The sequence below is a fragment of the Kitasatospora sp. NPDC048239 genome (assembly GCF_043202015.1).
Lineage (GTDB): Bacteria > Actinomycetota > Actinomycetes > Streptomycetales > Streptomycetaceae > Kitasatospora.
This window is the reverse complement of the sequence record NZ_JBICZP010000026.1, coordinates 1-57,671: the sequence shown is the minus strand read 5'-3', so window position 1 is coordinate 57,671 and position 57,671 is coordinate 1. Positions and strand designations below refer to the sequence as shown.

The 57,671-nt window shown below is 76.1% G+C and carries 34 protein-coding genes and 2 pseudogenes (1 of these 36 running past the window's edge); 20 read left to right on the top strand and 16 right to left on the bottom strand.

The window, feature by feature from the left end:
* Positions 1-200, top strand: the 3' end of a protein-coding gene (locus ACGFZP_RS37630; RefSeq protein ID WP_392941468.1) for a hypothetical protein. It extends 448 nt beyond the left edge of the window; 200 of the gene's 648 nt are visible here — the last part of the coding sequence; its start codon lies off the left edge, out of view; its stop codon occupies positions 198-200.
* A 38-nt stretch (positions 201-238) separates the two neighbouring features.
* On the opposite strand, the gene ACGFZP_RS37625 is transcribed toward ACGFZP_RS37630, so the two are convergent.
* Positions 239-1,093 carry a class I SAM-dependent methyltransferase gene (locus ACGFZP_RS37625; protein ID WP_392941457.1) on the bottom strand — a complete coding sequence of 285 codons (855 nt, stop codon included), beginning with the start codon at positions 1,091-1,093 and terminating at the stop codon, positions 239-241.
* A 244-nt stretch (positions 1,094-1,337) separates the two neighbouring features.
* On the opposite strand from ACGFZP_RS37625, the pseudogene ACGFZP_RS37620 reads away from it, so the two are divergent.
* Positions 1,338-1,472 (top strand): annotated as a pseudogene (locus ACGFZP_RS37620) (HNH endonuclease); the annotation flags it as partial.
* Between the two features lie 73 nt (positions 1,473-1,545).
* Positions 1,546-2,340: a hypothetical protein gene (locus tag ACGFZP_RS37615; RefSeq protein WP_392941455.1), complete on the top strand. Its 795-nt coding sequence runs from the start codon at positions 1,546-1,548 to the stop codon at positions 2,338-2,340.
* A 58-nt stretch (positions 2,341-2,398) separates the two neighbouring features.
* On the opposite strand, the gene ACGFZP_RS37610 is transcribed toward ACGFZP_RS37615, so the two are convergent.
* Positions 2,399-3,304: an arginase family protein gene (locus ACGFZP_RS37610; RefSeq protein ID WP_392941453.1), complete on the bottom strand. Its 906-nt coding sequence runs from the start codon at positions 3,302-3,304 to the stop codon at positions 2,399-2,401.
* Between the two features lie 345 nt (positions 3,305-3,649).
* Between ACGFZP_RS37610 and ACGFZP_RS37605 the strand changes: the two genes are divergently transcribed.
* Positions 3,650-4,972 carry a M64 family metallopeptidase gene (locus ACGFZP_RS37605; RefSeq protein WP_392941451.1) on the top strand — a complete coding sequence of 441 codons (1,323 nt, stop codon included), beginning with the start codon at positions 3,650-3,652 and terminating at the stop codon, positions 4,970-4,972.
* A 127-nt stretch (positions 4,973-5,099) separates the two neighbouring features.
* Here ACGFZP_RS37605 and ACGFZP_RS37600 read toward each other — a convergent pair whose 3' ends face one another.
* Positions 5,100-5,327 (bottom strand): ATP-binding cassette domain-containing protein, encoded by a 228-nt coding sequence (locus ACGFZP_RS37600; protein WP_392941449.1) that lies wholly within the window; start codon positions 5,325-5,327, stop codon positions 5,100-5,102.
* A 360-nt stretch (positions 5,328-5,687) separates the two neighbouring features.
* On the opposite strand from ACGFZP_RS37600, the gene ACGFZP_RS37595 reads away from it, so the two are divergent.
* Positions 5,688-5,921 carry a hypothetical protein gene (locus ACGFZP_RS37595; protein ID WP_392941447.1) on the top strand — a complete coding sequence of 78 codons (234 nt, stop codon included), beginning with the start codon at positions 5,688-5,690 and terminating at the stop codon, positions 5,919-5,921.
* A gap of 270 nt (positions 5,922-6,191) precedes the next feature.
* Positions 6,192-6,857 (top strand): DUF4097 family beta strand repeat-containing protein, encoded by a 666-nt coding sequence (locus ACGFZP_RS37590; protein ID WP_392941446.1) that lies wholly within the window; start codon positions 6,192-6,194, stop codon positions 6,855-6,857.
* Positions 6,858-6,920: 63 nt separating this feature from the next.
* On the opposite strand, the gene ACGFZP_RS37585 is transcribed toward ACGFZP_RS37590, so the two are convergent.
* The 4 genes from ACGFZP_RS37585 to ACGFZP_RS37570 form a co-directional block, all read right to left on the bottom strand.
* The gene (locus ACGFZP_RS37585; RefSeq protein ID WP_392941444.1) at positions 6,921-7,550 is read right to left on the bottom strand and encodes a LysE family translocator; all 630 of its coding nucleotides are present in this window, start codon (positions 7,548-7,550) and stop codon (positions 6,921-6,923) included.
* A gap of 247 nt (positions 7,551-7,797) precedes the next feature.
* Positions 7,798-8,343, bottom strand: a complete 546-nt coding sequence (locus tag ACGFZP_RS37580) for a dihydrofolate reductase family protein (protein WP_392941443.1) — start codon at positions 8,341-8,343, stop codon at positions 7,798-7,800.
* 63 nt (positions 8,344-8,406) lie between these two features.
* Positions 8,407-9,270, bottom strand: coding sequence for a haloalkane dehalogenase (locus ACGFZP_RS37575; protein ID WP_392941441.1), 864 nt, complete (start codon positions 9,268-9,270; stop codon positions 8,407-8,409).
* A gap of 39 nt (positions 9,271-9,309) precedes the next feature.
* A complete protein-coding gene (locus ACGFZP_RS37570; protein WP_392941440.1) occupies positions 9,310-10,125 on the bottom strand; it encodes an NAD(P)H-binding protein in 816 nt (271 codons plus the stop codon).
* Positions 10,126-10,231: 106 nt separating this feature from the next.
* On the opposite strand from ACGFZP_RS37570, the gene ACGFZP_RS37565 reads away from it, so the two are divergent.
* Entirely contained in the window at positions 10,232-10,810 is a 579-nt protein-coding gene (locus ACGFZP_RS37565; protein WP_392941438.1) for a TetR/AcrR family transcriptional regulator, read from the top strand.
* A gap of 749 nt (positions 10,811-11,559) precedes the next feature.
* Here ACGFZP_RS37565 and ACGFZP_RS37560 read toward each other — a convergent pair.
* From ACGFZP_RS37560 to ACGFZP_RS37550, 3 genes are all read right to left on the bottom strand, one after another.
* On the bottom strand, positions 11,560-12,204 hold the full coding sequence (locus ACGFZP_RS37560; RefSeq protein WP_392941436.1) for a class I SAM-dependent methyltransferase: 645 nt from the start codon (positions 12,202-12,204) through the stop codon (positions 11,560-11,562).
* An 87-nt stretch (positions 12,205-12,291) separates the two neighbouring features.
* A complete protein-coding gene (locus ACGFZP_RS37555; RefSeq protein WP_392941434.1) occupies positions 12,292-23,172 on the bottom strand; it encodes a MupA/Atu3671 family FMN-dependent luciferase-like monooxygenase in 10,881 nt (3,626 codons plus the stop codon).
* 162 nt (positions 23,173-23,334) lie between these two features.
* The gene (locus ACGFZP_RS37550) at positions 23,335-24,684 is read right to left on the bottom strand and encodes a helix-turn-helix domain-containing protein (RefSeq protein WP_392941432.1); all 1,350 of its coding nucleotides are present in this window, start codon (positions 24,682-24,684) and stop codon (positions 23,335-23,337) included.
* A gap of 259 nt (positions 24,685-24,943) precedes the next feature.
* Here ACGFZP_RS37550 and ACGFZP_RS37545 point away from each other — a divergent pair, with 259 nt between their 5' ends.
* The 3 genes from ACGFZP_RS37545 (at position 24,944) to ACGFZP_RS37535 (ending at position 34,555) form a co-directional block, all read left to right on the top strand.
* The gene (locus ACGFZP_RS37545; RefSeq protein ID WP_392941430.1) at positions 24,944-28,486 is read left to right on the top strand and encodes a BTAD domain-containing putative transcriptional regulator; all 3,543 of its coding nucleotides are present in this window, start codon (positions 24,944-24,946) and stop codon (positions 28,484-28,486) included.
* Positions 28,487-28,769: 283 nt separating this feature from the next.
* Positions 28,770-31,760: a condensation domain-containing protein gene (locus ACGFZP_RS37540; RefSeq protein ID WP_392941429.1), complete on the top strand. Its 2,991-nt coding sequence runs from the start codon at positions 28,770-28,772 to the stop codon at positions 31,758-31,760.
* A 59-nt stretch (positions 31,761-31,819) separates the two neighbouring features.
* A complete protein-coding gene (locus ACGFZP_RS37535; RefSeq protein ID WP_392941427.1) occupies positions 31,820-34,555 on the top strand; it encodes a LuxR C-terminal-related transcriptional regulator in 2,736 nt (911 codons plus the stop codon).
* Positions 34,556-34,618: 63 nt separating this feature from the next.
* Here ACGFZP_RS37535 and ACGFZP_RS37530 read toward each other — a convergent pair whose 3' ends face one another.
* The 3 genes from ACGFZP_RS37530 to ACGFZP_RS37520 are packed head-to-tail and all read right to left on the bottom strand — an operon-like array spanning position 34,619 to position 38,972.
* Positions 34,619-35,395 carry a class I SAM-dependent methyltransferase gene (locus ACGFZP_RS37530; RefSeq protein WP_392941425.1) on the bottom strand — a complete coding sequence of 259 codons (777 nt, stop codon included), beginning with the start codon at positions 35,393-35,395 and terminating at the stop codon, positions 34,619-34,621.
* A gap of 14 nt (positions 35,396-35,409) precedes the next feature.
* On the bottom strand, positions 35,410-37,581 hold the full coding sequence (locus ACGFZP_RS37525; RefSeq protein WP_392941423.1) for a xanthine dehydrogenase family protein molybdopterin-binding subunit: 2,172 nt from the start codon (positions 37,579-37,581) through the stop codon (positions 35,410-35,412).
* Entirely contained in the window at positions 37,578-38,972 is a 1,395-nt protein-coding gene (locus ACGFZP_RS37520; protein ID WP_392941422.1) for a 2Fe-2S iron-sulfur cluster-binding protein, read from the bottom strand. Before ACGFZP_RS37520 ends, ACGFZP_RS37525 begins: the two co-directional genes overlap by 4 nt.
* A gap of 175 nt (positions 38,973-39,147) precedes the next feature.
* On the opposite strand from ACGFZP_RS37520, the gene ACGFZP_RS37515 reads away from it, so the two are divergent.
* From ACGFZP_RS37515 to ACGFZP_RS37485, 7 genes are all read left to right on the top strand, one after another.
* Positions 39,148-40,179 carry a hypothetical protein gene (locus ACGFZP_RS37515; RefSeq protein ID WP_392941420.1) on the top strand — a complete coding sequence of 344 codons (1,032 nt, stop codon included), beginning with the start codon at positions 39,148-39,150 and terminating at the stop codon, positions 40,177-40,179.
* Entirely contained in the window at positions 40,173-41,018 is an 846-nt protein-coding gene (locus ACGFZP_RS37510; RefSeq protein ID WP_392941418.1) for a hypothetical protein, read from the top strand. Before ACGFZP_RS37515 ends, ACGFZP_RS37510 begins: the two co-directional genes overlap by 7 nt.
* A gap of 43 nt (positions 41,019-41,061) precedes the next feature.
* The gene (locus ACGFZP_RS37505; RefSeq protein WP_392941417.1) at positions 41,062-43,506 is read left to right on the top strand and encodes a DegT/DnrJ/EryC1/StrS family aminotransferase; all 2,445 of its coding nucleotides are present in this window, start codon (positions 41,062-41,064) and stop codon (positions 43,504-43,506) included.
* 93 nt (positions 43,507-43,599) lie between these two features.
* Positions 43,600-44,718: a radical SAM protein gene (locus ACGFZP_RS37500; RefSeq protein ID WP_392941415.1), complete on the top strand. Its 1,119-nt coding sequence runs from the start codon at positions 43,600-43,602 to the stop codon at positions 44,716-44,718.
* Positions 44,709-45,782, top strand: a complete 1,074-nt coding sequence (locus ACGFZP_RS37495) for a monodechloroaminopyrrolnitrin synthase PrnB family protein (protein ID WP_392941413.1) — start codon at positions 44,709-44,711, stop codon at positions 45,780-45,782. The genes ACGFZP_RS37500 and ACGFZP_RS37495 overlap by 10 nt, the downstream gene beginning before the upstream one ends.
* Positions 45,779-47,662 (top strand): hypothetical protein, encoded by a 1,884-nt coding sequence (locus tag ACGFZP_RS37490; protein ID WP_392941411.1) that lies wholly within the window; start codon positions 45,779-45,781, stop codon positions 47,660-47,662. The genes ACGFZP_RS37495 and ACGFZP_RS37490 overlap by 4 nt, the downstream gene beginning before the upstream one ends.
* A gap of 78 nt (positions 47,663-47,740) precedes the next feature.
* The gene (locus ACGFZP_RS37485) at positions 47,741-48,901 is read left to right on the top strand and encodes an XdhC family protein (RefSeq protein WP_392941409.1); all 1,161 of its coding nucleotides are present in this window, start codon (positions 47,741-47,743) and stop codon (positions 48,899-48,901) included.
* A gap of 41 nt (positions 48,902-48,942) precedes the next feature.
* Here ACGFZP_RS37485 and ACGFZP_RS37480 read toward each other — a convergent pair whose 3' ends face one another.
* Complete coding sequence (locus ACGFZP_RS37480; protein ID WP_392941407.1) at positions 48,943-52,155, bottom strand: S41 family peptidase; 3,213 nt, start codon at positions 52,153-52,155, stop codon at positions 48,943-48,945.
* 199 nt (positions 52,156-52,354) lie between these two features.
* On the opposite strand from ACGFZP_RS37480, the gene ACGFZP_RS37475 reads away from it, so the two are divergent.
* The 3 genes from ACGFZP_RS37475 to ACGFZP_RS37465 all read left to right on the top strand — a co-directional run bounded on the left by ACGFZP_RS37475 (position 52,355) and on the right by ACGFZP_RS37465 (position 56,854).
* Positions 52,355-54,214, top strand: coding sequence for an asparagine synthetase B family protein (locus ACGFZP_RS37475; RefSeq protein WP_392941405.1), 1,860 nt, complete (start codon positions 52,355-52,357; stop codon positions 54,212-54,214).
* Positions 54,215-54,303: 89 nt separating this feature from the next.
* Positions 54,304-55,926 (top strand): amino acid adenylation domain-containing protein, encoded by a 1,623-nt coding sequence (locus ACGFZP_RS37470; protein ID WP_392941403.1) that lies wholly within the window; start codon positions 54,304-54,306, stop codon positions 55,924-55,926.
* 58 nt (positions 55,927-55,984) lie between these two features.
* Positions 55,985-56,854, top strand: coding sequence for an S-methyl-5'-thioadenosine phosphorylase (locus ACGFZP_RS37465; RefSeq protein WP_392941401.1), 870 nt, complete (start codon positions 55,985-55,987; stop codon positions 56,852-56,854).
* A gap of 73 nt (positions 56,855-56,927) precedes the next feature.
* On the opposite strand, the gene ACGFZP_RS37460 is transcribed toward ACGFZP_RS37465, so the two are convergent.
* Together ACGFZP_RS37460 and ACGFZP_RS37455 are read right to left on the bottom strand one after the other, a co-directional pair.
* Positions 56,928-57,308: a CBS domain-containing protein gene (locus tag ACGFZP_RS37460; RefSeq protein WP_392941399.1), complete on the bottom strand. Its 381-nt coding sequence runs from the start codon at positions 57,306-57,308 to the stop codon at positions 56,928-56,930.
* A 105-nt stretch (positions 57,309-57,413) separates the two neighbouring features.
* Positions 57,414-57,671: pseudogene (locus tag ACGFZP_RS37455) on the bottom strand (ATP-dependent helicase); the annotation flags it as partial.

Sequence of the window (57,671 nt, the reverse complement as noted above, 5' to 3'; positions counted from 1 at the left end):
AGGTGGTCGGAATCTCCAACGTCTTCGCACTCGACGACCCTGACACAGCCTGGCTGGGCGTGGTGGATGCGGTGCACCGGCTGTTTCCCGCCCTGCCGGTGGTCGGCTACGAGCACGGTGACGACCTGGCGGCCGCCGTGCGCCACGGCTTCGAGCCGGTCGGTCCGCTGCGGATCTGGATCCACGGGGGGCAGGACTGAGTCAGCCGCGTTGGTCCTGCGCCGCCGAACACGGTCGACTACCGGGCCGGGGCCGTCTGGTGGGCGGGAACGCTCGCGCGGGCGAGGACGGACAGCTCGAACGGGCGGAGCGCGTCGGTCCGTTCCCACTCCGCGGGAGCGACCGTTTCGCGTTGGCCGACGTACTCGATCGGCTGAAGCCGGTGCTCGCGTAGCAGGGCGTCCATCTGCTCGATGCCGAGGAACGTCTGCCAGAGCTCGCCCTGCTCGGCCGCCGCAGCCATGACCAGTTCCGCATACGACTGCCCTGCCTCGTCCCGGAGTTCGGCCGGGAGGAGGTGCTCCACGATGAGCTCCGTGCCGGGCGCGAAGCCGCTGACGACGGCCAGGGTCTGACTGATCGCCTCGGGGGTCAGGTACATCGTGACCCCGAGCCAGCTGACCAGTGCGGGTCGGCCCCGGTCGAAGCCGGCCCGTACGAGGTGATCGGTGAGCGACCGGGCGGACTCCTTCTCGAAGTCGACCGGGACGAAGACGGCGGACGGTGGCACCGTCGCCCCCGTCTCGACCAGCAGTGTCCGCTTCCAGTGCTGGGTCACGGGTTTGTCCACCTCGAACACCCTTACGCAGCCCGCCAGTTCCGACCGGTAGGCGAAGGAGTCCAGCCCCGCGCCGAGGATCACGTACTGGTCGACGCCCTGTGCGGCCAGCTCGGCCAGGCGGTCCTCGGTGTAGCGGCTGCGAGTAACGGCCGCCGTCCGCGCGCCGGACAGAACCGGGTGCCCACCGTACGCCCGGTGGTATCCGAGGAGTTCGTCGGCGCACTCCCCGAGGAGGGTCTGGGCCAGGGTGTCGGCGAAGATCGAGGGAGCCTCGTCGACGATGAGGTGGGCCGCGCGTGCTGCGGCCGACATGAGCGCTGTCCGGCTGGGTTGTGCTTTGTTCGTCATGTCGTCGAACGCTAGTGTAATGATTTGACATCATATCACAAAAATAAAGATTTCGGAATAGTTCTCGAGTTCTGATTAGGTAACGAATCCGATTCTCGCGATCCCTGGAATAACTTGCGGTCGGCCCGGGAAGCGAAACCCCGCCTGCTCCATCCCTTGTGGGAATGCCTCACGGCCAGGCGAGGCTCCGGGCGAGCGTCGCCCTCTCGGGCCGGGCGAGGTCGACAACGGTCTGTGCCTGTGAGCCTTGCACCACAAGCTATTCGACAAGGGCGTCCTGGGCCCGGGGGAGGGGTGCCGCATACTCGCCTCCCAGCGCTTCGTCGGGCGTAGCGAGGCCAGCGGGCGGGGACTCCGCCGGTTGTAAGCGGCCCTCCCGCGATTCCGGTCTCGTCGACGGAGCAGGATGCCGTGCCGTGAGTGGGCGAACCGGAAGTGACGAGGCGTACGTTCTCGACCTCTGCGACGAGTATCTGGGGGAGGCCGCGCGGCGGCAGCACCGCTTCGACTGGCTGCGCGGAGATCCCGGCGCCGACGGGCGCCGCGCCAAGCTGCCCGTCGACGGCTACTGGCCGCGGCGAAAGCTCGTGGTGGAGTACCGAGAGCGCCAGCACGACGAGGCCGTCCCGTTCTTCGACAAACCGGAGCGGACGACCGTCAGCGGCGTTCATCGCGGTGAGCAGCGGGCCCTCTACGACGCCCGCCGAGACACCGAGATCCCCCTGCACAGACTGCGCCTCGCGGTCATCCGCCCGGGCGACCTCGGCGCCGACGCAAGGGGCCGACTCCACCGCCGGGACCGGCGGGCGGACCTGGCGGCGATCGCCGCCGTCCTGGCCCCGGTGCTCCAGGCCTGGCCCGGCGACGAGGACCGGGTGGTGGACGCGTTCCGCAGCTGGCTCACCGAGGCCGGCTGGGTCGTCGTGCCGCCCACCGATCCGTACACCGACCTCGAGGCGGTACGGGACGGCGAACGCATCATCGCCGAAGCGAAGGGTCGTACGAGCGAGCCCGGCATCGACGCCGACATCGCCTACGGACAGCTGCTGCGCCGGATGGCCGGGCCGGGGGCGGGCGTGCGGTACGCGCTCGTCGTCCCGACGTCGGGCCTGCGGCACGCCCTGCGCGTGCCCGAGCACGTCCGCGCGCGGCTGGGCATCGCCGTGTACGAGGTGACGGCCAACGGAACGGTCACCGAGCACGGGGGGTGACAGGGCCTCGTCGGCGGTGCCCATTGCCCGTCCGCCGTGCGGGAGGGGGTGGCCGGGTTCAGGTGCCTCGGGTGAGGCGGGCCGTGAGGGTCTGGGCCAGGCATCGGGTGAGGCGGGTGGTGATGGTTCCGGCGGGGTCGAGGCGGGGGTTGAAGATCGTGACGTCGAGGCCGGCGGCGCGGTCGTCGGTGAGGGCGGTTCGTAGGACGGTTTCCAGCTCCGGCCAGGTGAGGCCGCCGGGGAGGCGGTAGTCGACGGCCGGCATGACCGCGTCGTCCAGGACGTCGACGTCGAGGTGGACCCAGAATCCGGTGCTGCCGCCGGCCGTGAGGTGGTCGACCGCCCGGCGGGCGGCGGTGGCGGCGCCGGCGGCGCGGACGGCGTCGAGGTCGATGGTGTGCATGCGGGGCGGCAGTGGCTGCATGCCGGCCTCGACGGCCTCGGCGGTGTCGCGGTAGCCGAAGGCGACGACGTCCTCGTCGCGTACCAGGGGGCCGCGGCCTTCGAGGTCGGTGAGCGGGCGGGGGCCGCGGCCCGTGGCCAGGGCGAGGTCCATCGAGGCCGCCTCGCCGACCGGTTCCGCGGACGGCTGGTAGAAGTCGGTGTGGCCGTCGAGGAAGAGCAGTCCGTAGCGCCCGCGCCGGCGCAGGGCGAGGAGGTTGCCGAGCAGGATGCTGCAGTCGCCGCCGAGGACGACGGGGAAGCGGCCGCGGTCGAGGACGGCCCCGACGGCGTCGGCCAGGGCGGTGGAGTACCGCGCGATGCCAGCCGGGTTGAGGATCCCGGTGGCCTCGTCCCGGGCGGGGTCGTAGGGCGGCGGTTCGACGCGGCCCGCCCGTACCGCCCCCAGACCGTCGAGCAGGTCGAGCAGACCGGCGTCGAGCAGGGCCGCCGGGAGGTCCTGGACGCCGGAGGGCCGTAGCCCGAGCACGGACGGCGCCTCGATGATCGAGAGTTCCTGCACGTCACAGTCCTTTCGTCGGCGGCGCGGCGCGGCGCGGGGCAGGGCGGGGGCGGGGCGGGCGCGTGGCCCGCAGAGCGGACACTATGCCGAGCCGGCCCGGCGGCGGACGGGCCGGGGCGCGTCCCCGTGAACATCACCCGACTGCGGAATCCGCCTCGTGCCGCCCGGCCCGGCCGCCCCCTCCGGCGGGCCGGGGTGAACCGCCGGCCGGGGAGCGGCCGTATCCACCGGTGAGGTGGCGAGCGGATGGTGTCGCACGGTCAGTTCCGTTCCGGGGTTCCCGTGTTGGCCGTGGACCCGCCCGTCACCGCTTTTCGCCCGCCCGTCGATCTCGGAGAAACCCCCTTGCGCAACAGCAGGTTCACCTCGGTCCTCCTGGCCGGTGCCACGACGCTCGCGGCCCTCGCCGTCGGCGTCGGTCCGGCCGCCGCCGACGCTCCGTCCGACCCGGCCGCCGTCACCGCCTCCCCGGCGGACCAGGACGTCGAGGTCTTCGCCGAGGACGGCGCCATCAGCCGGGCCAAGGTCCCTGCGGCGTCCCCCTTCGTCGCCGAGCCGTCCATGGGCGTGACCGCCGCCGGGGACGGTGCCGTCACGAAGATCGTCAACAACGGGAGCACGGACAGCAAGTTGGACGTGGTCATGATCGGCGACGGCTACACGGCCTCGGAGCAGGAGAAGTTCCGCAAGGACGCCGCCGCGAAGTGGAAGGACATCAGCGCCGTCCAGCCCTACGCCACCTACCGCAAGCTGTTCAACGTGTGGGCCGTGAACGCCGTCTCCGCCCAGTCGGGCGTCTCGGGGGACCCGAAGCAGAGCACCGTCCGCAAGACCGCCCTCGGCTCGCGCTTCTGGTGCAACTCCATCGAGCGGCTGCTCTGCGTGGACATCAAGGCCGTCGACACCTATGCCGCCAAGGCGCCGCAGGCCGACCTGGTGATCGTCGTCGCCAACACCGCCAAGTACGGGGGCGCCGGCTACGGGAGCACGCAGTCGCCGCTCGGCTACGAGGGGATCGCCACCGTGGCGGGCGGCAACGGCGCGTCCGGCCAGATAGCGGTGCACGAGACCGGCCACTCGCTGGGCAAGCTCGCGGACGAGTACGTCGCCGAGGGCCAGGAGCCCTACAAGGGCGCGGAGCCCCCGCAGCCCAACATCACCACCCTGAGCGCCGACCGGATGCGCCAGGACAAGGTCAAGTGGTACCGCTGGCTCGGGAAGGCCTCGCCCGACGGCGGCACCGTCGGCGCCTACCAGGGCGCCGGCAACTACCCGTCCGGTCTCAACCGGCCGACCGACAACTCCGTGATGCGCTCGCTGGGCCGCGAGTTCAACCTCCCCGGCCGCGAGGCGATGATCGCCGGCTTCTACCGGCGGGCCTCCACCCTCTCCAGCGCCACGCCCGTCACCACCAGGCTGACCGCGACCGACCACCTCACCGTCGACCTCCCGGTGTCCGGCACCAAGCTGCGCTGGTACCTCGACGGCAAGGAGGTGACGGCCCTGCGCGACCACAAGGCGATCGCCGTCTCCGACCTCGGCCCGACCGGCCCGAAGCCCGCGGTCCACGAGCTCAAGGCCGTGGCGAACGACCCCACGTCGGCCGTCATCGACCCGGCCCTGACCCCGGCGCTGACCCGCAGCCTGGTCTGGAGCGTCACCCGCTGACCGCCGGGTCCCTCCGGTCGGTCTTGGCGGATCAGCGCGCGGCGGCGGGATGCCCGGCGTCGTGCGCCCGGCAAGATCGGCCGGACAGGGCCTGGGCCCGGCCCGGCCCGGGTGCGGGCAAGGGTGGTCACCCGGAGAGCTTGCAGGCGTCCGGCAGCAGGGCGGCCGGCAGGACGGCGGCCGTGAGGGCGATGGCCGCGTAGCAGAGCGCCAGGCCGAGGATCATCAGCAGGGCGTTGCCTTCGCCCTGGTCGGTCGGCTCCAGGCCGGCGGCCGACCGCAGCAGGGTCGACTTGCCGGACCCGGCGGGGCCCATGACGGCGGTGAAGGTGCCGAAGGGGAAGCCGACGCGCACTTCGCCAGGCCGATGACCGGCTCGGGACCGCGCCGGTAGGTCCGGCTGACCGATCGAGTTCGACGGCGAGGTTCGTGGCGTCCATGGTCTCAGCCCACCAGCCGAGGCGGGTACGGCTCAATGACCCGGGGTTCAGCCCCCCCCGGGGGCGTGGCCTGCTGGACCCCCGGGTGCCGGGACGGTCGGCCGCGGCCCGGGGCCCCGGCCGGGGGGTTCGTCAACCGGGGGGTTAACGACCGTTGCGCGCTCGGCCGTTGTTCCGGTGATCACGGTGGCGGAATGCTTGATCCGTCCCCGGAGCACGCAGAAGAGGAGCACCACCGAGATGCCAGTTCCCGGAGCCGGGGGGTGCCGACCGCGGTGAACAACCTCGCTTCCACCATGGCGCTGATCGTCGCGGACCCGCTCGCCTCCTGTCGCTTCTTCACCACGCACCTCGGATACCGGGAGGCGCTGACAGTCGAGGAGTTCGCGGGTCTCACCCGCGAGGTCCCGCCGCACTGTGAGCCGCGGGGTGTGCAGCGGTTGGAGCTCACCGACCCCAACGGCGTCGTGATCCAGCTCGCGGAGTGGGCTCCCCCCGCCGGGGCCTGACGTTCCGGCACGCCTCAGCAGGCCTCAGCAGGCCTCCGCACGCCTCCGCACGCCTCCGCACGCCTCCCCGGCGCCTCCCGCGTAGCGTTCAGCTCCACTGCAATGCAATGACTTGAGGCATTAGCGTTGCGTTGAAGTGCAGCCTATTGCAACGATAATTGCGCTTTGAGCTGCGCTGATGCAGATTTTTCGCAACGATGATGTTGCCATGAACCGTGAAGGCAACGTAGCGTTTGCGATGTCAGAAACAACGAGCCGAAGGACAGAACAATGCAGAAGTTCGACACCACCGCCCCGATCGCCGCCGTCCTCGACATCCCCGCCGGGCGCATCCGGTTCATCGCCGCCGACCGTGCCGACACCGTGGTCGAGGTGCTGCCGGCGGATGCCGCCAAGGGCCGCGACGTGAAGGCGGCCGAGCAGACCGCGGTCGAGTACCGCGACGGCGTCCTGCGGATCGAGGCCCCGGCGAAGAACCAGGTCCTCGGCGCCTCCGGCTCCGTCGAGGTGACGGTCCAGCTGCCCGCCGGCTCCCGGATCGAGGCGAAGGCGGCCAGCGCCGAACTCCGGGGCGACGGGCGGCTCGGCGACGTCTCCCTGGAGCTCTCGCACGGGTCGGTCACGCTCGACGAGGCCGCGAGCGCCCGCGTCACCCTCCTCGCCGGCGACGTCTCGGTCGGCCGCCTCGGCGGCCCCGCGGAGATCGGCACCCGGAAGGGCGACATCAGGATCACCGAGGCCGTCCGCGGCACCGTCACGCTGCGCACCGACTCCGGCGAGATCGCCGTCGGCGCCGCCCAGGGCGCCTCCGCCTCCCTGGACGCCAGCACCGCCCACGGCCGGATCCACAACGCGCTCCGGAACACCGGCGGCGCCCCGGACCTGGCCATCCACGCGACCACCTCCTACGGCGACATCACCGCCCGCAGCCTCTGAACGGCCGCCCCTTGCCGACCGGGGCGCCCTGGGCGCCACCGGCCGGGCGGGCCCGGACCGAACCTAGTCCGAGGCGGTGACCAGCCGGACGGCCAGGGCGCCGAAGACCGCGCCGCTGAAGACGTCGAGGCCGCGGGCGACCCGGCGGCTGTTGCGCAGCAGCGCCGCCAGCCTGCCGGACAGCACGCCGACCGTGGCGTCGACGGCCAGGCCGACGACCACCAGGGTGAGGCCGAGGACCAGGAGCTGGCCCGTCACGTTGCCCCGGTCGGGGTTCACGAACTGCGGCAGGAACGCGATGTTGAACATGATCACCTTGGGGTTGAGCAGGTTGGTGACGGCACCCTTGACGAACGCGCGCAGCCGGCCGGCCGGCGCCGGTCCGTCGTCACCCCCGACCAGCGAGGACCGGTCGCGGAGCGCCTGGACGGCGAGGTAGACCAGGTAGGTCGCACCCGCCCAGCGCAGCACCTCGTACAGCACCGGCAGGTGGGCGAACAGGGACGACAGCCCCAGCATCGCGGCCAGGGCGTGCACCATCGCCCCGAAGGCCACCCCCAGGGCGGCCATCACCCCGGCGGCCGGGCCGCCGCGGCCGCCCATGGCCACCACGAACATCATGTCCGGCCCCGGGGTGACGCACAGGGCGAGAGCGGCGATCACGAAGGTCAGGTACAGCGGTGTGTCGATCATGAGCGGCATCCTTTTCTCCCCGTGGTCGACGGGCAACCGGATTTCCCGGGACGGGGTCGCCCCCCGTCCGCACGCCTGCTTTCGTCCACCCGTGACAGCCGCCATGTGCCGGCTGACGCGCGGTGAGGCGGAGAGCGCGCCGATCCGGGCCTTCGCGCAGGTCGTGGGTGAGTCCGGGGTGCTCTGACGGCCCGGCGGCTACCGGAGGCGGCCCGCCGCACGCGTACGGCGGGCCGACCCCGTACGGTCAGGCGGGCTGGTAGGTCAGGTCCAGCACGCCGGTGGAGAAGGTGGCCGAGCCGGTGAGCTTCAGCGGCACCCGGGGGGAGCCCTCGGGGAACAGCCGCAGGCCGGTGCCCAGCACGACCGGGTGGACGAGCAGCCGCAGCTCGTCGACGAGGCCCGCCTCCAGCAGGGTGCGGGTCAGGCCGATGCTGCCGGTCAGGTTGATGGTCCCGCCCGGCTGCTGCTTGAGCTCCTTGAGCGCGGTGACGACATCACCCTCGATGACGGCCGAGTTGTTCCAGTCGACGGCGGTCAGGGTGGTGGAGGCGACCAGCTTGCGGATGCCGTTGATGGCGTCGGCCAGCTCGCCGCTCCGGTGCGGCCAGACGGCGGCGAACGCCTCGTAGGTCGTCCGGCCGAGCAGCAGGGTGTCCGCCGCGCTGTACATCTGGTCGATCGCGGCGCCCATCTCGTCGTTCAGGTACGGGAAGTGCCAGGTCTCCGGCGCCTCCACGACGCCGTCCAGCGAGATGAACAGGCCGGTCACGATCCTGCGTTGTGCGGTCATGCGAATCCTCCAAGTCGGGGGTGGTGCTTTCCGGTCCCGCCGAACACCGTCGGGTGAGGGGGCTCAGCGGAGCTTGTGGCGGTCGGCCCAGCCGGCTACGGCGGCGGCGATCGCGAGGGGCTGGTCCTCCGGCGTGTGGTGTCCGGCCGGGGCGTCGCTGCGCTCGATCTCCAGGCCGGCGATGTTCTCCGCGCACCAGTCGACGATCTCCGGGCCCATCATGGCGCCGGGGCCGGGCGCGAAGGCGAGCAGCAGTTTGGGGACGTCCGGGCTGGTCGCCAACCAGCGGTCGTAGGCCTGGATCCTGGCCACCACGTCGGCGGGTTCGCCGTCGAGCGGCATCGACCGCGGCCACTGCAGCAGCGGCCGGCGGCTCTCCCGGGTGGGGTAGGGGCTGCGGTAGACGTCCAGGTCCGCGGGGGAGAGGGGGGTGGCGACCGAGCCGGGCAGCGCCTGCTCGATGAAGGCGTTGTCGTCGAGGATCATGGCCTCGCCCACCCCCGGCGTCCTGATCGACCGGAACAGCTCTCGGCCGCCCTCGGGGAACTCCGCCCAGGCCATCGGCTTGACGATGGTCTCGGTGAACACGAGGCCGCGCACCCGTCCGGGGTGCCGGGCGGCCCAGTCGAAGGCCAGGGCGCCACCCCAGTCGTGGCCGACCAGCACCACGTCCTCCAGGCCGAGCGCGTCGAACCAGGCGTCCAGGTAACGGGCGTGGTCGGCGAAGGTGTAGGCGAGGTCGGGCTTGCCCGACCCGCCCATCCCGATCAGGTCCGGGGCCAGCAGCCGCCCCGGTGCGCCGACGGCCGGGAGGACGTCCCTCCACAGGTGGGAGGAGGTGGGGTTGCCGTGCAGGAAGACCATCGGCGCACCGGCGCCGACCTCCCGGTGGAACATGACGGAGTCGAGTACGGGCTGGACGGGCACGACGGCCTTCCTCTCAAGTGTGCTGACGGAGTGGGGGGTTCACCGGAACGCGGGGGCGGTGCGGGCGGCCCAGCGGGCGAAGCTCCGCGGTGCCCGGCCGAGGACGTGCTCGACGTCGGGGCTGACCGCCTGCTCGGCGGGCAGCGGCTCGCCGAGGATGGCGAGGGTGCCCTCCACCACCGGCTCGGGCATGAAGGACAGCATCTGCGCGCGGGCCTCGGCGCGGGTCTGCTCGACGAACCGCACCGGGGCGCCCAGCGCCGCGCCGATCGCCTCGGCCCGCTCGCGTGGCGTGACCGGCGCCGGTCCGGTGAGCTCGTACGTCCGGCCCGCGTGGCCGTCCTCGCGCAGGACCGCGGCCGCGACCGCGGCGACGTCCGCCGGGTCGACGGTGGGCAGCCCGACCTCGCCGAACGGCGCGGCGGCCGTCCGCTGCGCCCGGATCGACTCGGCCCAGGCGAAGGCGTTCGAGTTCAGACCGCCGGAGCGCAGGATGGTCCAGTCGAGACCCGAGCGGCGCACCGCGTCCTCGAACGCCGCGGGGTGGCCGTAGACCTCCGGCCGCGTCCCGGCCCCCTGCGAGGAGAGCAGGACCACCCGCCGCACCCCGCTCGCCGCGGCGAGGTCGAGGACGCCCGCCGGGTCGTCGCCGGCGACGAGCAGGAACAGCGCGTCGGCCCCGTCGAGGGCGGCGCCCAGGCTCTTCGGGTCGGCGAGGTCCGCCGCGAAGTGCCGTACGCCGTCGGGAAGTCGGCCGGACCGGCGGGACACGGCGGTCACCTGCTCGCCGGCTCCGAGGAGGAGCCGCACGAGCTCCTGGCCGACGTTCCCGGTCGCACCCGTCACAACAATCACAAGAACCCCCATGGGTAAGGCAGTCGGTGGGTCAGCCGAGTGAGTTAGTTGGCTGACTCACTCGGAACAGTAGCCGACGCCGCGTCAGGCGTCTACAGTCAGTCAGGTGACTGACTCAAGGAGTTCCCGGCGATCGCCGGGCAAGCGGGAGCGGCTGGCGGCCGCCGCGGCGCAGGTGCTGCACGAGAAGGGCGTCGAACAGACCACGCTGGCCGACATCGCCCGGGCGGCGGACGTCCCGGTCGGCAACGTCTACTACTACTTCAAGACCAAGAACGAGCTGGTCGAGGCGGCGATCGCCGCGCACGGGCAAGGCCTCCAGGCGATGATCGAAGCGCTCGACGCGCTCCCCGCCCCCCAGGACAGGCTGAAGGCGCTCCTGGCGGGCTGGGTCGGGCAGCGCGAGCTCACCGCCCGGTACGGCTGCCCCACCGGCAGCCTCGCCTCGGAGCTCGACAAGCGGGCCGACGGCCTCGACGAGTCCATCGCCAAGGTCATGCGGCAGCTCATCGACTGGGCGGAGTGCCAGTTCGAGGCGATGGGCCGCGAGGACTCCCGCGAACTCGCGGTCGCGCTGGTGGCCGCGTACCAGGGGATCTCGCTGCTCACCAACACCCTTCGCGAGCCCGAGCTGATGGCCGTCGAGGGGCGCCGACTGGAGCGCTGGATCGACTCGCTGGCCTGACGCGGCCCCGGGTGCCCTCGTTGGGCCGCAGGCCGGAGCGGGTCACCGCGGCCGCGGCCGCGCGTCCGGCGGGGGCCGCGGCCTACGCCCGGTGGCCCGTGCCCGGCGGCCGGCGGCCGGGGGTCGATGGTGCGGCGGGGGCGCCGTCGGGGGGCGGGTGTGCACGGTGGAGGGGCTTTCCCATGGGCTTCGGCCGTTTCCTTCGCTCGGGGTGTCCGGGGGGTCCGTGGTGCCGCTGGATCGGCGTGGCCGACCGTTTCCCGGCGCGGATCCCGGGCCGGGAGCGGCGCGGGTTTCGGCATGGGGCGGTCCGGTGCTGCGGGGGCGAATTCGCCCCCGGCCGGGCCGTATTCCTCCCGGGAAGGGAAAACTATGTCGCGCGCCGTGCAGGGTCAATCGAAATGATGCCGCATTTCGGTGTCAAACCGGCCATATCCCGCCGGATTGTTGCAATGGAAATGCCGATGAATGCAACCCGGGTCGGCGGGTCCTTGCAATGGCCTGCAGGTGAACGCACTGACCCGCCGTCAGCCCGGCTGTCGTGCCTCCGGAACGGCCGGACGCCTGGGGTGGCGGCGGGCGGCGGGGGCCGATCCGCCGGGGCGGCGCCGAACTCCGCCGTTCACCGGAATTCCGGTGGCGGCAATTCCGACCGCCCGCCTGGGTGCCCGCACGGTGCGGCGGGGCTATTGCCGAATGGGTGAACGTGGAAATCGCCGCGGAAAGGGCCCGACGGGAAAGCAGAGGCGTCAGCGGTCCGCCGGTCCGCCGGGCACCTCGGCCCGGACCAGCACCACCGTGCGGGTACCGAGTCGGAGCAGCCGCGCGGCCGCGGCGGTGAGCCCCGCCGCCTCGGCCAGCCGGACCGCGCCCTCGGCGTCCTCGGGCAGCACGAGGTCGGAGGCGACCAGTTCGGCGAACACCCCGCCCGGCCGGAAGCCCGAGGCGACCGGCAGGCTGAAGCCGACCCGGCCGCCCGGCCGCACCGCACGCAGCCAGTCGGCCGGCGCGGCGCTCCCCAGGAAGTGCAGCGAAGACGCGCAGAGGGCCAGGTCGAGACCGCCGTCGTGGACCGGCAGCGGCACCGCCGGGCCGACCCGCCAGTCGATCGCCCCGGCCAGGCCGGCCCGTTCCATCCGGGCCCGTCCCGCCGCCACCATCCCGGCCGAGAGGTCGACCGCCAGCACCGGTACCCCGCGGCCCGCGGCCTTCCGCCGACGGGCCACGGCCAGCGCCACCGCCCCGGTGCCGCAGGCGACATCCGCCACCCGCTCGCCCTCCTCCGGCGCCAGCCAGTCGGTCAGCTCCGCCGCGATCGCGTCGTGGTGCGCGTCGTCGTAGTCGCCCGACAGTTCGTCGAACGCCCGCGCCATCTGTTCCGCCGTACTCGTCATGACCGGCAGCGTAGGGCGTGTCCGGTCGGCGCCGGGTGGGCACGCCCCCGGCCCCCGGCCGTCGGCGCCCCCGGCGGCGGCCCGGCGTCAGCCGGTGGCGTCGGCGGTCCGCTCCAGTGCCGAGGTGAACTCCGCGGCCCAGCCGCTGAGGGTGTCCGGGCGGAAGAGGTCGGTGCTGTACTCGAACCAGAGGCGGATGCCGTCCGGGCCGGGTTCGGCGCGGATGTAGAGATCGGTGCGGGACACCCCGGCGCTGGGCAGTGTGCGGAGTTCGGTGCGGAGGCCGGGCAGGCGGACGGAGGGCCCGGTGGTGTCGGCCACGGTCAGCATCACGGCGTCGAGCGGGGGCTCGCCCTCCTTCGGGGGCGGGATGACGGCGACCACCTCGTCCCAGGCCAGGGCCTGGTGTTCGAGGGCGGTGAACAGCGTCCGGGTGGTCCGGGCCAGGGCGGCGTCGAAGGGGGTGTGCGGGTCGGCCGACAGGCGGAGCGGGACGGGGCCGCCGAGCATGCCGACGGTGTGGAAGTGGGCCGGGTCCGGGCGGTTGGCGCTGGACAGGGCGAGGACCAGGTCGGACTGGTCGCAGAGCCCGCCGAGCCAGCGGGCGCACACGGTGGCCAGCACCGCGGCCAGGGTGCTGCCCTGCTCGGCGGCCAGCCGGCGGAGCCGCTCGGTCGCGGCGGCCGGCAGGACGGTGGCGGCCACGGCTCCGCGGCCGGAGGGCCGGGCGGGGCGGGGGAGGTCCCGGGGGAGGCGGGCGCCGGCCGGGTCTCCGGCGAGTTCGGCCCGCCAGAAGCCCTCCAGCTCGGCGCGGGCGGCGCCGGAGGTCTGCCGGGTGCGCCAGGCCGCGTAGTCGCGGTACGGCACCGAGGGCTCCGGCAGGTCCGGTTCGGTGCCGGTGCCGGCCGCGGTGTAGAGGGCGGGGAGCTCGGCCAGCAGAACGCCCAGCGACCAGCCGTCGACGAGCAGGTGATGGAAGGTCAGGACCAGGGTCCACGAGCCTTCGCCGAGGCGGGCGAGCCCGGCGCGCCACCACGGCGCCTCGTCCGGGAGGAACGGCCGGTCCGCCAGGCCCCGGGACCAGGCGTCCACCTGCTGCGGGTCGACCTCCTCCACCCGGACCTCCGGGCGGGCCTCGGCCGGGACGTGTCGGCGGGGCCCCTCGGCGGTCTCGGTGAACCGGCTCCGCAGGGCCTCGTGCCGCTCGGCCAGCAGCCCGAGGGCGTCGGCCAGGGCCTGCGGGTCGAGCTCCCCGGTCAGGTCGAGGCGGACGCTCGCGTTGCAGACCTCCGGCCGTGGATGCGTCCGGTGCCGCCGCCACATCCGCAGCTGCACGCCGGACAGCTCGGCGCCCTCCTCGCCCGGGGCCGGCAGGCGGCCGGCCAGCGCCCGGACGGTCGGCTGCTGGAGGAAGCCGGAGAGGGAGCAGTCCAGGCCGAGCTCCGCGCGGAGCCGGCCGAGCAGTCGGACCGCGCTCAGCGAGTGACCGCCCACGGCGAAGAAGGACCGGTCGACCGGCACCGAGCCGAGGCCCAGCTGCTCGCACCAGACGGCGTGCACGGCGTGTTCGGCCGGCGTCAGCGGCTCGGCTCCCCCCTCGGCCGCGGCCCAGTCGGGCTCCGGCAGGGCGGCCAGGTCGTGCTTGCCGGCGGCGTTGAGCGGCAGTCGGTCCAGCCGGACCCAGGCGCCGGGGACGAACGGGCCGGGCAGCCGGGCGGCAAGCCGGGCGTGCACCTCCGCCGGGTCGGTGCCGGGGCCGAGCACCAGGTAGCCGACCAGTCTCGGCCCGCCGTCGGGACCGGTGCGGACCACCACCTCGGCGTCGCGTACGCCCGGCACGGCGAGCAGCGCCCGGCGGGTCTCGGCCGGCTCGATCCGGACGCCCCGGATCTTCACCTGGTCGTCGCGCCGACCGAGGTAGCGCAGCTCCCCGGCGGCCGTCCAGCGCCCCAGGTCCCCCGTCCGGTAGAGCCGGGAGCCGGGTGCCAGCGGGTCGGGGACGAAGGCGGCCGCGGTCTCCCCGGGCCGGTCGAGGTACCCCAGGGCCGGCGCGGCGCCGCCCGCGTGGATCTCGCCCACCGCGCCGAGCGGGACCCTCCGCCCGGCGCCGTCCAGCAGCCGGACCGCGACCCCGGACACCGGGCGGCCGACGGCCGGGGCGTCGTCGCGCGGGTCCACCCGGTGGGAGGTCACCATCATCGACGCCTCGGTCGGACCGTACTCGTTGAAGAGGGCGCAGTGCGGGTGCGCGGCCAGGAACCGGCGCAGGGCCGGGGTGGGCAGCAGCCGCTCGCCGACCGAGACCAGCTCGCGCAGCTCGGGGAGTGCGGGGTCGGCCTCCATCAGATGGGCGAGGGCGCTCGCGGTGAGGCAGAGCCGCTGGACGCCGTTACCGCGTACGGCGTCGGCCGTCGCGTGGGCGTCGTACCGGTCCTCCTCGGGCAGCAGTACCAGGGCGGCGCCAGAGCCGAGGGTGGTGAAGACCTCGAAGAGGCTGAGGTCGAAACCGGCGGAGGCCCACTGGAGGGTCCGCAGCCGTGGCCTGGTCCGGCGGAACCAGCGGAACAGGTTGACCGGTCCGCGGTGCGGCAGGAGCACGCCCTTGGCGCGGCCGGTGGAGCCGGAGGTGTAGAGGCAGAGCGCCGGGTCGTCGGGGCCGCGGGCCGGGGCGGTGTCCGGCGTGGGCGGGGCGGGTCGGGCGGGCTCGGCGTCGAGGTCGAGCACCCGCAGCCCGGGTACGGCGGTGCGCAGGCCCGCTGGCTCCGCCGCGGCCGTGGTGACCAGCAGCACCGCCCCGCTGTCCGTCAGCATGTGCGCCAGCCGGGCGGCGGGCTGGGCGGGATCCAGCGGCAGCAGCACGGCGCCGGCCTTGAGCACGGCCAGGACCGCCGACACCGCGGGCACGCCGCGCGGCAGGCAGACGGCCACCACCGCCCCCGTGACGTCGGCCCCGGCCCCGGTGCGCAGCCGGGCGGCCAGCGCCTCGGCGGCCAGGTCGAGTTCGCGGTAGCCGACCGGTTGCCCGGCGTCGACCACGGCCGGCGCCGAGGGCGTGCGGCGGGCCTGCCGTTCGAACGCGTGGTGCAGCAGCTCCGGGTGGTCCGGCCCACCGGGGGCGGCGGCGTCCGGGTGGTTCTCGAAGCCGTCCAGGAGGCGGGCCTCGGCCGCGGGCGGCGCCGTCAGGTCGGACAGCCTCCGGCCGACGGGATCCTCGGCGCCGAGCTCCAGCACCTGCTCCACGTAGGCCAGGATCCGGCGCACGGTCTCCTCGGTGAACAGCGCCGCGTCGTAGTGCGCCAGGCAGTGCAGCAGGCCGTCGCGGTACGACAGGCAGAGGCTGAGGTCGAAGGGCGCCCGTCCGTTGGGCAGGTCGACCACCTCGCCGCGCAGCGCGCCCGCGCCGAACCCCGGCTCGGCCGGGGCCTCGTACTCCACCATCACCTGGAACAGCGGGTTGCGGCCGGCCCCGCGCTCGGGGTTGACCGCGCGCACCAGCTCGTCGAAGGGCACCGCGTGGTCGTAGGCGTCGGCGCTGAGGGTCCTGACCCGGTCCAGCAGCTCCGCGAAGGCCGGATCCCCGGCCAGGTCGAGGCGCAGGGGGACGGTCTCCACGAAGAAGCCGATCACCCCGTCGCAGTCGGCGGGGCGGTTGCCCACGGCCGTGCCGAGCACCAGGTCGTCCTGCCCTCCGAACCTCGCCAGGACGGTGCCGACGGCGGCCACGACGGCCATGAACGGCGTCGCGCCGCTTGCCCGGGCGAAGCCGCGTAGGGCCTGGCGGGTGGCCGGGCCGAAGGTGTGGGAGAGCCAGGCGGGGACCGGGGGGTGCTCCGAACGCGGCCGGTCGGTGGGCAGTGCCGGGGCGGGTGCGTCCGCGAGCCGGCGGCGCCAGTAGGCGAGCCGGTCGGGGGCGGTCGGCTCGCTCTCCGGCCGGCTCTCCGGTCGGCGGGCGGGCAGCGCGGGCAGCGGTGCGGACGGGTGCGGCCACGCGCGCAGATGGGCGGCCAGGTCCTGTCCCAGGATGTGCAGTGAGGCGGCGTCGAACACCAGGTGGTGTGTCAGCAGCACCAGGACGTGCCGATGGGCGGACAGCCGGAGCAGCCGGGCCCGGACCAGGGGTGCCCGGGTGAGGTCCAGCGGTTCGGCGCCGAGCTCGGCGAGGTGCTCGGCCACCGCGTCCTCCTCGAACCGGCCGGAGCAGTCCACCAGCGGGCAGTCCAGTACGGCCCGCGCCTGGACCACCTGCCGCGGCTCGCCGTCGCGCTGCCGGAACGCGGTGCGCAGCGCGGGCTGCCGCCGCACCACCAGGTCGAGCGCCGAGTCGAGGGCGGCCTGGTCCAGCGGGCCGTCCAGCCGGATCGCCCGCGGCTCCAGGTAGTCGGTGCTGTCGGGATCGAGCTGTTCGATGAACCAGACGCCGCGTTGCGCGGGCGAGAGCGGCAGTTCGGCCTCGGGCTCGGTCTCGGCTTCAGGTTCGGCGACGGCGACGGCTTCCGGCTCGGTGGCAGCGGCGGTGAACCGGCGCCGCAGCTCGTCGAGCCGGACCAGCCCGTCGAGCACCCGCTCGCGGCTTAGGCCGAAGTCGACGAAGCCGGCGATCTCGTCGACCCCGGCGGCCAGCAGGCGTGCGACCACGGGCGCGGCGCTGTCCACGGTGCCGATCAGCGCCCGGTCGGCGCAGTACTGCTCGTAGGCGCGCTGCAGGAGGAAGTCCAGGTCCTCGGGCGGGGTGCGCTCCAGGTCGGCGGCCAGCCCGAGGCTGTTGGCGAACTGGCCCAGCAGTGCCATCGACGAGCGCAGATAGGCGCAGAAGGGATCGCGGGCCTCGGCCCGGGCGTCAGCCCGGTCGGTACCGAGGTAGGTGTGGAGCAGTGCCACCACCCGGCCGGCGGCGGGATCCAGTCCGGCCTCGGCCCGGGCGCCGCGGTAGATCGCGATGTTCTCGGCGAGCTGCTCCACGGACTGCGACATCAGGTTGGTGACCACCCCCAGCCCGTTCCGGGCGGCGGCCCGGTAGCTGTCCGGGTTCTGCGCCACCGCCACGAACAGCGGGGGCTCGGCCTGCACCGGCCGGGGGAACAGCGCCACGTCGACGGGCCTGCCGTCGCCGGCCGTCGCGCCGACCGACGCTCCGGACCAGAGCGCCCGCACCGTGTCGAGCCGCTCGTACATCAGCTCCCGGTGCCGGCCGAAGCCCTCCGGGGCGAGCGCGAAGTCCCGTGCGTGCCAGCCGGATGCCACGCAGAGGCCGGCCCGGCCGTCCGAGAGGTTGTCCACCACGGACCACTCCTCGGCGACCCGGATCGGGTGGTGCAGCGGCAGGACGACCGAGCCCGCGTGCAGCCGGATCCGGGTGGTGCGGGTGGCGAGCGCGGCGGCGAGCACCGAGGGGTTGGGGAAGAGGGCCCCGAAGGAGTGGAAGTGCCGTTCGGGCAGCCAGACGGTGTGGAAGCCCTGCCGGTCGGCGTAGGCGGTGGCGTCCAGGACCAGGTCGTACTTGTGCCGGCCGTCCTGCTCCGGGTAGTCGCCGAAGAAGTAGAGGCTGAAGTCGCAGCCCCGAACCGACGGGCCCGGGGCCGGGGATGGCGCAGAAGCCGGGGACGGCGAGGGCGCGGGCGAGGGCGACTGGAGCGTGACCGGCGTGGGCGGCGCGGGCGGCGCCGGGGACGGTGCCGGGCCGGCTCCCAGGACGGCGAGCTGGCGCTCGATCAGGTCGGCCATCCGGTCGTTGAGCCGCAGCTGCTGGGCGATGAGCGCCTGGACCGGGTCGGACTGCGCGGACCCGACAGCGGGAACGGCCGCGGCGCCGACAGCGGGAACGGGAGCGGGAGCGGCAGCGGCGCCGACAGCGGGAGCGGCGGCGGCAGCGGCCGGCCGGTGGGGCTCCAGCGCGGCGGCCAGCCTGCGGGGCGTGTCCAGGGAGTCGAACAGGTCGCGCAGCGCCACCCGGGAGCCGAAGCGCTCCCTCAGCTCGCGGCCCATCGCGGCGAGCGCCAGGGAGTCCGCGCCGAGCCGGACGAACGTGTCGTCGGGTGCCACCTCGCCCGGGGCGCAGCCGAGATGGCGTGACGTCAGGGCGATGACCTCGGCCAGCGGCACACCGGAGGCGGCAGCGCGGGCGTCCGGCCGGGCCGGCTCCGTGGGCAACTGCTCGGGGGGCAACGGCTCCGTGGGCAACGGCTCCGTGGGCAACTGCTCGGGGGGCAACTGCTCGGGGGGCAACTGCTCCGGGGACGACGGTCCGCGCGAGTACGGGACGTCCGTTCGCCGGAACGGGTAGCGCGGCAGCGGATCGGGCGACGGCGCGCCCTCGCGCGGAAGCCCGAGCGGAGCGCCCAGGCAGTACAGCTCGGCCTGCGCCAGCGCGTCCCCCGACTCCGCCGGGAGGGCGCGCCGCTGGGAGGCGGTCCACGGGCGGCCCCGGGTGGTCCTGCGGCCCAGCCCGGCCAGCTCCTCGTCCGGTCCGATCGTCAGGTAGCCGCGGCAGCCCGCGGCCTCCAGCGCGGTCAGCAGCCGCCGGAACCGGACCGGGCCGCGGAGCTGGGCCACCAGGTGGTCCGCCCCGAGGACCGACCCCGGCGGCAGGACCGTGCCGTCCGGCCCGCAGGCGAACGGGGTGTGGATCGGGAGGTACTCGCACCGCTGCGCCTCGCGGCGGAACTCCGCCAGGACGGGATCGAGCAGCGCCGAATGGAAGGCCCGGTCCACCGGCAGCCGCCGCCAGGCCACCGCCTCGGCGTCGAGCAGGGCCGCGGCCCGGTCGACGTCCCCGGGCCGGCCGGAGAGCACCTGGCTGTCGGCCGCGTTCTCGGCCGCGACGGTGAGTCCGGTCGCCGCGGCGATCCGCCCGGCCAGGGCGGGGTCGGCCCGCACGGCGAGCATCGCGCCGGGTTCGGTGCCCTGCATCAGCCGTCCGCGCAGCGCGGTCAGCCGAAGGCCGGTCCTGGTGCCGATGCCGCCCGCGGCCCAGAGTGCGGCGTACTCGCCGATGCTGTGGCCCAGCAGGTGGTCCGGTCGCAGACCGCGGCCGCGCCACAGTTCGGTGGCGGCCGCCTGGGCGGCGAACAGCGCGGGCTGGGCCAGCTCCGTGGACAGCGGGCCGTCCGGCGCGGCCTCCAGGCGGTCCAGCAGCCGGGTGCCGGTGAGCCGCCGGTACTCCTCGTCGCACTCCGCGAGGAGGTGACCGGAGGCGGGGTGCGTGCGCAGCAGGGCCAGCAGCGGCCGGGGGTCGGAGCCCTGGCCGGAGTAGGCGAAGGCCGTCGGGCCGAACCCCTCCGGGGGCACGCTGCCGTGGTGTCCGTCGGGGGTGGCGCCGGTGCGCTGCCAGGTGTCCAGCGCCTCGGCGAGTCCGGTCGCGGTCCGACCGGTCACCGCGAGCCGGTGGGTGTACCGGGGGCGGCGGGCCAGTTCGGCCGCCACGGCGCCCGGCGGTGTCCGCGGCCGGGCGGCCAGCCAGCCGGACAGCTCCGAGGCCAGGTCGCGCAGCGCCTCGGGGTGTCCGGCCGACAGCGCCAGCACGGCGGGCCCGGCGGCGGGGGCGCCGGCGGGCTCGACGGCCTCGGGAGCCTCCTCCAGCACGACGAAGGCGTTGGTGCCGCCGACGCCGAGCGCGCTCACCCCGGCACGCCGCGGTTCGTGGCCGGCCGGCCAGGGGCGGGTGTCGGTGGCGAGGACGAACGGGCTGCCGGCCGCGTCCAGGGCGGGGTTCCAGGTGGTCGGGCCGGGCATCGCGACCAGGGTGCGGTGCCGCAGCATCAGCACCGACTTGATCAGACCGGCCATACCGGCGCAGGTGTCCAGGTGCCCGATGTTCGCCTTGACGGAGCCGAGGGTGCAGAAGCCCGTTCGGCCCGACGGGCTGCGCAGGGCGGCGCTGAGAGCGGCGAACTCGACCGGATCGCCCAGCGGGGTGCCGGTGCCGTGCGCCTCCAGATGGCCGATGCCGTCGGCGGGCAGACCGGCACGGGCGAGGGCCTGCGAGATCACCTCGGTCTGCCCGGTGACGCCGGGCGCAGTGAAGCCGATCTTGGCCGCGCCGTCGTTGTTGACCGCCGAGCCCGCGATCACCGCGTGGATCCGGTCGCCGTCCGCCAGCGCCCGGCGAAGCGGCTTGAGCAGCACGACGGCGACCCCGTTGCCGCCGACGGTGCCGTCCGCGGCCGCGTCGAAGGGGCGGCAGGCGCCGCTCGGCGACAGGACGCTGCCTGGGTGCAGCCGGTACCCGGAGTGCTGCGGCAGGTGCACCGCCGCCGCGCCCGCCAGGGCCAGCTCGGCATCGCCGTTCTGCAGGGCCTGGACGGCGAGGTGGACCGCCACCAGCGAGGACGAGCAGGCCGTCTGCACACCGATCGCGGGGCCGCGCAGGTTCAGCCGGTAGGCGACCCGGGACGCGAGGAAGTCCGGGGCCGCGCCCAGCGAGGACTGCATGGCCAGACCCGGGTCGGCGGGCGGGCGGCCGGCGTCGCCCTGGTAGTCGAGCAGGTTCATACCGGACCCGGCGAAGACGCCGATCCGCTCGGCCCGGGCGGGGTCGGCGTAGCCGCCCTCCTCCAGCGCGTGGTAGGCGCACTCCAGGAACAGGCGGTGGGCGGGGTGGGTGAGGGCGGCCTCGTGCGGGCTGACGCCGAAGAAGCGGTGGTCGAAGCCGGTGACGTCGTCCAGCACCCCGCCGAAGGGCCGCAGCCGGGGATCGGCGGCGTCCTCGGGGGTGAGGCCGGCCGAGGCCAGCTCGGCCTCGCTGAAGGTGGAGATGCGCCGGGTGCCGGCCCGCAGGTCGGCCCAGAAGCCCTCCGGGTCCGAGGCGCCGGGGAAGCGCAGGGCCATGCCGATGACGGCGACCCGTCGGTCGGGCGCCTCCGGTGCGTCCGCCGGTGCTGCCGTTCGAGCCGTCCCGGCGGCCGTCCCGGCGGTGGTGCCGGTGGCGGCCTCCGGGGCCGCGTGCAGCCCGTCCAGCGCGGCTGCCAGCGAGGCGATGGTGGGGTGCTCGAAGAGCAGGGTCCGGGGGAACCCGACGGCGAGGGCGCGCTCCAGCCCGACGTGCAGCCGGACCAACGCCACCGAGTCGAGCCCCAGTTCGTGGAAGGGCGTGGTGTCCCCCGGGCCCTCGTCGGGCGCGCCGCCGGACCGCGCGGCGAGGACCTCGCGGACGGCTCGGCGGACGGTGTCCAGCGCGGGCCGCGGCTGCGGAGGGAGAGGCGGCTGCGAAGCGAGAGGCGGCTGTGCAGGGGCCCGCGGTTCGTCCGGGCCGGAGGCCAGCAGGATCTCGCGGGCGGCCCGGCGCAGCACCTTGCCGCTGGAGGTGCGGGGGAAGGCCGCGGCCGCCACCGGGACGACGGCCGCGGCGGTCAGCCGGAGCCGGGTGAACAGCGCCGCGCGGATCGCCCGCGCGGTCGTCGCCGCCTCGCGCGCGGGGTCGTCGGGTGCGGGGTCGTCGGGTGCGAACAGCACCCCCAGGGCCTCGGTACCGCTCCCCGCACCGGGCAGGCCGCAGGCGGCCACCGCGCCGGCCAGCACGCCCTCGACGGAGGCCGCGACCTCCTCGATCTCGTGGCAGAGGTGGTTGTGGCCGTTGAGGATCACGATGTCCTTGTCCCGCCCGGTCACCACCAGTTCGCCGTTGCGGAGGAAGCCCAGATCCCCGGTGTCCAGCCAGCTGCGGGGCTCCCAGTCGCCCGTCGGGAACGCCCGCTCGTCGGCGGCCGGGTCGTCGACGTAGCCCGGGGTCACCCGTGCCGAGCCGACCTGGAGGGTGCCTATCCGGCCCTCCGGCAGCACCTCGCCCTGCGGGCCGACGATCCGCAGGGTGGTGCCCGGGGCCGGGCGGCCGACCGACACGAACTCCACGCACTCGTCGTCCGGGGTCTGCGGTCCGGCGTACTCCAGCGCGCCCGCGAGACTGGCCCGACGGATCCGGTGGGTGCCTCCCGGGGCGCCGAACCGGCCCATGGTGATGCCGGTGCAGGTCTCGGCCATGCCCCAGGCGGGCACGAAGGAGTCGCCCGGCAGGCCGAGGCGGGCGGTCGCCGCCAGGAATCCGCGGACCAGCCCGGGGGTGATCTGCTCGCCGCCGCTGACCAGGGTGCGCACGGCGGAGAGGTCCGGGTCGGCCTCCGGACGCCTGGCCAGCGCGTCGCGGACCAGCTGGTAGCCGAAGGCGGGGGCCCAGGAGTGGTTCACCCGGTGCCGGTCCATCAGGTCGAGCCAGCGCAGCGGGTCGGCCAGCACCAGGTCGGTGGGTACGTGGATCTGGGTGGTCCCGGTGAACAGCGGCAGCAGGTGGTAGAGGAGCAGGGCGCCGCTGTGGTCGGTCGGCAGCCAGTTCAGCGCCACCTCGCCCGGCCGCCAGCCGAGCAGCCGGCGCGAGCCGTGCCCGAACTCGGCGAGGCCCCGGTGGGTCAGCCGGGCGGCCTTCGCGTGGCCGGTGCTGCCGGAGGAGAGCATCAGCAGCGCGGTGTCGGCGCCGTCCGGCCGGTGCGGGTCGGTGCCGTGGCGGTCGGTCAGCGAGCCGGGGTCGATGGCGGGCACCCCGGCCCCGGTGAGCGCGGCGACCCCGGTGGCGGACGACAGGACCGGCGGGCGGCCGAGCCGCCGCCAGGCGTGGACGAACCGGCCCGTTCCGGCGTGCAGTTCGGCGCTCTCCACCGGCTCGCTGATCGCCATCGGCTGGACGCCGCCCAGCAGACAGGCCCAGAGGGCGGGGAAGAAGTCGGCCGGGGGCAGGCCGACCAGGATCGCCCGGTCCCCGGGGGCGAGGCCGTGCCGGCGCAGCCCGGTGAGCAACCGCCCGGCGGTGTCGAGGAGTTCCGGGTAGCGGACGGTGTGGGCCTCGCCCTGCCGGTCCAGGGTCACCAGTGCGGCCGAGGGGAAGCGGACCGCCGCCAGCCGCAGGAGTTCGGGCAGTGTTTGGGGATCGTCGGCGGTGAGATCGATGGGCCCGCCGTGGCTCAGCGCGAGTGGTATCCGGCTCATCAGGTCTCCCTCGGTCGGCCAGCGACCACGATGAGACCACGGTGCGACCGGGCCGTCAAAGGCCGCTCCGGGCCGCCGAATTGGGCGTCAATTCGGGTTCCTCCGAAGGAAATCCGTGACTGCCGGCCTTGACTGAACGGCCACTTTTCCGGCCGGTCGGTGCTACCGGTCGGCGAATTCGGCGCCCTCGCCGGGCGGTGGTTCCGGCAGTCGGTGGCCGTGGCAGCGCAGCGCCTGCCGGAAGGCCCGGGCGGCCGATTCGTGCTCGCCGGCCCGGTGGAGCGCGGTGGCCAGTTCGGCCCAGGCGCCCGCTGCGCGACGGCCGCGGGTCGCCCCGGTCAGCGCCTCGGCGGCCTGCCGCAGGGCGGTGCCGACGGCCGGAGCGGCCGCGCTGCTACCGGTCCGGGCCTCGGCGAGCAGCAGCAGGGCCCGGGCCCGTTCGGGACCGGCCTCGGGCGGCAGTACGGCGAGGGCGCGGCCGGCCAGCTCGGCGGCGGCGGCGGCCTCGCCGAGCAGCAGCTCGGCCCGGGCCGCCGCGAGGGCGTGGGCGGCCCGGTCGGCGGGGGCGCCGTGCTCGGCCAGCGGCGCCGCCGCCGCGGCCAGTTCGGACCGGGCGGCGGCCGGGTCGGGCGGGTCCTGGCCGAGCAGGACCTCGGCGTGCAGGACGCGCAGCCGCCCGGCCACCCGCTCGTGCTCGCCCGCCGGCTGCGTCGCCAGCGCCCGTCTGAGCAGCGGCAGGGCGTCCCCCGGATCGCCGCCCGTGTGTGCGGCGAGGCCGGCGCCCCAGTACGCGGCGCCGAGCGCCCCCGGGGTGCCGACCGACTCGGCGAGCCGGACGGCGGTGCCGGTGAGCTGCCGGGCGCGGTGGACGTCCCCCCGTTCGCAGTGGAGGGCGGCGAGGGAGGCCAGCAGCTCCACCCCCACCTGGGTCGGGACCAGCCCGAGCCGCTGCACCTCGGCCAGGGCGCTCTCGCCGAGCGTGAGCGCGTGGTCGAGGTCGCCCAGCTCGCGGTAGCAGCGGCAGAGTGCCACCACGACGGCGAGCCGGGAGACCCGGCCCTGGGAGTGCGCGGCGGCGGTCCGCAGCCGCTCGTAGCGGTCGACGGCCTCGGCCAGCCGGCCGGCCCGCTCCAGGGCGCGGGCGGTTCCCAGGTCGGCCGCGAGCCCGAGGTCCCTGAGGTCCGCGCCGGTGGCCCGCTCCCGTACGGACCGGTACCGGCCCAGGGCGGCCTCGGGCGAGCCGTCCCGCTCCAGGGCGGCGTCGGCGAGCTGGAGTTCGACCTCCAGCTCGCCGCGGTCGGCGCGGTCCAGGAGCCTGGTGAGGTGCTCCGGCTCGCAGCCCAGCCGGGCGGCGAGCCGGACGAGGACGTCGGGTGACGGCGTCCGTCTGCCGGACTCCAGCAGGGAGATGTAGCTGGGGGAGAAGTCCGGTCCGGCCAGGTCCGTCTGGGAGAGGCCGGCGGCGCGCCGCAGCCGCCGGATTCCGGCGCCCAGCCGCTGCAGGTGTTCCACGGTGAACTCCCCCTGTGACTGCGGATTATGACTGAACTTAGTATGACCGTCTCCACGGGTGCCCGCGCTGCTCCGCCCTGCGGGGATCGGCGGGGATCCGCGGGAATCCGTGCGGCCGTCCGTTGATCCGGGGGTTGATCGGATGTAGATCGGCGGGGGAGGCCGGTGGGAGCGGGGCGCGGGCGCCCGGTCGACGGGGATTCCTCCGCGGGAACCATTCGGGGACATGCCAAGTCCTGCATATATGAACGGAGCACAGGTGGACGAACGATGTTTCCAGGCGCGCGAGCTCGGGTTCGGCGTGCTGGGATCCTTGCGGGCGCACTGCGGCTCGGTGCAGCTCGCGGTGGGGACCCCGCAGCAGCAGGCGATGCTGGCCGTGCTGCTGCTGAGCCCCAACGGGTCCTCGACCATCGCCGGCCTGGTCGAGGCGCTGTGGGGCCAGTCGCCACCCGATGCCGCGGTCACCACCGTACGGACCTACGCGTGGCGCTGGCGGCGGCTGATGGAGCCGGACCGCTCCGTCGCACCGGTGGTCCTGGTGTCGGCCGGCGACGGCTACCGGCTGCTCGTCCCGCCGGACTCCCTGGACCTCTGGCAGGCGGAGGACCTCGTCGGCCGGGCGGCCGGGGCCCGCTCGGCCGGGCGCCTGGAGGAGGCCGACGCCCTCCTCGAACAGGCCCTGGCACTGTGGCGGGGCGACCCGCTCGCCAAGATCCCCGGGCCCTTCGCGAAGCGCCAGCGGGCCCGGCTCACCGAACTCCGGCTCACCCTGATCGAGCAGCGGCTCGACCTGGCGCTGGCGCTCGGCCGGCACGCGCTGGCCGTCCCGGACCTGACCGCCTTCGTCTCCGAGAACCCGCTGCGCGAGAGCGCCCACGGGCTGCTGATGCGGGCCCTGTTCGCGGGCGGCCGGCAGACCGAGGCGCTGCAGGTCTACCAGCGGATCCGGCAGCGGCTGATCTCCGAGCAGGGCCTGGACCCGGGCCCGGAGCTGACCGAGATCCACCGGCGGGTGCTGGCCGGCGACCCCTGCCTGCTCGGCCCGGCCCGGGGGGAGGACGCCTCCGAGCCGTCGGACGCTCCGGCTGCCCCGGCTGCGCCGACCACCCCGACCGCGCCCGACGAGCGGACGCCGGCCCCGGCCGACCGGCCGTCCCCGCACGCCGACGCACCCGAGCGCGGGTTCCGGGCGGCACTGCCCGCACCCGCGCAACTCCCCGCCGAAACCGCCGACCTGGTCGGCCGCACCGCGCCCGCGGCCCGGATGTGCGAGGCGCTGACCGGCGCCGGACGCGGCGCTCCCGCCGTCGTGGCCGTCGCCGGCATGGGCGGGGTCGGCAAGAGCGTGCTGGCCGTCCACGTCGCCCACCGCACCCGCCGCTGGTTCCCCGACGGGCAGTTGCACGCCGACCTCCGCGGCGTCGACCAGGAGCCGGCCGACCCGTCCATCGTGCTGGCCGACTTCCTGCTCGCCCTGGGCACCCCGGCCGACGCGATACCGGACGGCCTGGAGGCGAGGGCGGCCCTGTACCGGTCCTCCCTGGACGGCCGGCGCGTCCTGGTCCTGCTCGACAACGCCCGCGACGCCGCGCAGCTGCGCTACCTGCTGCCGGGCTCGGCGGGCTGCGCCGTGATCGCCACCAGCCGGACCAGGCTGTTCGGCCTCCCCACCGGCCTCGAGGTGGACCTCGACGTCTTCACCCCCGACGAGGCCCTCGAACTGCTCGGCCGGCTGGCCGGCCCGGAGCGACTGCACCAAGAGCCCGAGGCCGCCGTCGAGCTGTTGGCGACCTGCGGCTTCCTCCCGCTGGCCGTCCGGATCCTGGCCACCCGGCTGGCCTCCCGCCGGAGCTGGACGCTGGAGTCGCTCGCCCGGCGGCTCGCGGACGAGCGGCGCAGGATCGCCGAGCTGCGGGTCGGCGACCTGGCCATCGAGGCCGCCTTCGAGCTGGGCTACCGCCAGTTGACCCCCGCCCAGGCCCGGGCGTTCCGCCTGGTCTCCCTCGCGGACGGTCCCGACGTGGGGGTGCCCGCCGCCGCGGTGCTGGTGGACGCGGACGAGTCCGAGGCCGAGGAGCTGCTGGAGTCGCTGGTCGACGCGGCCATGCTGCAGAGCCCGGCCGCCGGCCGCTACCGCTACCACGACCTGCTGCGGGTGTTCGCCCGGCAGCGGGCCCGCTGTGAACGGCCCGGCGAGGCCGTCGAGGCCCGGACCAGGTGGCTGGACTTCCTGCTGGCCACCGCCTGTTCCGCGTTCCAGCAGGCCGTCCCCGGCGACCCGGTCAGCGGGATGCTCGGTCCGGCCCGCTCCGCCGGCGAGCCGCTGGCCGACGCCCGGGCGGCCCGCGCCTGGGCGGTCGCCGAGTTCGAGGGCGTGGTCGCCGCCGCCGAGGAGACCGCCCGGGGCGGCGAGGAGTACGGCCGCCGGGCGCTGAGCGAGGCCACCGACCTGCTGATCGCCCTCACCCCGTTCGGCTGGGAGGTCCGGCACGGACTACTGGCCCGCGGCGCCCGGGTCGTGCTGCACGCGGCGGACCGGGTGGACGACGCCAGGACGCTGGGCCGGGCCCGGTTCCTGAACGGCAACCTCGCCCTCCAGGCCGCCCGGCTCGCCGAGGCCGAGACCCATGCCCGGCAGGCGGTCGAGCTGTGCCGGATCGCCGGGGACACCGCGATCCTCCGCCAGGCCCTCAACGACCTCGGGATGGTGGCGCAGTTCCAGCACCGCTACGAGGAGGCGGTGGCCTGCTTCGACGAGGCGATCACCCTGGCCCACGAGCTCGGCCACCGCTCCGGAGCGACCGCGACGAGGCTGAACGCCGCACTGGCCCGGTCCTGCAGCGGGCGGACGGAGGAGGCCGTCGAGGCCTGCGAGCAGGTGCTCGCGGAGCCGGACACCCGCTCCGACCCGGCGTCCGCCGGCTACGCCCTGTACGTGCTGGGCCTGGCGCTGTACCAGCTGGGCCGCCATGACGAGGCGATCGCCCGGTACCGCGAGTGCATCGCGCTGTCCCAGCGGACGGGCATGCGGGGGCGGGAGGCCCGGGCCCGCTACCAGCTCGCCGACAGCCTGCGGGCGGTCGGCCGCACCCAGGAGGCGGTCGGCCACGCCGACACGGCGCTGCGGCTCTGCCGGGAGACGGGGGCCCGCCGGGACGAGGGCCAGGCCCTGCTGGCGCTCTCTCGGGCGCTGACCGCGCTCGGCCGGTCCGAGGAGGCCCGCCTCACCTGTCGCCAGGCGCTCGACCTGCTCCGGCAGCTGGACCTCCCGGAGGCGGCGCAGGCACAGCGGCTGCTCGACGGGATGGGCGAGGCGGTGCGGGCGGGCGGGCGGCCGAGTCCGGGCGTCGGCCCCGGTCCGTCACGCGCCGACGAACCGTACGGCCACTGCCGGAGCTGTCCGGCCGAGCAGCCGCCGCGCCCGGCGGCCCTGGTCGACCCGGCCCTGGTCGATCCGGCTCTGGGCGACCCGGCCCCGGCCGTCGGGGCCCCGGTCGCCGGGGCCTCCGGTCACTTCTCGGCGGCCTTGCCGGTGCAACTCGCGCAGGAGCCCGTGGTGTTCCATTCGAGCGGGACCCCGGTGCCGCCCGGCGCGGGGGCGGCGGACACCTTCGACCCGCCGTCGACGGCGCCCGGGGCGCCGTACGCGGTGCCGAGGAGGAACGCGGCGCCGGACAGCAGGAGCGCCGCGGTGAACCGGGTGCGGCGGGAGGGGAACGGGGAGCCGGCGGACATCGACGGGCACCTCTTTTCCGGTCAGGGGGCGGCGGACAGGAGGACTGTCGCAGAGTCCGCCTGACCGTCGATCAACTTCCGTTCAACGCGGTGGACGCGACCGGGGCCGACAGGCCGCCGGGCGGCCCGGGCCGACCCCTCGCGGCGGCCCGGCCACCCGCGCCCGGCGCACCGGGCCGGGCCGGGTGTTGAACGCGCGTCGATCCCCCGCAGGCGTGCCGCCAGCACAATCGTGGCCATCGGGGGCCGCCGGAGCCGGATCCGCCGCGGGCCACGCCCGTGCCGCGTGCCAGGCCCGCCGCCCCCGGAACCCCGGCAGCATCGGCAGCACCCAGGAAGGACTGTGCGTGAACACCGCACCGCAGTACATCCCGCTCTCCGTTGGGCAGCAGGCCATGTGGGTGGCCTGGAAACGCGATCCGGCGCAGTGGACGCACATCATCCCGACGCCCTTCCTGGTGCAGGGCCGGATCGACCCCGACCGCCTGGCCCGGGCGGTGCGAGCCGTCGGACGGGCCTGGCCGCAGCTTCGCGGGCGGGTCGCCGAACACGAGGGCCGGCCGGTTCTGGACTGGTCCGACGCGCCGGAGATCCCCGTCCGCGAGTCGTCCACCGAGGAGGTCCGCGAGGAGGCGGTGCGCCGCACCTGGCAGTCCCCGTTCGACCTGCGCACCGGGCCGCTGGCCCGGGTGGACCTGCTGCACTGCCCGGACGGGACGGTGCTGCTGCTCGCGGTGCACCACCTGGTCTACGACGGCGCCTCCATCCTGCTGGTGCTCGACGCGCTGCGCCGGGCCTACGCGGACCTGCAGCCGCTGCCCGAGGCGCCGACCGGGCCGACCGCCGCGTACGCGGAACGCTCCCGGGCGCTGGCCGACGGCCCGGACGGGGACGTCCACCGGGCCTACTGGCGGGAGGCGCTGGACGGGGGCGCGCGGGACTTCCGGCTCCCGGTCGGCGCCGACCGGCCGCAGTACACCGCCGTCGCGCAGACGCTCCCGGCGGACCTGGCTGCCCGGCTGCGCGAACGCGCGGCCCAGCTCGGCATCTCGTACACCGCCGTGCTGCTCGGCGGGTACTTCGCGCTGCTCGCGCGCTGTACCGGAGCCGCCGAACCGCTGGCGTTCGTCCCGTACCACGGGCGCTCCGACGCCGCGCTGAGGGACAGCGTCGGCTACTTCGTCAACACCCTTCCGGTGCGCTGCCCGGTCGGCGGGTCCGACTCCTACGCGCAGCTGCTGCCCCGGGCGTACCGCCGGCTCAAGGAGGCGCTGTCGCACGGGGACCTCCCGCTGCCCGCCATCATGCGGGCGGCCGGCCTGACCGGCCCGCAGGCCCAGGCCCGCACCCACCAGACGGTGTTCCAGCTGTGGGACGCCACCACCCGGGACGGGGTGGACGTGCAGCGGGTGCGGCTCACCGGCCCGGACACGGACGCGGTGCTGAGCCTCCAGCCCATGGAGAGCACCGCCGGGTTCACGCTGGCGGCGATGGTGCGCAAGGACAGCGCCGGCACGCACCTCCTCTGGAAGGACCCGCAGGGGGCGTGCGGGCCGACCCTGGTCTCGGCGATGGTGGACGACTACGTCCGGATCCTGCAGGACATCGCCGAGGACCCGGGCACCGCGGTGGCGGCCACGCCCGTGCGGTCGGGCGGCTGCGGCACCGGGATCCAGGACACCGACGGTCAGGACACCGACGGTCAGGACACCGACGGTCAGGACACCGAAGGCCGGCGCGCCGACGCCACCGCGCTGGACGCGGCGACGCTGGCCGCGGTCACCGCCATCTGGGAGGAGGTGCTGGGCTTCGGCCCGATCCGCCCCGAGGACTCCTTCTTCGAGCTGGGCGGCCACTCGCTGCTCGCCGACGCGCTGGTCGCCAGGGTCTGCGAGCAGTTCGGTACCGACATGTCGCTGAAGACCCTGTTCGACTCCCCCCGGCTGGCGGAGTTCACCGCCGAGGTGCAGCGCGCGGCGGGAACGGCCGGGGCGGCCCCGGAGCCCGAGCAGCAGCCGGAGCCCGGGCCGTCGGACGGCTGGGCCGCGCTGCCGCACCGGATGAGCCTGGGCGTGCGTCGCGGCGACCTCGGCGGAGGCACACCCGTCAGCGTCATCTGCAAGGTCTTCCGGTTCGCCGGGGCCTCGGTGGACCCGGCCCGGCTGCAGCGGGCGGTGGCCCTGGCGGTCCGGGTCAACCCGGCGCTGCGCAGCGCCTACCGGGACGACCCGGTGGCCGGCCCGCAGTACCGCGAGGAGGAGTGGACGCCGACGGTCGACCTGGTCGAGCTGGGCGGTGCGGACTGGGACGGGCTGTGCTCGGAGGCCCGCCGGATCGCGGACCGGGAGCTGGCCGACGCCGCGGCGGCCGGGGCCGCGCCGGAGGGCGACGGGCCGCGGCGCCACCTGCGGGTGGTGTGCGTGCGCCGGGCGGAGCCGGGCTTCGCCGTGGTGCTGAGGATCGACCACGCGGTCTGCGACGGACTGTCCTACACCCGGTTCCTGGAGGACGTCGGCGCCGCGTACACCGCCGAGGAGGAGGCCTTCCTCCGGACCCGCAACCGGCCCTCGCCGGCGGCGGTCGCGGCCGCCGAGCGGCGGGTGCTGGACGGCGACCGGAGCCGGGAGCTGCTCGACCTCTGGCGCAAGCGGCTGCCCAACGGGGTCCCGCCGGTGCTGCTCGGAGACGACTCCCCGTGGCCGGCCGGCCCGGTGGCGGCCGCCTCGGTGCCGTTCACCGTCGACGGCGAGGCCTACCGGCGGCACACCGAGCAGGCGCGGCGCCACCGGGTGACGAGCTTCGTCCTGGCGGGCGCCAAGGTCCTGCACGCCATGCGGCCCGACATCGTCAACGAGGAACTGGCCTTCTACTGCCCGTTCCCCGGCCGCTACGTGCCCGAGGCCGGCGAGGTGACGGGGAACTTCGTCAACCTGCTGCCGGTCCTCGTGGACGCACCGCGCGAGGCGGGCCTCGACGCGACCGTCCAGGCCGTGCACGAGGGTGTGCGCTGGGCCCTGCTCCACCAGAACGTCCCGTCGGACCGGGTGACGGAGGCGGTGCGCGGCGTCGGCCGGCCCGGCGCCGACCCGGCCGCGCCCGCCAGGGCCCTCTTCCTGGCCGGCAACCCGCCGGAGGCCTTCACCCTCGGCGGCCGGACCGGCGAGGCGGGCCTGCCCGAGCTCGACCGGGCGCTGTTCGACCTGAGCCTGTGGGTCACCGACACCGGCAGCGAACTGCGCGGCCTGGTCGTCCACCGGCGCGACCTGGTCTCCCGGCCCCAGGTCGAGGAGTGGCTGTCCGCACTGCACGGGCCGGTCCGGCCGCCGACGGCGCACTGACCGCCACCGGGCCGAGCAGGCCCGCCCTACGCCGCCACCCCGTCGCTTGGAGAGCCAGGATGTTCGTGGAAGACGTCGACCCGCAGGCCGGGGACCGGCCGCCGACCGGTGCGCACACCGGATCGGCACTGGTCGGGCGGGACCTCCAACTCGCCGAGGTGGAGCTGGCCCTGACCCGCGCCGAGGGCGGCCGCGGGGCCGTGGTCTGCCTGGCCGGGCTGCCGGGCGCGGGCACCTCGGCCGTCCTGGAGGCCTCGGCGGACCGCGCCCGCCGCCAGGGGTTCACCGTCCGCGAGGCCGCCGCCGGGCCGCACCAGCAGGACTACCCGTACGGGGTGGCCCGGCAGCTCCTCGGGCACCGGGCGGCGGACCCGTCCCTGCCGGACACCCCGGTGGGCCCGGCGGCGGAGCGCGCCGCCGAGGAACGGCTGCAGGAGGCGGTGCAGCAGCTGGTGTTCGACGCGCCGCTGCTGCTCGCCGTCGACGACATCACCTGGGCCGACCCGCAGTCGCTGCGCTGGCTGCACCACCTCAGCCGCTGCCCGGTCACCACGCCGGTGGTGCTGCTGGTGACCCGCTGCCCGGCCGAGCGGGGGGCCGCGTCAGGGCCGCTCGCCGACCTGCTCGCACGGGCCCGGCAGGTGCCCGTCCCGGAGCTGACCGGGCCGCAGGTGGCCCGGCTGGCGGCGGCGCGCGGCAGCGGCGGTTCGACCGGGCCCGCCCCGGAGGTGCTGCGGGACGCCGGCGGCAACCCGGCCCTGCTGCGGGTCCTGCTGGACTCGCAGGAGAGCGGGCCGCCGCTGCCGCACGACGCCGGGGTCCGCGCGGTCGAGCCAGCCGTCCGGATGGTCGAGCGACTGCGGCGCCAGTCGCCGGACGCCGCGGAGTACGCCCGCTGCCTGTCCGTGCTGGAGCCGGCCGCGCCGCGCCTGGTCGGCGAGGTCGCGGCGGTCTCCGGCACCGACGCGGAGCCGCGGCGGGTGCTGACGGCGATGGGCGTGCTGACGGCGGACGGTACGAGGTTCCGGCACCCGCTGCTGCGGGACGGGGTCCGCGCGCTGGTCCCCGACGCCGAACGGGCCCGTTGGCAGGCGGAGGCGGCGGTGCGGCTCTACCAGCAGTGCGCGCCGCCCGCCGAGGTGGCCAGGCGGCTGCTGGCGGGCGCACCGGTGCGGCTGCCCTGGGTGGCGCCGCTGCTGCGCCGGGCGGCCGCGGACGCCCCGCCGGACGACACCGCCCTGCCGGTCGCCTGCCTGCGCGCCGCCCTGGAGCAGCCGCTTGAGGACACCGAGAGGTCGCAGGTGCTCTGCGAGCTGGCCCTGGCGGAGGCCGGGGAGGAGCCGGTCCGGGCGCTGGTCCGGCTGGACCGGGCGCTCGACGCCTCCACCGGGCGGGCCGACGCCGAGCGGCTGGCCGCCACCGCGGCCCTGATCGTCTACGAGGCCCAGGCCCCCGAAGGCGTCGCGGTGCTGGCCCGCACGGCCCGGACCATGTTCGGGGACGCCTGCGGAAGGCCCGGCACACCCGGCGTCGACCCGGCCCCGGGTGCGGTGGCCGGACTCCGGCTGCTGACCAGGGGGGCCGCGAACGGCGCCGCCGGGGGCGGCGGTTCGTCCGCGCGGCAGCACGGCGCCCCCGCGCAGTGCCCTCCCGAGGACTGTGCCGGGGCCCGGACGTCCGCCGTACAGCGGGCGCTGGCGCTGCTGACGGCCGCCGACCCGGCGGCGGCCGCGGGCTGGCCGCCCGGCTGGGCGCGACTGGGCCCCGACGCCGCCGACTGGGAGCACGAACTGCTGGTCAACGCGCTGCTGTTCACCGGAGACACGGAGGCGGCGCTGGACTGCGCGCAGCAGGCGCTGGAGTACGCACTGCGCCACCGCGCCGAGGACGACGCGGCGGCGGGGCACGTCCTGGCGGCCCGGGTGCAGCTGGCCCGCGGCGAGGAGGGCCGGGCCGCCGGGCACGCCCGGATCGCGATGGACGCGGTGCTGGAGTGCCACGGGCAGCGGGCCCGGGCGCCGTGGGCGCTGCGGACCCTCGCGGTCTGGACCGAACTGGAGGTCCGCGGCGACCGGCCCGAATCCGCCCGGGCGATGCTGGAGCGCCTCAGGCCGGCCGGGCGGCTCCCGTCGACCGTGGGCGCGCTGGCGCTGCGGCTGGCCAGGGGAGGGCTGCTGCTGGCCGAGGGCTCCCCGCAGGAGGCCCTGGCCGAGCTGCTGGACTGCGGGCGGCGCCTGTCCTCGGTGCATCCGGCGCACCGACCGGTCCTGCGCTGGCGGGCGTCCGCGGCGCGGGCCCTGCGCGCGCTCGGCCGGGTCGAGGAGGCCGCCGCCTGCGAGCGCGAGGACCTGGACGCCGGGCCGGCGGCGGTGGGGGCGCACCCCGGAGCGGCGGGCCCGGCCCCCCTCGTGCCGCGGGGCCGACCGGGCGAGGGCCGCACACCCGGCATGGTCGGGCACGGCTGGGCGCTGACCGCGCACGAGCGCAGGGTGGCCGAGCTGGCGGCGAACGGCCTGTCCAACCGGGAGATCGCCGAGCGGCTGACGGTGACCCAGCGGACGGTCGAGTTCCATCTGACCAACGTCTACCGCAAACTCGGCATCTCCCGGCGCACCCAGCTGCACGCCTCCCTGGGGGGCGGGCCGGTGGCCGCGGAGCGTCCGGCGGTCCGGCGTCCGCCCTGGTCGGCGGTCCCGGCGGACGCCCCGGCGGGCCCCGGCCTCCGGGTGGCGGCGCGGGGGCGGTCGGTCCTGCCGCGGCCCGTCCCGGCCCGGCCCCGGCGGGCCGCGGGATAGGCCCGCCCGGAGGGGCTGTTCCGGAGGGGCTGTTCCGCCGAGGCTGTTCCGGAGGGGCCGGGATCAGACCGGCTTCGTGCCGACCGCGAGCACCATCGGGGCGTGCGTCGCCTCGGGCGCCGCGTCGCCTCCGGGCAGCGGCACGACGGGCGCCCCCAGCGCCAGGGCGTCGGCCAGGACCGGCGTGCGGACGTCGACCCCGGCGAAGCCGGCCCCGGACAGGACGTCGCGGTAGACGTCCAGCGGCCAGTGGTAGTCCTCGATCTCCAGGGTGTCGGCCGAGCCGAAGAGCTGGACCCGGCGGGTCTCGCCCGCGGCGTAGCGGCGCCCCGGCTCGCCGGTGCGGAAGGTGGCGAAGCGGATCCCGACGGTCTCCGGGTTGGAGTCCAGGACGGCGTAGCGGGCACCGGGCCGCAGCACCCGGAACACCTCGGCCGTCACCTCCCGGACGGTCTCCAAGTCCCCGATGTTGATGAAGACGAAGCAGGACATGGCGGCGTCCACCGAGTCGTCCGGCAGGAACGACAGGTCGGCGCTGTCGATCCGCCGGTAGTGCACCCGCTCGTGGGTGCGCCGCTCGGCGGCGATGCCCAGCATGTGCGGGGAGATGTCGACGCCGGTGACCCGCAGGGCCGGGTGGGCCTGTGCGGCGAGCAGCGACACCCGGCCCGGGCCGCAGCCGTAGTCGAGGAGGTGGCCCGGGCCGGCGGGGTCGAGGCCGGACGGGTCGAGGCCGAGGGCCCGGAACACCAGGGGGAAGCCGATGGCCTGCTCGGTGAGGTCGTCGTAGGCGTTGAAGTCGGTTGCCAGTTCGGCGTCCGAGGACCAGTTCTGGCCCATGGGGGTTCCTCTTCTCAGTCGGAGGTCGGAATCGGGTCGCCGGCCCAGGCCCGTACGGTCGGGTCCGGCGAGGCGCGAAGGGCGGCCAGGACCCGTTCGGGGGTGAACGGGGCGTGGTCCAGCTCGGCACCGGTGGCGTCGCGCACGGCGTTGGCGATGGCGGGGACGACGCCCATCGTCGGGGACTCGCCGAGGCCCTTGGCGCCCAGCGGGCCGACGGGGTGGGGCTCCTCGACCAGGTGCACCTCGACGGGGATCCGCCACGGCGGCCGGGGCACTCCCTGGGCCAGCAGCGCGGGCCGCTCGACGGCGCCGTCCGGGCCGAACCCGACCCCCTCGGTCAGCGCCATGCCCACGGCCTGCAGCACACCGCCGCGGACCTGCTCCGCGGCCTGCGCGGGCTGGAGCACCCGGCCGGTGTCGTGGGCGGAGTCGATGCGCAGCACCCGGATGACGCCGGTGGCGCAGTCGACCTCCACCTCGGCCGCCTGGGCCCCGGCGGCCAGCGCGTTGTCCGGGGCGGCGAAGGCGCCGTCGACGGCCAGTCCGTCCAGGTCCGCGCGGAGCAGTCCGTCCGGTCCGAGCAGCCCGTCGGGGGCCAGCTCCCGGGCGCGGCGGAGCAGTTCCGCGGCGGCCTCGGCGACGGCGCCGGCCGTCAGGTACGACCCGCGCGAGGCGAACAGCCCGGCGTCGGCCTGCCCGAGGTCCAGCTCGACGTCGACCAGCTCCGCGGGGATGCCCAGGCGTTCCGCGGCGACCGAGGCGAGCACGGTGTGGATGCCCTGCCCGACGTCGGGGCACGCGGTGAGGACGCGCAGGCGCCCGCGGTCGATCCGGCAGCCCGCCTCGGCCCGGTCGGTGCCGATCACGCCGGTCAGACCGCTGAGGTTCAGCAGGGCGGCGACCCCGGTGCCGCGGCGCAGCCGCCCGCCTCCCGGCTCCTCGCGGGGCCGCGGCGCCGGGAGGGCGTGCAGACAGGAGGGGAGGCCGAACGAGCGGACCGGCCAGCCGTGCAGGGGGTCGCGGTCGCCGGTGCGCAGGGCGTTCCGCTCGCGCAGGGCGACCGGGTCGATCCCCAGGCTCCTGGCGACGACGTCCAGTTGGCTCTCCACCGCGAACAGCACCTGTGGGGCGCCGTAGCCGCGGAACGCGCCGGACGGCACCCGGTTCAGTGCCACGCACACCCCCGTCGCCCGGGTGGCCGGGGCGGGGTAGAGGGTGAGCGCGAGCGAGAGCCCGTTGGCGGTGACGCTGGGGGAGTGGCCCGCGTACGGCCCGCCCTGGAAGACCGCGTCGATGTGCCGGGCGAGGATGCGGCCGTCCGGGTCGACACCGGTCACCACCCGCACGGTCGCCGCGTGCCGCAGCCGGAACGCGCCGGTCATCTCGCGGCGGTCGGTCTCGACGGTCACCGGCCGGCCGCCCGCCGCCCGGCTGCACAGGGCGGCCACCGCGTCCAGCAGGAACTCCTCCTTGCCGCCGAACGAGCCGCCGACGGCGACCGGTTCGTACTCCACGTCCGCCTCGTCCAGGCCGAGCAGCCGGGCCAGCAGCGGGCGGCTCAGCTTGGGGCACTGGGTGGACGACCGCACCCGGCAGCGGCCCCGGCCGTCCCAGCGGGCGATGGCGGCGACGGGTTCCAGGAAGTGGTGCGGACCGGCGTCGATCCGGAAGGCGTGGTCGAAGACGTGGGCGCTCGCCGCCAGCGCCTGCGCGAGGTCGGACTCCTCGCAGCCCATGGCGAAGCGGGCCAGCTCGTTGCCGGGGTGGCCGCGGTGCGCCGCCGGGGTGGCCGGGTCGAGCGCGGTGGCCGGGTCCAGGACGGCGGGCAGCGGCCGCTCGTGGACGGTCACGGCCGCGGCCCCCGCCCGGGCGGCGGCGCGGGACTCGGCGACCACGACACCCACCACGTCACCGGGGAACCGGGCCTCGCGGGTGAACACCGAGGTGTCGTCGCGGCTGCCGTGCGGGTTGGTGGAGAAGAGGATGCCGGGATCGTCGTCCGGGGTGAGGACGTGGAGCACGCCGGGGGTCGCGCGGGCCGCCGCGCAGTCCAGGACGACGGTGGAGTGCGGCCCACGGGCGCGTACGAGCCGGGCGAACAGGCTGTCGGGCGGGGTGCCGTCCACCACGTACCGGACGAGCCCGGCGGCCCGGTCCCGGGTGTGGGTGTACCGGGTGGTCATACCGTCACCTCCCGGACGCACTCGGGGGTGGACGCGGTGTCGGACGTGGCGTCGGGCGCGGTGTCGGACGTGGCGTCGGACGCGGCGCCGGGGCAGACCCCGCACAGGGCCCGGGCGGCCGCGGCCAGGCCGCCGCAGCGGCAGAGGTGGCCGGCGAGCATGCCCCGGATCCCCTCCTCGTCGGCGGGCAGCGCACCGTGCCGGTCCATCCAGGAGCCGCAGGACACCAGGACGCCGGGGGTGCAGAAGCCGCACTGGACGGCCGCCGCCTCGGCGAGTGCACCGATCACCGCCCGGCCGCCGGGCCGGCCGGCCACCGCGGCGGCGGTGTCGACCCGGTCGCCGTCGGCCAGCCGGGCCACCGGGACCAGGCAGGCCGGCACCGGCTCGCCGTTCAGGGACACCGTGCAGGCTCCGCACGTCCCCTCCTCGCAGCCGACCTTGACCGCGAGGTGGCCGCGGTCGCGCAGCCACCAGGCGAGGCTGTCGGTCGGCCGCGCGCCGTCCGGCGCGGGCTGCGCCCCGCCGTCGACCAGGACGGTGGCCTCGGCGGGCGCGGCAGCGAGCGGGGGTGACGGGGTGTCACATCGGCCGGGTCCGTCGAGGGGGGCAGGGTCCGCCCGGTCCGCCCGGTCCGCCTGGTCCGCCTGGTCCGACGCCAGCGCCTCGCAGGCCTCGGCCACCAGCAGCCGCATGATCCGGTGGCGGTACCCGGCCGAGGCCTCCCCGTCGTCCAGGAGTTCGTCCGGGCCCGGCAACTCGTCCGGGTCGACCAGGCGCGGGCGGGCCAGCGCCGCTCCGACGCAGACCGCGACCCGGCCGTCCGGCCGCCGGACGGCCGCGACGGACACCAGGCTGGGCGCGATCGCCTGGTGCCCGGTGAACCGGCGGTAGACGCCGGGCATGCCCGGCCCCAGGTCCACCGCGAGCACGGCGAACGGGCCGGGAAGGTCCCACAGGTCCAGTGCGGGCAGCTCGCGGACGGTGCCGTCGGCCGCGTCCAGCACGGAGACCGTCGCCCCGGCGGCGGCCAGTGCGACCGGCAGGTCGGCGCGCGGCGAGCGGGCCCCGAGGACACCGCCGAGGGTGATCAGCCGCCGTACCCCGGGGTGGCCGGTGGCGGCGAGGGCCTGGGCGATCGCCGGGCGCCCCTCGCACAGCGCCGCCAGCCGGGACAGCCGGACCATCGCGCCGACCCTGCCGTCGACGGCGCCGTCCAGCCCGAGCCCGCCCAGGTCCACGGCGGTGCGGCCCCAGGCGTCGGCGAAGGCCGCCGACATCAGGCCCGCGCCGCCGCCCAGCGGTACCGCCCCGCGCCGCAGGGCGTCGAGCAGGGCCTCCAGGTCCGCCGGGCGGAGCAGCTCCACCCCGTCACCTCGCCTGTCCTGCACCTGGCGTCCTCCCGTCTTCCCCTGCCGCTGCGGTCGATTACCGCTCGAACGCTCCCAGGCGGCCCGTGGCGCGTCACTGCGGGAACCCGCAGCCCGCGGCGGCTGCGGGTTCCCGCAGCCGCGGGAGCGCCCGCGGTTGCCAGGCTTCGACCAGCGCACCGCGAAGGAGCCCTCGATGTCAGACCCGTCGCCCGACCGTGACACCCTGCTCGCCACCTGGTACGAAGCCACCCCCCGACGGCTCGGGGAGCATCTCCGGCTGACCGGGACGCCGTCCTGGCTGGACTCCCCGGTCGCCGCCTCCCGACTCGCCCTCGGCTTCGGCGGCGACGCCGGACAGCCCCGCCCGGACACCTGGGTGGCCGCCGGCCCCTGCCTCGGGGACTGCGCCGCAGGGCTGACCCTGGAGGCGCTGGCCGTCGTCTACGGCCTGTTCGCGACCGCCCGGGCCAGTGGGCTGCGGCCGCTGCTGCACATCGGCACCGCCGAACTGGAGACCACCGACCCGCAGTTGGCGTCGACCTGGCGGGGCGTGGCCGAGGACGTCCGGGCCGTGGCCGAGCACTGCGCCCGGCTGCTCGGCGTCACGGAGTACCTCGTGTGCGAGACCGGCGGGCACAGCGGGCACCCGGCCGTGCGGCGGGCCGTCGAGGCGTCCCGGGGCGTGGTGGAGGACGCCCGGCTGAACGGCGTCTACGACCTGTTCGGCACCCCCAGACCGGCGTCGCGCCGGCACGTCGAGGCGGCCCGCTCCTGCCTGGCCTTCCACCAGCCCGACGTACTGGCGCAGGTGCTGGGGGCGCCGGTCGGGGGGCTGGTGGTGCTCACCGACGTCCAGCAGGCGGCGCTGATGCCGCTGGTGGCGGAGGTCGACGCGGCCCGGCCCGGAGAGCCCGGAGAGCCCGCGGCCGCGCGGGGCGGGCGGATCGGCTGGCTGGTCCAGTGCCCGTTCCCGGCCGTGGACGGCAGCGCCCGGATGTTCCGCGCCGCCCCCGACCAGAAGCTGCACGTCGCCGCCGACCCGGCCGTCCTGGAGTACGACCTCGCCCGCATGCCCGACCCGGTGTTCCGGGTCTGGGCGGCGTTCTGGTCGGCCGTCGACCCGGCCTTCCACGCCGAGGACCCGGCCGGACTGGCCGACGTCCTACGGCAGTTGACACCGACCGGGGCCGGCACCCGGGCGCTCCAGGGGGCGGTCGCATGCTGAGGCCGCTGTCCCGGGAGCTGCTGGACGCGCTCCCCGCCCGGCTGGTGCAGGCACGGGTCCTCGTCGGACGGCTGGGCGCGCCGGACTCGGCGCTGGTGGGCGGACCGGGCCTGCTGGCCTGGTTCTGCGCGGCGCCGGACCGGCCCGACTCCGCGGAGGCGCTGCTGGTCGACGAACTCGCCGACGCGCTCGGCCTGCCGGCGACCTTCGTCGCCGACACCGCCGACACCGCCGACACCGCCGACACCGCCGAAACTGCTGAAACTGCCCACGCCGCCGACACCGCCGCCGGCCGGACGGTCGTCCCGCGCGCCGGGCTGCCGACCGTCGAGGCCCTGCTGTCCTGCGCGGGCCGGCTCGGGCCGGCCGAGGCGGCACACGCGGCCGAGAGCGGCCGCCTGCCCGAGGCGCTGGCGCTGGCCGCCGCCGTCGCCGTGCTCGCCGAGCAGGCCGGCGGCGGGCGGCTGGCCCTGGTGTTCGCGCAGGAGCGCCAGGACGAGGTCGAGTCGGCGCTGCGCTGCCTGCCCGACCGCGCCAGGCGGCGGACCACCGCACTGTTCCTGTCGGCCCCGGCCGCCGCCCTGCGGCAGCTGCCGCACCCGGACCGCGCCCCGGCCGAGTCGCTGGCGCGGGCGGTGCGGCGGCTGCCGTCCGGCAGCCCGGACGGCGCCCCGGGGGCCACCCGGGTGGGCGGCTGCACGGCCCTCGCCGGGGCCGTCCGCTACGGGCAGCGCCGCCGCGACGGCGCCGACCTCGCCCGGATCGTGCGCGACTGCCGCTCGGGGGCGCCGTGCTCGGGCTGCAAACCGACCTTGCTGCGGCTGATCGCGCCGGAGTGACAGCCAGGCCGCCGACCGGCGGCCTGTGGACGAAAGGGCATCTGTGACACGCATCGTGGCCACGGCCGAGCCGTACGGCTTCGGCCCGGTTGCCAAACTGATCGGCATCGTGCGGGCGGCGCCGCTCGCCGTGCCGGGCCGGTGGGAGTTCGTCGGCCACGGCTCGGCCCTGACCGCGGCCCGCGCCGCCGCCGACCGCTTCGGGTCGGTCACCGAGCTGGACACCTCCGACGCGGCGGCCGTCCTGGAGGTGCTGCGCGGCGCCGACCTGCTGGTGGACGTGATGGAGCCGACGGCCGTGGTCTGCGCCGCCGCGCTGGGCGTCCCGGTCGGGTACGTCGACAGCCTCCCGCACGTCTGGCGCCCCGAACTGACGGTGCGGCGGATCGCCGCACTGGCGGACGCGGTCCGCGGCGACGAACGGGCCGCCCTGCGGGTCTGCGCCGAACTCGCCCCGCACGACCTCCAGGCCGTGGCGCACGCACTGGCGGAGCGCTCCTACCTCCAGCAGGGCCCGAACCCCCCGCTGTCGGCGCTCACCCCGCGCCGGCCCGTCCCGGTCGGCGGCATCGTCTCCCGGGTGCGGCCCGGCGCGGACAGCCCGGACGTACTGGTCTCCCTCAGCGGGCAGCGTTCGGCGCTGGTCCCGCTGGAGGCGGCCGTGCGGTACGCGGAGCTGGCCGCCCGGCTGGTGCGCGGCTGCGCCGGACACCTGCCGCCCGACGGCTCGATCTGGCTGACCGGCAACCCCGAGGTGCTGGACCGCCTCCCGGCCGAGGCCCTCGCCGCCCTGCCCGGCACGGTACGGGTGCGCCCGCTGGGCCCCGACGCCATGTCGGCCGCCCTGGCCGGGGCCGGGGTGGTGCTCGCCCCGCCCGGGCTGACCACCTACCTGGAGTGCGCGGACCAGCGCGTCCCCCTGCTGCTGCTCCCGGACCAGCACGCGGGGCACCGGATCAACCGCAGGCAGATCGACCCGGACGACGCCTTCGGCCCGTGGAACCTCGACACGCCGGTACCGCCGGCCGTCCCGTCCTTCGCCGAGATCATCACCGACACCGGCGAACTGGCCGCCGCCACCGGGCGGGTGCTCGGGGACGCCGCCCGGGTGGCGGACGCCGGGGAGCTCTTCGGCGCGGCGGTGGCCGGGCTGCTGCGCAGCCCCACCGCCCGGGACGCCCTGGCCGAGCGCCAGTGCCGCCAGGTCGCGGCCGCGTTCGGCGGCACCGACGGCGCCCGTGCGATCGTCCGCGACCTGGCCCGGCTGCTGGACCCGCCCCCGGGCGCCCGGCCGGACGGCCCCGGTACGGACCGCCCGCGACCGGACCGGTTGCGGCCCGCCGTCGCCGGGGGCACCCCGGTGCGGGCCGAGCCGGTGGTGCTGCGCCCCAAGCTGAAGGAGGCCGAACGGCGCCACGTGGCCGCCGTCCTGGACAGCGGGGAGCTGTCGGCCGTCGGCGGGGGGCGCTTCGTCCGCGCGCTGGAGGACGCCGTCCGCGCGGTGACCGGCGCCCGCCACGCCGTGGCGGTGTCCTCCGGGACGGCGGCCCTGCACATCGCGCTGCGGGCGGCCGCCGAGGTCGCCGGCGCGCCGCTCGCCGCCGGCGTGGCACTGCCGACGCACACCTTCGCGGCCAGCGCCAACGCCGTCCTCGCGGCCGGCGGCGCACCGCTGCCGCTGGACGTCGACGGCCGGACCCTGCGGCCGGTCGACGGCGCCCTCAAGCAGGCCGGCGCCGACGGCGCCCGGGTGCTGCTGTGCGTGCACATGTACGGAGTCCCGCTGCCCGCCGCCGGCCTCGCCGCCGCCGTCGGACCGGGCACGCTGCTGGTGGAGGACTGCGCCCAGGCCCTGGGCTCCTGGCTGGACGGCCGGCACGTGGGCCTCGCCGGGCTGGCGGGCACGCTCAGCTTCAGCTCGGAGAAGGCCGCCTCCAGCGGCGAGGGCGGCATGGTCATCACCGACGACGAGTCCGTCGCCGACTACGCCCGGGCGTTCCGGGACAACGGCATGACCGGCTGGAACCAGCTGCGGACCCCGGCGCTCAACCACCGGATGACCGAACTGCAGGCCGCCGTGGCGCTGGGCCAGGTCGAACGGCTGCCCGAACTGCAGGCCGCCCGCGACGCCGTCGCCGCCCGGTACGCCGAGCGGCTGGCGGGCACCGCGCTGGAGGCCGTGCCACCCCCGGCGGGAGCCCGCTTCAGCTGGGCCAAGTACCCCGTCCGGGTGCCCGACTCCTGGGGTGTCGACGCCGACGACGTGGTGGCGGCGCTCCGCGCGGAGAACGTCCCGATCCAGGCCGGTTACCGGGGGATGCACGGCTACCGGCGGCTCTCGCGGGCCGGCCGGCCGGCGCACTGCCCGGTGGCCGACGGCTGGCAGCCGAGGACCTTCCACCTGCCGACCGGCCCCGCCGTGAGCACCGCTCTGGCCGGAGAGGTCCTGGCCGCCCTGGAGAAGATCACCCACTGGTTCGACCGCTAGGGCTAGGGCCGAACCCCTTCCACCCCCACCACCCCCGTCCGCGGCGGCCGACCGAGGCCGCCGCGGGCATCCGACCCGCCCCGAGGAGACCTCGTGCCGCCGACGACGAGCCGCACCACCGGCCCCCAGATCCTGTACATCCGCCTGCTGGAGGCGTGCAACGCCCGCTGCCGCATGTGCAAGTTCTCGGGATCCACCGACGCCTACCGGCCGGACCCGGACCGGCTGCGCCAACTCGTGGACGACCTCCACGAGCTGGGCACGCAGGAGGTCCGGTTCACCGGCGGCGAACCGCTGCTGTACCCGGAACTCCCGGACATCGTCGCCCACCTGACCAAGCGCGGGATGCGCTCCTCCTTCGTCACCAACGGCGAGCACCTGGCCTCGCGCGCCAAGGAGCTGGTCGACGCCGGGCTGACCAAGCTCATCTGCTCGCTGGACTCCCCGCGCCCGGAGGTGCACGACGAACTGCGGCGCACCGAAGGGCTGCTGGCCGCCGCCACCGAGGGGATGGAGCTGCTGCGCACGGCCGCCGCCGCGGCCGGCACGGACGTCACGCTGATCGTCAACACCATCGTGTCCAACCGCACCTGCGGCCACCTGGACGAGTTCCTCCCGCTGCTCGCCGGGCTCGGCGTGCGGCGCTGGAACCTGATCCCGCTCAAGGGGGTGCGCGGCCTCTACCTCAACCGCGAACAGATCGACGCCACCCACGAGTTGCTGCGCACCCTGCTGCCGGCCATGGCGGCGGCCGGCGTCGACGCCAACACGCTCGGCCCGGAGATCTTCGGCGCCACCGAGGAGCAGATCCAGAACAGCAGCCGCGGCCGGTCGGTCACCTACGCCACCTGCAGCGTCCCGCTGACGGTCGGCTACCTGGACGCCAAGGAGGGGCTGCTGACCGCCTGCAACTGCCTCCCGCACTACCGCGGCCGCCCGCTGACCATCGCCAACGCCTGGGACCGGCCGTTCGGCGAGGTGTGGAACGACCCGGTGTTCGCCGAGGAGCGGCGCAAGTTCGCCGTCGAGGCGCCGAGCCTGTGCCACGGCTGTGAGCCGTCCAACGTCCGCTTCAACGCCCGGGTCGCGGAGGCCCTGACCATCCTGCCGAGCCGGCCGACGGCCACCGGCGCGACGGCGGAGAGCGGCGAGCGCGCGCGTCTGCGGCAGGTCGAGGACAGCCTCTTCGAGCTGGGCGTGGAATGGCTGTGACCCCCGCGCCGACGCACACCGAGGCCGACGCCGCCGTCGCCGCGCTGGACCCGCTCGGCGCGGACGCCCTGCTCGCCGGCCTCCCCGCGCTCAACCGGGACGGCGACGCCGCCGGGCTGCAGCACCGCGCCGACCAGCTCACCGAGCGCGCCGGCGACGTGCACGACCCCGACCCGGCCCGGGCGGCGCTGCGCGACCTCGGCATCGTCGCCGCGTCCTGGTGCCGGCTGCACCCCGGCCGCCCGCCCGCGGACCGGGTCGCCGCCGAGCTGCTCCGGCTGGGGGCGCTGACCGGCGAGCCGCCCCGCGACAGCCTCCCCTCCTACACCACCCGCAACCCGGCCGGCGGGCGCCGGCGGACCTTCACCGGCACCCCGGAGGAGGAGCTCTTCATCGCCGGCCTCGCCACCGGCGCCCGGGTGCTGGACGAGGCGGTCGGCCACTGCGTGGTCCTCGGCGCGGCCGTCGACGAGGGCCGGCACCGCGACGCGGTCGCCGCGGCACGCGCGACCGGCGAAGCCTTCGCCGCGTTCACCCGGCTCTTCCACTCGGTGCGGCGGGGCATGACCGGCCGCTTCTTCGCCGAGGAGCTCAGGCCCTTCTTCCCGCCGATCGACCTCGGCGGGGCGTCCTGGCAGGCACCCAGCGGCGCCCACCTGCCGATCCTGACCCTGGACGTCCTGCTGTACGCGGGCAGCGCCGCGGCCGAGCCCGGCACCGGCACGCTCACCGCGCACGCCACCGACGCCCTGCCGTACCTGAGGCCCGACCACCGGGAGCTGGTGTCGGCCCGGCTGGGCGGGCCCGGCCTCATCGCCCGGTTGGCCGCCCGCCCGGCCGCCGAGGCCGAAGCGCCGCTGCGCGCCGCCGTCGCCGACCTGACCCGGGCCTTCCTCCGGTTCCGCTACCCGCACCGCAAGCTGGCCCGGGACGCTCTGGAGGCCCGGCTCGGGCCGTCGGCCGACGGGCCCTACCGGATCGAGCCGCTGGAAGGGCTGATCGAGCTGGTCCGGGCGGCCGGGGACAGCCTTGCCCCCTGCCCCGACGGAGAGCGCCGACCGTGACCGCCCCCCTCTTCCACGCCTGCGCGGACCCGGCGGAGTACCGGGACCGCGCCCGGGAGCGCGCCGAGCGGCCGGCCGCGCCGGTGCCCCTGCTCACCACCGGGCGGCCCGACCTGGCGGCGGCGGCCGCGTACGCCGCCCCGCTGTACGCGGCCGGCCGCACCCCGCCGTGCAGCGACACCGGCCTGTTCCTGACCCCGCCCGCCGGTGCCTGCGCCGGCACCGGTGCCGGTCAGGGTGCGGCCGACGGCCACGAGGCACTGTGGCCGCTGCTGCGCCCGCTGGCCCGGCGCTGGGTGCACTCCGCCGAGGAGGTGCCGCCGTCCGCCGGCTCGGTGCTGGTGGTCGCCGCCTACCCGCAGCTGCGCCACGACGCGCTGCGCCCGCTGCTGCGTCCCGCCCCGGAGCAGGGCCAGGACCGCTCGCCGACCCTGCTCACCGGCCGGGACGTGCCCTCGCTCAGCTGGATGCTCGCCAAGCAGTACGTGAGCGTGCGTCCGGAGGTCGTCGGCCGGGCCCTGTTCTCGGAGACCGGCACCCCGCCGGCGGGCGGCCCGGGCGAGGTGTTCGGCGAGGCGGACCTGCGGGCCGGCGACCTGCGGGGCGCCCTCACCGGACGCCCCTGGCGCCGCGTCATGGTCCAGGGCCACGGCAGCGACGACCACGTGAACCTGGGCACCTGGACGCTGTGCGGGCGGGCGAGCGCCGACGTGCCCTCGGGCCCGGCACGCGCCCTGCCGCGCTGCGGCCACGGCCACGCCTGCTTCAAACCCGAGGACCGGCTGATCGGCCCGGCCGACGTGCTGACCGCCGAGCTCGTGCTGTCCTCCTGCGCCAACGGCCCCTTCGCCGACACCGCGGCCTACGACAGCCGGTACCAGGTGATGCTGGCGGCGCTCGACGGCCCGGCCCAGTCGGTGGTCGCCGCGCCCGGCGTGCACGACAGCGACCGGCCCGAGAACCAGGTGTACCTCGCGCACGAGCGGCCCGGCGGCCTGGCCGGCCCGCTCAACCGCAGCCTCGCGGACGTCACCCCGGGCCCGGTCTACCTCCAGTACGGCTTCCCGACGGCACCGGGCCCCGTACGCGGATCTGCCCTGCCTGCCGATCCGCCTGCCGATCTGTCGCCCGACCTGCCGGCCGAGCGGCTGGCCGTGCCGGTCGACCGGGCCGTCGCCTACCTGTCGGGCGGGCTGCTCCCGGCCCGGCACCCGCTGCGGCCGAGGCTGGAACGGTTCGCCGCGAAGTACCTGGCGCTGCTCGCCAGGGCGGCCCGGCCCTACCCGCCGGCCGTCGAGGAGGGGCTGCGCAGCGACCTCCAGTCACTGGACCATGCGATCGCCGCGCAGCTGCGCCGCGACCCCCAGGACCCGCTGGCGCAGTATCCCGAGTACTGGGCCCGGCGCAGCCGGATAGCCGGGGCCCCCGAGGCCTTCAGCTGTGTGTGCGGGCTGGAGGCGGTCCGGACCGTCCTCGCCGGGCTGGCCCGGCTGGTCCCCGACACCGAACCGGTGCTGTGCCCGCGCTGCGGGGACGTCGCGGTCCGGCAGTCCGGCGCCCCGTGGGTGCGGACGGACGGGCCGCAGACACTGGAGGCCGGCGCGGAGGCGGTGCTGACGGTCGCCCTGAGCGAGGGACGGCCCGGCGCGCCGGTGCAGCTCGGCGTGTTCTTCCCGCCGTTCCTGCGCAGCGCCTGCGCGGTGGAGCCGCCCGGAGCGCGGGTGCGGCTCTCCGCGGCGGGCGACCACACCGCCGAGTTCACCCTGCGGGTGGCGCCCGACGCGCTGCCGCAGCTGCACTACTACCGGGTCTTCGCCGTGCAGGACCTCGCGGTGTCCGGGGCCCGCCGGCAGTTCGCGGTCGTGCCCGCGCGGACCTGAACCGGGCACGTCGGAGCGCACCGGCGCTTCGGAGCGTGCCGGGCACCCGGACGAGACATCGAGAGCGGGAGGGCGACAGTGCTGGAGATCGCCGATGGACTACGCGCATGGTGCGAGCGGGGGGAGCCGTTCGCCGTCGCCACCGTGGCCGCGGTGCACGGCAGCGCCCCCCGGCGGCCGGGGGCGGCCATGGCGGTGGACGCCGAGGGGGCGGTGCTCGGCTCCGTCTCAGGCGGCTGCGTGGAGAGCGAGGTGTACGAGCTCTGCCGCGAGGTGCTCGACGGCGGCCGGCCCGGGCTGCACCGCTTCGGGTACGACGACGACTCCGCGCTGGGCGCCGGGCTGACCTGCGGCGGCTCGGTCGAGGTCTTCGTCCAGCGGATCGACCCGGCGGGGCCGGCGGCCGGGTTCGCCTTGGCGCAGGCCGCCGCCCGCCGCCCCGCCGCGCTGGTCCGGATCGTGTCCGGACCGGACCGGCTGCTCGGCCGCGCCCTGGCCCTGCGGCCGGGCCAGGCGACTGCGACTGTGACCGTGACTGCGGACATCCGGACGGCGGTCGGGACGCCGGGCGGGACGGCGGTCGGGACACTCGGCGACCGCGGTGCCGACCTCGCCGCGGAGCAGCAGGCCCGGAGGCTGCTGCGGGCCGGGCGCACCGCCACCGTCCGGCTGCCCACCGCGGACGGCCCGGCCACCGCGCTGGTGGAGGTCTGCGCCCCGGCGCCGCGGCTGCTGATCTTCGGCAGTACGGACTTCGCCGTCGCGCTGGCACCCCTCGGCGCGCACCTGGGCTACCGGGTCACGGTCTGCGACGCCCGGCCGGTCTTCACCACCGCGGACCGCTTCCCCGGGGCGCACGAGGTGGTGGTCGGCTGGCCCGACCGCTACCTCCGGGACACCGCCACCGACGCCCGCACCGCCGTCTGCGTGCTCACCCACGACCTGCGCTTCGACGTCCCGCTGCTGCGGGACGCCCTGCGGATGCCACTGGGCTACGTGGGCGCGATGGGCTCGTGGCGCACCCACCACGAGCGGATGGCGGCCCTGCGCGCCGAGGGGCTGACCGAGGAGGAACTGGGCAGGCTGCGCTCGCCGATCGGCCTCGACCTCAACGCGTGCTCGCCCGAGGAGACGGCGCTGTCCATCGCGGCCGAGATCGTCGCCCACCGCAACGGCGCCACCGGCGCGCCCCTGCGCGGTTCGGCACTCGCCCTCCACCGCGCCCCGGCCCTGTCCTGACCCGGCCGGCCGCCCGGCCGTGCGCAAGGCCCCGCCTCCCGTCAGCGGCGGCCGGGGCGCCGCGAGGGCGGCAGCGGCGGCGCCGTCCGGGCCGGGGTGGTTTCGAGGGCGGTCAGGGCGAGCCCGACCGCGGTGTCGAGCTGGGGATCGCGCCCGGCCTGCCAGTCCTGCGGGGTCCGGACCGACTCGACGTCCGGGTCGACACCCCGGTTCTCCACGCCCCAGCCGTACTCCTGGAGCCAGTTGGCGGACTTCGGCTGGGTCACGCCCGTCCCGTCCACCAGGGTGTAGCGCAGGTCGATGCCGATCACGGCGCCGGAGGTGCGGACGCCGACCAGCGGGCCGACGCCCAGCGCCTGGAGCGCCGCGGCGGCGACCTCGCCGTCGGAGCCGGTGAACTCGTTGACCAGCACGGCCACGGGCCCCCGGGGCGCGGTGCGCGGGTAGCCGACGGGCTGCGCCCACCGGGCCCGGCTCCACCCGACGGTCCGGCGGGCGAGCTGTTCCACGATCAGTTGCGAGAGCTTGCCGCCCCGGTTCTCCCGCAGGTCCACCACCAGCCCCTCGCGGGCCGCCTCGGTCCGCAGGTCGCGGTGGAACTGCGCCCAGCCGGCGCCGAGCATGTCCGGCACGTGCAGATAGCCCAGCCGTCCGCCGGAGGCGCGGTGGACCAGCGCCCGCCGGTCCGCGACCCAGTCGTGGTAGCGCAGCGGCTCCTCGTCCGCCAGCGGGACCACCACGACCGACCGGTGCTCCCCGGCGGCCGTGCGCACGGTCAGCTCGACCGGTTGGCCGGCCGTGCCGAGCAGCAGCGGGGCGGGCCCGGTGACCGGGTCCACCGGCCGGCCGCCCACGGCGACCAGCTCGTCGCCCGGGGCCACCGCGACGCCGGGGGCCGCCAGCGGGGAGACCGCCCGCGGATCGGAGGTCTCGGAGGGCAGCACCCGGGCGATCCGCCACCGGTGGCCGGCGTCGCGGACCAGGTCCGCGCCGAGCAGGCCAGGGCGCAGCCGGGGGTCGCCGCCGCCCGGGGGCGGGCTGACGAAGGCGTGCGAGGTGCCCAGTTCGCCCTGGACCTCCCAGAGCAGGTCGGCCAGGTCGTCGTGGGAGGCGATCCGGTCGAGCAGCGGACGGTAGCGGTCCAGCACGCCGTCCCAGTCCACGCCGGACATGTCGGCGCGCCAGAAGTTGTCCCGCATCAGCCGGCCGGCCTCCGCGTACATCTGGCGCCACTCGGCCGCGGGCTCGACCCACACCCGGATCCGTTCGAGATCGACCGGGGCCGTGGCACCGCCGTCCACCGGCCTGGTGTGCAGTGCGCCGCCGCGGCGCAGCAGCAGCCCGGTGCCGTCGCCGCTCACGGCGAAGCCGGTGACGCCCTCCTCGGCCGACAGCGCCGCCCGGCGGGCGAGGTCGTAGCCCTCCAGTGCCGGTGCGGCGGGTCGGGCTCCCGGCGTGGCGGCCGCCGCACCGGTGAGCCCGGCCAGCGGCTCCCGCAGCCAGAGGACCTTCGAACCGGCCGTGCGCAGCGCCGTGCAGCGCCCGGCCTCGACCGGGAACGGCACCGTCCGGGCGGCGAGGCCCTCGGGGTCGACCCTGGTGACCGCCGCGGCGGCCGGGCCGTCGCCGGGGGAGGGGTCGGGCGTCCACGGGTCGAACGGTGACGGCGTGCCGGCGGCCAGGGCCATCAGGTACGGGCGGCAGCCGAGCGGGAAGGACATGTCGAGCGAGTGGGTGTCCGGGACGGGGTCGAAGACCCGCTCGGAGAGGAACGCCAGGTAGGCCCCGTCGGGGGTGAAGGCCGGGGAGTGGTCGTTGAAGCGCGGCGCGGTGGCGTCCAGCACCTCCCCCGTCCGGGTGTCGGCGAGCCGCAGCCACCGCAGCGGGCGGGGGCCGGCCTGCGACCAGGCCAGCCAGCGGGAGTCGGGCGAGAAGGCCAGGCCGGTCGCGTCGCCGTGCTCGCCGCCGGACAGCTCGCGGACCTCGCCGGTGGCCCACTCCACCAGCAGCACCCGGCCGTCGTGGGCGGCCACCGCGGCCTGCCGGCCGTCCGGGGAGACCTCGAACCCGAGCACCCGGCCGAGCCGCCCCGCCGCGACCCGGAGCCGCTGCCCGCCTCCGTCGCCGGGCGTGGGAGCGGGGGCGGCCGGTGCGGGAGCGCACTCCAGGGCGTCCTCGCCCTCGGCGTCGGTCACCCAGGCGGCCATGGCGTGCCCGTCGGCGCGGAAGGCGCGCGGGAGGCGGGCCCGGACACCGGGCTCCGCCTCCAGGACCCGCACCGGCCCCCGCCGGTGGGGCAGCAGCTGGACGGTGCCGCGTACCTCCACCACGCTGCTCCGGCCGGTGTGGTCGGGGCTGGCGTCCCCGAGCCGGTCGGCGGCGCCGACCGGGTACGGCCGCAGCCGGGCGCGGCCGCCGCCCAGCCGCACCTCCAGCGGGGCCGGCTCCACGTCGAGGTGCTCCAGCAGGTGGAGGCCGCCGGCTCGGGCGTGCACGACGCGGCGGCCGTCGGTGGCGGCCTGCCGCGCGTAGCAGTCCCGCAGTCCGGTGTGCCGCCGCAGGTCCGCGCCGTCGGGCAGGCAGGAGTAGAGGGCGCCCGAGCCCTCGTGGTCGGAGAGGAAGGCGATCCGGTCGCCGACCCACATCGGGCACTCCAGCGAGCCGTCCAGCTCGGCCAGGATCCGCCGGGGCCCGCCGGGGCCGCCCGCGTCCGACCAGAGCCTCCCGGCGAGTCCGCCGCGGTAGCCCTTCCAGTCCACGGACTCACGGATCATCGTGGCCGAGGAGAGCACCACCCGGCCCTGCGGTCCGAAGGCGATGTCGCCGAGCGGCCCGTACGGCAGCCGCTCGCCCGGACCGCCGTCGACCGGGAGCGCGTACGCCCAGGGGCGGCGCTGGGTGGGCTGGCCGTGGGTGGTGGTGGCCACCACCCGGCCGTCCGGGGTCCAGCCGCAGACGGCGGTCCGCCAGACGCCCCAGTGGGTCAGCCTGCGCACCGGGCCGCCCTCGACGGGGGCGAGGCACACCTCGGTGTCGGAGCCGGAGCCCGAGGTGAAGGCGATGTGCCGGCCGTCCGGGGAGATCCTCGGCCGGGCCACGGGCTGCCCGCCGTCGGTGATCCGCCAGGCCCGCCCGGTGCGCACGGCGCCCGAGCCGCCACCGGCTTCGAGCGGGGCGACCCACACGCAGTCCTCGGCGGTGAAGGTGAGCAGGTCGCCGCGCAGGTGCGGGAACCGGAGGTAGGAAGCCTGCATCGATCTCGTCCCGTTGACGTCCGCCGACGCGCTCGCGTGCGCGCCGGTCGCCGGAGCAGGACCGTGTCACGGCGGCGGGCGGGCCGTCACTGCGGAAAGCCGCAGCGCCCGCGGCGCAGGATCGGTTGCGGCTTCCCGCAGTGGCCCGGGCGGCCCGGACTGCCACGCTGCCACCGAGTGGGGTTGACCGAGGAGGGGCATGTCCGGAATTGCCGGTTGGGTGGATCGTGGGCGGGACCTCGCCGCACAGGAGCTGTCGGCGGCCCGGCTGGCGGCCGGACTGGCGGCCCGGGGCCAGGCCGGCGAGGGCTGGCTGACCGATCGTCACGCCGTTTTCGCGCAGCGGGTCGACGCCGCCTGGACGGGCGCCGCGCAACCCGCGGCGGTGTACCGGGACGGGCGGCTCGTGGCGATGGCCGTCTGCGACGGGTACCTGCACAACGGCGACGAGCTGTGGCGGGCGGCGGCGTCCCGGAGCACGGCCGCCGCGACCCCCGCGGCCGCCGCGACCCGCCGGCCGGGCTCGCCGGACCGGGGGGAGCCCTCCGTCTCCGAGGTGCTGCTGCGCTGCTACCTGGCCTGGGGGCAGGACGCCCTGCCCCGGCTGGAGGGCTGCTTCGCCTTCGCGATCTGGGACGCACGGCGGTCCGAACTCCTGCTCGGCCGGGACCGGTTGGGCGTGCAGCCGCTGAGCTACCTGCCGACCGCGGACGGCGCCGTATTCGCCTCCGACGTGGCCGTCCTGGCGGAACACCCGATGGTCACACCGGAGTTGGACTCCGATGGACTGTGCGGAGTGCTGACCCAGCTCCGTCCGTGGGGCCGCGGCGCCCTGCGCGGGGTCCGCGAGGTGCCCCCCGCGCACCTCGTCCGGATCGGCGTGGACGGCGAACGCGCCCACCGCTACTGGTCGCTGGAGGCCCGCCCGCACACGCTCGACCGCAACGCCACCATCGAGCGGGCGGGAGAGCTGCTGCGCAGCGCCGTCGAACGCGACGCGCGGGGCACCGATCCGGCGGTGCTGCTCTCCGGCGGGCTCGACTCCAGCGCACTGACCGGACTGGTCGCGTCCGGGACGGGCCGACCGCCCCGGACCTTCACCGTCGTGTTCGGGTCCACTGCCGCGGCCGTCCCCGACCGGCCGTTCGCCCGGGAGGTCGCCGAGTTCTGGGGCTGCGACGCCCGGGAGGTGACGGTCCGCCCGGAGGAGCTGTCCGACCCGGTCGCGCTGGCCGACGTGCTGTCCGCCAAGGACTACCCCTCGCCGTTCGGGGACAAGGACACCACGCCGTACCTGTTCAGCCGCCAGGTCGCCCGCCGGGTGCCGGTGGTGCTCAGCGGCGAGGCCGCGGACTCGGTCTTCGGCGGGATCGGCGGGGCGATCGACGGGGAGCGGAGGCTGGAGAGCTTCCCGTGGATCGAGCGGGCCCGCAGGTTCGGCGTGGAGCACGGCATCGGCACCGGGCTGTTCGCCCCCGACCTGCTGCGCGACATCGACGTCACGGGCTACCTCGACCGGCGCTTCCACGAGGCGAGCGCGGAGGTGCCCTACCTGCCCGGGGAGTCGGCCGTGCACGCGCTGGCGCGGCAGGTGGACTACCTGGTGGTGACCAGGCTGCTGGAGCAGGGCGTCGGCCACTCGGAGCGGCTGTCCGCGGCGGCCGGGCTCCAGGTGCGGTTCCCGTTCCTGGACCACCGGCTGCTCACCTTCCTGTACAACGTCCCGCCCGAGGTGAAGAGCTTCGACGGGCGGGAGAAGAGCCTGCTGCGGGCGATCGCCCGGGACCTCCTCCCCGACTCGGTGCTGGCCAGGGCCAAGGTGCCCTACCCGATCACCTACGCCGGGCAGTACAAGGCGGCCCTGCTACAGCGGCTGAGGCGCCTGCTCGACGACGCAAGCGCGCCGGTGCTGCCGCTGGTGGACGCCGCGGCGGTGAAGCGCCTCCTGGACACCCCGGACCTGCTGGACCGGGGCGGCTGGATCGGACGGGCCGACGTCGAGATGGTGCTGAAGTGCGACGCCTGGCTGCGGCGGCTGCGGGTGGGCATCCGCCTGTGACCGGCGCACGGCCCGGCAGTCTCAACGCGCGGCCCGGCAACGCCGACGCACGCCCCCGGAATCCCGACGCACGGAAGAGGACGAACCTGATGCCGACCACACCACCCGCGGGCTCCGCGCTGTACCGGCTCTTCGCCGACCAGGCCGCCCGCAGCGCCGAGGGGCAGGCGGTCCGCGACGAGTACGGGACCGTCCTGACCTACCGCGAACTGGCCTCCCGCGCCGAGGCGTTGGCCGCCGCCGTCCGCGATCGCTGCCCGGGCACCGGACGCCGGGTCGGACTCCACCTCGGCCGGACGGCCGACCTCGTCACGGCCGTGCTCGCGGTGGTCGCGGCGGGACACGTCTACGTCCCGCTGGACCCGGCCTACCCGGAGGACCGGCTGCGCTTCATGGCCGAGGACAGCGATCTGGCCCTGGTCCTCTCCGACCGGGAGCCGTCCGGGGCGCTGGACGGCGTCCAGGTGCTGCGCGTCGACGGCTTCGACTGGACGCGGACGGCGGACGGCGCAGGGTCGGACGGCGCGGGGTCGGACGGTACCGGGTCGGGCGGGGACTCGGGCGGGGTGCCCGGCGCTGCGCCGGCCGAGACGCCGGAGGACGCCATCGCCTACGTCATCTACACCTCCGGCTCCACCGGTCGGCCGAAGGGCGTCGAGGTGCGCGGGCGCAGCGTGGTCGCCATGGTGGAGTCGGTCCGCGCCTCCCACGACTTCACCGAGCGCGACGTGTGGACGCTGTTCCACTCGTACTGCTTCGACTTCTCGGTGTGGGAGATGTGGGGGGCCATGGCCACCGGAGCCTGCCTGGTGGTCGTCCCGGCGGCGACCGCGCAGTCGCCGCGCGCCTGCGCGGAGCTGCTGGTCCGCGAGGGCGTGACGGTGATGAGCGTGGTCCCGACGGTCTTCCGCTACCTGGTGGCCGCGCTCCGCGGAGTGCCGGCGGCGGGGGTCGCGCTGCGCCGGGTCATCTTCGGCGGCGAGGCGGTGGTGCCGTCCGACATCCGCGCCTACCGCGAACTGCTCGGCAACGGGTGCGAGTTCGTCAACACCTACGGCATCACCGAGACCACCGTCTTCGTGAGCACCCGCACCCTGTCGGACGCCGAACTGGACCGGCCGGGCGGTGGCGACCGCTTCGCCACCGAGCTGGGCCGGCCGCTGGACGGCTGGGAGGTGCAGGTGCTCGACGAGGACGGGCTCCCGGTACCGGTGGGCGGCTGCGGCGAGATCAACGTCGCGGGCGCGGGCGTCGCCGTCGGCTACCTGGGCCTCCCCGACCGCACCGAGGAGTGCTTCCGCCTGCTGGCCCTGCCCGGTCGGCGGCCCGAACGGTACTACCGCAGCGGGGACTTGGCGACCCGCACCGCCGAGGACGTGTACTGCTACGCGGGCCGCGTCGACGACCAGGTGAAGATCAACGGGTTCCGGATCGAACCGGGCGAGGTGGAGGCGGTGCTGCGCGGCATCCCGGACGTGGCGGACGCCGCCGTCGTCCCCACCCTCAGCCGGACCGGCGGGCGAATGCTGACCGCCTTCTACACCGCCGGATCCGCCGTCCCCGCCGTCCCCGCCGAGGAGTTGCAGCGCCGCGCCCGCCGGCTGCTTCCCGGCCACCTGGTGCCCGGCCGCTTCGTCCGACTGCCGGAACTGCCGCGCAACCCGTCCGGCAAGACGGACCGCCGGGCGCTACGGAGCCTGGGCGAGGGGTAGCCATCGGGGCGGACCAGCACGACGACAACGACGAGAACTCTCCAGACAGGTGACGAAGATGACGAACGTTTCCCCGGCGGACCCTGCTACGGCTCCGCGCGCCGACCTGGGCGTGATCGGCGGCTCGGGCCTCTACGCGCTGCTGGACGACGTGGTCGAGGTACGGGTCGACACCCCGTACGGGCCGCCCAGCGACGCGCTGTTCCTGGGGGAGGTGGCCGGACGGCGGGTGGCCTTCCTGCCCCGGCACGGGCGCGGCCACGGCCTGCCGCCGCACCGGATCAACTACCGGGCCAACCTGTGGGCGCTGCACTCGCTGGGCGTGCGCCAGGTGCTGGCGCCGTGCGCGGTGGGCGGGCTGCGCCCGGAGTACGGGCCCGGGACGCTGCTGGTGCCGGACCAGTTCGTCGACCGCACCTCCGGCCGTGTACAGACCTACTACGACGGTCTGCCGCTGTCCGACGGGACGCTCCCCGAGGTGGTGCACGTGTCGATGGCCGACCCGTACTGCCCGGACGGGCGGTCGGCCGCCCTGGACGCGGCCCGCGATGCGGCCTGGGAGCCGGTCGACGGCGGCACCCTGGCGGTGATCGAGGGCCCGCGCTTCTCCACCCGGGCCGAATCCCGCTGGTTCACCGCCAACGGCTGGTCGGTGGTCGGCATGACCGGCCACCCGGAGGCCGTCCTGGCCCGTGAACTCGGCCTCTGCTACACCTCGCTGGCGCTGGTCACCGACCTCGACGCCGGGGTGGAGAGCGGCGAGGGCGTCACCCACGCCGAGGTGCTGGAGGTCTTCGCGGGCAACGTCGACCGGCTGCGCACGGTGCTGTTCAAGGCTCTGGAGAGGCTGCCCGCCGACCGGGACTGCCTCTGCTCGCACGCCCTGGACGGCCTCACGACCGGCCTGCCGGGCGTCACCGGCAGCTGACCCGCGGGGCACCGCCACCGCCGCCCCACGCCGACCGGCGCGGGGCGGCGGCCTGTCTCCTCCGGCCCAAGCCCTAGAGGCTCAGCAGACCGATGACGTGGCCGTCCTGGTCCACCACCGGCCAGGTGTCCAGGTCGCGGGCGCGCATGGCGGCGGCCGCCTCGGCGGCGGGCATCCCGGCGGTGGCGAACGGCGCCCGGTCGAGGACGATGTCGCGGACCGGGGTGCGCTCGGTGTACCAGGACCGGGCCTGGAACGGCGCGAGGTGCAGGCGGGTCAGCAGCCCGGCACAGCGGCCGGCGTCATCGCGTACCAGCACGTGGTCCGCGCCGGAGCTCTGCAGGATGTCCATCGCCGTGTCGACCATGACATCGTCGCTGATCTGCAGTTCCGGGCGTTTCATCAGGTCGCCGACCGTGGTGGCGGGCACGGGGCGTTCGACAGTGACGGACATGGGCGGACTCCTTCGTGTCGCTCCCGCCGGTGGTGGCGGCGATCAGGGCACCGACGGCGGGATTGCCGCCGGCGCCCGGGGTGACGCTCCAGCTCGTCCCGGCCCCTAGGCTGCGAGGGCGACGCGCCGCGGCGCCCGCCGCCGACCGCCACCACCGGCACCGCCACTGCCGCCGCCGCCCTGCGTGTTGCGCTCGGCGTAGGGGGGACGGTTGCGGCGGCCGCGGCTCGTGGACGCGCTGCGGCGGGGGCGTTCGACGACGGGGTCGGCGATCACCACGGGCACGCCGGTGGGCGTGCGGGCGCCGGTGATGCGGGCCAGTTCCTCGTCGCCGGCGCTGACCCGGGTGGTGACGGGGGTGAT

Coding starts and splice junctions, on each gene's coding strand:
- ACGFZP_RS37560 (WP_392941436.1), bottom strand. CDS start 12,204: ATGACGAGTACGGCGGAACAGATGGCGCGGGCGTTCGACGAACTGTCG.
- ACGFZP_RS37585 (WP_392941444.1), bottom strand. CDS start 7,550: ATGATCGACACACCGCTGTACCTGACCTTCGTGATCGCCGCTCTCGCC.
- ACGFZP_RS37625 (WP_392941457.1), bottom strand. CDS start 1,093: ATGTCGGCCGCAGCACGCGCGGCCCACCTCATCGTCGACGAGGCTCCC.
- ACGFZP_RS37525 (WP_392941423.1), bottom strand. CDS start 37,581: ATGACCACCCGGTACACCCACACCCGGGACCGGGCCGCCGGGCTCGTC.
- ACGFZP_RS37470 (WP_392941403.1), top strand. CDS start 54,304: ATGCCGACCACACCACCCGCGGGCTCCGCGCTGTACCGGCTCTTCGCC.
- ACGFZP_RS37510 (WP_392941418.1), top strand. CDS start 40,173: ATGCTGAGGCCGCTGTCCCGGGAGCTGCTGGACGCGCTCCCCGCCCGG.
- ACGFZP_RS37515 (WP_392941420.1), top strand. CDS start 39,148: ATGTCAGACCCGTCGCCCGACCGTGACACCCTGCTCGCCACCTGGTAC.
- ACGFZP_RS37480 (WP_392941407.1), bottom strand. CDS start 52,155: ATGCAGGCTTCCTACCTCCGGTTCCCGCACCTGCGCGGCGACCTGCTC.
- ACGFZP_RS37535 (WP_392941427.1), top strand. CDS start 31,820: ATGTTCGTGGAAGACGTCGACCCGCAGGCCGGGGACCGGCCGCCGACC.
- ACGFZP_RS37580 (WP_392941443.1), bottom strand. CDS start 8,343: ATGACCGCACAACGCAGGATCGTGACCGGCCTGTTCATCTCGCTGGAC.
- ACGFZP_RS37530 (WP_392941425.1), bottom strand. CDS start 35,395: ATGGGCCAGAACTGGTCCTCGGACGCCGAACTGGCAACCGACTTCAAC.
- ACGFZP_RS37465 (WP_392941401.1), top strand. CDS start 55,985: ATGACGAACGTTTCCCCGGCGGACCCTGCTACGGCTCCGCGCGCCGAC.
- ACGFZP_RS37460 (WP_392941399.1), bottom strand. CDS start 57,308: ATGTCCGTCACTGTCGAACGCCCCGTGCCCGCCACCACGGTCGGCGAC.
- ACGFZP_RS37590 (WP_392941446.1), top strand. CDS start 6,192: ATGCAGAAGTTCGACACCACCGCCCCGATCGCCGCCGTCCTCGACATC.
- ACGFZP_RS37475 (WP_392941405.1), top strand. CDS start 52,355: ATGTCCGGAATTGCCGGTTGGGTGGATCGTGGGCGGGACCTCGCCGCA.
- ACGFZP_RS37495 (WP_392941413.1), top strand. CDS start 44,709: ATGGCTGTGACCCCCGCGCCGACGCACACCGAGGCCGACGCCGCCGTC.
- ACGFZP_RS37555 (WP_392941434.1), bottom strand. CDS start 23,172: ATGAGCCGGATACCACTCGCGCTGAGCCACGGCGGGCCCATCGATCTC.